The organism is Azospirillum sp. TSH64 (genome assembly GCF_003116035.1).
Classification (GTDB): Bacteria; Pseudomonadota; Alphaproteobacteria; order Azospirillales; family Azospirillaceae; genus Azospirillum.
Genome location: NZ_LGQW01000001.1, coordinates 1 through 57,671, shown reverse-complemented (window position 1 = coordinate 57,671; position 57,671 = coordinate 1). Strand labels below are relative to the sequence as shown.

The 57,671-nt window shown below is 67.8% G+C and carries 34 protein-coding genes and 2 pseudogenes (1 of these 36 running past the window's edge); 16 read left to right on the top strand and 20 right to left on the bottom strand.

Annotated elements, in window-relative coordinates; genetic code table 11:
• The 10 genes from TSH64_RS00180 to TSH64_RS35745 all read right to left on the bottom strand — a co-directional run.
• Positions 1-107, bottom strand: the 5' portion of a protein-coding gene (locus TSH64_RS00180) for a hypothetical protein (protein ID WP_109095146.1). It extends 280 nt beyond the left edge of the window; 107 of the gene's 387 nt are visible here — the first part of the coding sequence; the start codon lies at positions 105-107; the stop codon falls past the left edge of the window.
• Positions 104-2,323 carry a glycosyltransferase gene (locus TSH64_RS00175; protein WP_109095145.1) on the bottom strand — a complete coding sequence of 740 codons (2,220 nt, stop codon included), beginning with the start codon at positions 2,321-2,323 and terminating at the stop codon, positions 104-106. The genes TSH64_RS00180 and TSH64_RS00175 overlap by 4 nt, the downstream gene beginning before the upstream one ends.
• A gap of 1 nt (position 2,324) precedes the next feature.
• Positions 2,325-2,900 carry a hypothetical protein gene (locus TSH64_RS35175; protein WP_146207955.1) on the bottom strand — a complete coding sequence of 192 codons (576 nt, stop codon included), beginning with the start codon at positions 2,898-2,900 and terminating at the stop codon, positions 2,325-2,327.
• Positions 2,901-2,944: 44 nt separating this feature from the next.
• Positions 2,945-3,445 (bottom strand): cupin domain-containing protein, encoded by a 501-nt coding sequence (locus TSH64_RS00170; RefSeq protein ID WP_109095144.1) that lies wholly within the window; start codon positions 3,443-3,445, stop codon positions 2,945-2,947.
• A complete protein-coding gene (locus tag TSH64_RS00165) occupies positions 3,442-5,463 on the bottom strand; it encodes a glycosyltransferase family 4 protein (protein WP_199237385.1) in 2,022 nt (673 codons plus the stop codon). The genes TSH64_RS00170 and TSH64_RS00165 overlap by 4 nt, the downstream gene beginning before the upstream one ends.
• Before the next feature lie 139 nt (positions 5,464-5,602).
• On the bottom strand, positions 5,603-8,272 hold the full coding sequence (locus TSH64_RS00160; protein ID WP_109095142.1) for a glycosyltransferase: 2,670 nt from the start codon (positions 8,270-8,272) through the stop codon (positions 5,603-5,605).
• A gap of 451 nt (positions 8,273-8,723) precedes the next feature.
• The gene (locus TSH64_RS00155; RefSeq protein ID WP_109095141.1) at positions 8,724-11,036 is read right to left on the bottom strand and encodes a glycosyltransferase family 4 protein; all 2,313 of its coding nucleotides are present in this window, start codon (positions 11,034-11,036) and stop codon (positions 8,724-8,726) included.
• 328 nt (positions 11,037-11,364) lie between these two features.
• Positions 11,365-13,353: a tetratricopeptide repeat protein gene (locus tag TSH64_RS00150; protein ID WP_109095140.1), complete on the bottom strand. Its 1,989-nt coding sequence runs from the start codon at positions 13,351-13,353 to the stop codon at positions 11,365-11,367.
• The gene (locus TSH64_RS00145; protein WP_247872671.1) at positions 13,350-14,885 is read right to left on the bottom strand and encodes a tetratricopeptide repeat protein; all 1,536 of its coding nucleotides are present in this window, start codon (positions 14,883-14,885) and stop codon (positions 13,350-13,352) included. Before TSH64_RS00145 ends, TSH64_RS00150 begins: the two co-directional genes overlap by 4 nt.
• A gap of 57 nt (positions 14,886-14,942) precedes the next feature.
• Positions 14,943-15,182, bottom strand: a complete 240-nt coding sequence (locus TSH64_RS35745) for a hypothetical protein (RefSeq protein WP_199237384.1) — start codon at positions 15,180-15,182, stop codon at positions 14,943-14,945.
• Positions 15,183-15,324: 142 nt separating this feature from the next.
• Between TSH64_RS35745 and TSH64_RS00135 the strand changes: the two genes are divergently transcribed.
• The 4 genes and pseudogenes from TSH64_RS00135 to TSH64_RS00115 all read left to right on the top strand — a co-directional run bounded on the left by TSH64_RS00135 (position 15,325) and on the right by TSH64_RS00115 (position 19,357).
• A protein-coding gene (locus TSH64_RS00135) for an IS5 family transposase (RefSeq protein WP_109095138.1) occupies positions 15,325-16,088 on the top strand; the annotation gives its coding sequence in 2 pieces (ribosomal slippage) (positions 15,325-15,655 and positions 15,655-16,088; 765 coding nt in all).
• 921 nt (positions 16,089-17,009) lie between these two features.
• A complete protein-coding gene (locus TSH64_RS00125; RefSeq protein WP_109450337.1) occupies positions 17,010-17,366 on the top strand; it encodes a transposase in 357 nt (118 codons plus the stop codon).
• The gene (gene tnpB / locus TSH64_RS00120) at positions 17,363-17,713 is read left to right on the top strand and encodes an IS66 family insertion sequence element accessory protein TnpB (protein WP_109095135.1); all 351 of its coding nucleotides are present in this window, start codon (positions 17,363-17,365) and stop codon (positions 17,711-17,713) included. Before TSH64_RS00125 ends, tnpB begins: the two co-directional genes overlap by 4 nt.
• 70 nt (positions 17,714-17,783) lie before the next feature.
• Positions 17,784-19,357: pseudogene (locus TSH64_RS00115) on the top strand (IS66 family transposase).
• Between the two features lie 148 nt (positions 19,358-19,505).
• Here TSH64_RS00115 and mobI read toward each other — a convergent pair.
• Positions 19,506-20,051, bottom strand: a complete 546-nt coding sequence (gene mobI / locus TSH64_RS00110) for a conjugative transfer protein MobI(A/C) (RefSeq protein WP_109095134.1) — start codon at positions 20,049-20,051, stop codon at positions 19,506-19,508.
• Positions 20,052-22,440: 2,389 nt separating this feature from the next.
• Here mobI and TSH64_RS00105 point away from each other — a divergent pair.
• The 3 genes and pseudogenes from TSH64_RS00105 to TSH64_RS00095 all read left to right on the top strand — a co-directional run bounded on the left by TSH64_RS00105 (position 22,441) and on the right by TSH64_RS00095 (position 24,533).
• Complete coding sequence (locus TSH64_RS00105) at positions 22,441-22,824, top strand: hypothetical protein (protein WP_146207952.1); 384 nt, start codon at positions 22,441-22,443, stop codon at positions 22,822-22,824.
• A 240-nt stretch (positions 22,825-23,064) separates the two neighbouring features.
• Positions 23,065-23,742: pseudogene (locus tag TSH64_RS00100) on the top strand (IS630 family transposase); the annotation flags it as partial.
• 371 nt (positions 23,743-24,113) lie between these two features.
• Complete coding sequence (locus tag TSH64_RS00095) at positions 24,114-24,533, top strand: hypothetical protein (protein WP_146207951.1); 420 nt, start codon at positions 24,114-24,116, stop codon at positions 24,531-24,533.
• Between the two features lie 16 nt (positions 24,534-24,549).
• On the opposite strand, the gene TSH64_RS00090 is transcribed toward TSH64_RS00095, so the two are convergent.
• Complete coding sequence (locus TSH64_RS00090; protein ID WP_109095130.1) at positions 24,550-25,374, bottom strand: class I SAM-dependent methyltransferase; 825 nt, start codon at positions 25,372-25,374, stop codon at positions 24,550-24,552.
• A 203-nt stretch (positions 25,375-25,577) separates the two neighbouring features.
• On the opposite strand from TSH64_RS00090, the gene TSH64_RS00085 reads away from it, so the two are divergent.
• Positions 25,578-26,429 carry a hypothetical protein gene (locus TSH64_RS00085; protein ID WP_109095129.1) on the top strand — a complete coding sequence of 284 codons (852 nt, stop codon included), beginning with the start codon at positions 25,578-25,580 and terminating at the stop codon, positions 26,427-26,429.
• Here TSH64_RS00085 and TSH64_RS00080 read toward each other — a convergent pair.
• Both TSH64_RS00080 and TSH64_RS00075 read right to left on the bottom strand, forming a co-directional pair.
• A complete protein-coding gene (locus tag TSH64_RS00080; protein ID WP_109095128.1) occupies positions 26,411-28,123 on the bottom strand; it encodes a tetratricopeptide repeat protein in 1,713 nt (570 codons plus the stop codon). The two genes, TSH64_RS00085 and TSH64_RS00080, sit on opposite strands and share 19 nt — an antisense overlap.
• A gap of 8 nt (positions 28,124-28,131) precedes the next feature.
• Positions 28,132-28,719, bottom strand: a complete 588-nt coding sequence (locus TSH64_RS00075) for an SIS domain-containing protein (protein ID WP_098734555.1) — start codon at positions 28,717-28,719, stop codon at positions 28,132-28,134.
• A 217-nt stretch (positions 28,720-28,936) separates the two neighbouring features.
• Here TSH64_RS00075 and TSH64_RS00070 point away from each other — a divergent pair, with 217 nt between their 5' ends.
• The 8 genes from TSH64_RS00070 to TSH64_RS00035 all read left to right on the top strand — a co-directional run bounded on the left by TSH64_RS00070 (position 28,937) and on the right by TSH64_RS00035 (position 42,401).
• Complete coding sequence (locus tag TSH64_RS00070) at positions 28,937-29,479, top strand: hypothetical protein (protein ID WP_247872667.1); 543 nt, start codon at positions 28,937-28,939, stop codon at positions 29,477-29,479.
• Positions 29,480-29,603: 124 nt separating this feature from the next.
• Positions 29,604-31,205 (top strand): tetratricopeptide repeat protein, encoded by a 1,602-nt coding sequence (locus TSH64_RS00065; RefSeq protein WP_109095127.1) that lies wholly within the window; start codon positions 29,604-29,606, stop codon positions 31,203-31,205.
• Positions 31,206-31,338: 133 nt separating this feature from the next.
• Positions 31,339-32,667 carry a hypothetical protein gene (locus tag TSH64_RS00060; RefSeq protein ID WP_109095126.1) on the top strand — a complete coding sequence of 443 codons (1,329 nt, stop codon included), beginning with the start codon at positions 31,339-31,341 and terminating at the stop codon, positions 32,665-32,667.
• Positions 32,668-32,794: 127 nt separating this feature from the next.
• Positions 32,795-34,033 (top strand): glycosyltransferase family 2 protein, encoded by a 1,239-nt coding sequence (locus TSH64_RS00055; RefSeq protein ID WP_158285307.1) that lies wholly within the window; start codon positions 32,795-32,797, stop codon positions 34,031-34,033.
• 64 nt (positions 34,034-34,097) lie between these two features.
• Entirely contained in the window at positions 34,098-37,157 is a 3,060-nt protein-coding gene (locus TSH64_RS00050) for a glycosyltransferase (protein WP_109095124.1), read from the top strand.
• 158 nt (positions 37,158-37,315) lie between these two features.
• Positions 37,316-37,981 (top strand): hypothetical protein, encoded by a 666-nt coding sequence (locus TSH64_RS00045; RefSeq protein ID WP_146207950.1) that lies wholly within the window; start codon positions 37,316-37,318, stop codon positions 37,979-37,981.
• A gap of 426 nt (positions 37,982-38,407) precedes the next feature.
• On the top strand, positions 38,408-39,145 hold the full coding sequence (locus TSH64_RS00040; protein WP_146207949.1) for a hypothetical protein: 738 nt from the start codon (positions 38,408-38,410) through the stop codon (positions 39,143-39,145).
• 148 nt (positions 39,146-39,293) lie between these two features.
• Positions 39,294-42,401 carry a M10 family metallopeptidase C-terminal domain-containing protein gene (locus TSH64_RS00035; protein ID WP_109095175.1) on the top strand — a complete coding sequence of 1,036 codons (3,108 nt, stop codon included), beginning with the start codon at positions 39,294-39,296 and terminating at the stop codon, positions 42,399-42,401.
• A gap of 15 nt (positions 42,402-42,416) precedes the next feature.
• On the opposite strand, the gene TSH64_RS00030 is transcribed toward TSH64_RS00035, so the two are convergent.
• The 6 genes from TSH64_RS00030 to TSH64_RS00005 form a co-directional block, all read right to left on the bottom strand.
• Entirely contained in the window at positions 42,417-43,280 is an 864-nt protein-coding gene (locus TSH64_RS00030; RefSeq protein ID WP_199237383.1) for an FkbM family methyltransferase, read from the bottom strand.
• Positions 43,281-43,380: 100 nt separating this feature from the next.
• A complete protein-coding gene (locus TSH64_RS00025; RefSeq protein WP_109095120.1) occupies positions 43,381-45,642 on the bottom strand; it encodes a biotin/lipoyl-binding protein in 2,262 nt (753 codons plus the stop codon).
• A 45-nt stretch (positions 45,643-45,687) separates the two neighbouring features.
• On the bottom strand, positions 45,688-47,148 hold the full coding sequence (locus TSH64_RS00020) for an HlyD family efflux transporter periplasmic adaptor subunit (RefSeq protein WP_109095119.1): 1,461 nt from the start codon (positions 47,146-47,148) through the stop codon (positions 45,688-45,690).
• On the bottom strand, positions 47,145-48,008 hold the full coding sequence (locus tag TSH64_RS00015) for an efflux RND transporter periplasmic adaptor subunit (protein WP_247872666.1): 864 nt from the start codon (positions 48,006-48,008) through the stop codon (positions 47,145-47,147). The genes TSH64_RS00020 and TSH64_RS00015 overlap by 4 nt, the downstream gene beginning before the upstream one ends.
• On the bottom strand, positions 48,005-50,185 hold the full coding sequence (locus tag TSH64_RS00010; protein WP_247872665.1) for a TolC family protein: 2,181 nt from the start codon (positions 50,183-50,185) through the stop codon (positions 48,005-48,007). Before TSH64_RS00010 ends, TSH64_RS00015 begins: the two co-directional genes overlap by 4 nt.
• A 123-nt stretch (positions 50,186-50,308) precedes the next feature.
• Positions 50,309-57,671 (bottom strand): Ig-like domain-containing protein (locus tag TSH64_RS00005; RefSeq protein ID WP_199237381.1); only part of this gene is annotated, 7,363 nt, incomplete at its 5' end.

Here is a 57,671-nt window from a genome sequence, read left to right as displayed (position 1 = left end):
TTGGGACCTTCCACATAGGAGAGGAGCTTGCTCACCTCGATATCGGAGGGCTGAACATCCGTGAAGGTGTCAAGTGCCTGGACGACCATGTTTCGATCCAGCCTCATGATCTGACTTCCTCCAGCGCTGTGTTAGAAGACGTGTCCACCTCTTGGAAGGAGGCGTAAGCAGCCTCGATGCCTTCGACCATCTGCTCCAAGGTGTATTTCGCAAGGAAGCTCTGCCGGGCAGCATTTCCAAGTTGCCGGCGAAGGTTTCGGTCGTGGACGAGTTTGAGAACGGCCTGCGCGATTTCTTCGGGATCGTTAGGATCGACGAGAAGCCCCGTCTTCAACGGCTCAACAACCTCCGCAAGTCCACCTACGTTACCAGCAATAACGGGTTTTCCGTATCGCATTGCTTCGATGGCCACAAGGCCGAAGGATTCGAAGCGGGAGGGAGCGAGAAAAATGTCGCAGTTGGCGTAGGCTTCGGCCAGTTGGTCGTCCGGACGGTAGCCTTCGATATGGATCCGCTGTGCCAGCACCGCGGATGCGCCCTCTTGAAGACGATGGACCGCTCGCTTGCTGTTCTGGTCTTCCGTCGTGGCGCCGATAAAGCGGAATGAGACGTCGGGAACCTGCGCGCAGACACGAAGGGCCGCATCCAGCGCCGTGTCGAACCCCTTGCGGGTTTCCTGGCGCCCGACGAACAGGACTGTGATCTCGTCGCCCGCTTCCGTCTTCATAGTCTTTGGCATTTGCGGCACGGAGACACCGTGGGGGACGATGATCGTCCGCGGCGCGATGTCGACGCCGTAGGCGTCGTGGATTTCCTTCACGACCGCTTCCGTGTTGCCGAGGAAGTACGGTGCCTTTTCGAAGAGGAACTGTTCGGCCTTGATGACGCGCTGGACGTGGTTAAAGTCGTACAGGGGGCGGTGCCAGTCCGGCTTGTGAGGGTAGGCGAGCTTATAGGTGGTGTGCAGAGACGTCACCACGGGGATGGGCGAGAGTAGCAGGGGGACGAGTCCCTCGACGTCCCAAATTGGCGCGGAAACCAAATCTAGGTTCGTAAAACCGATCTCCTGCAGTTCCACGTACACGCCGGCCGACCAGTGGGCGAGGTCGCCCGGTATGTCGATCGCGGCGGTCACCTCACCGAGTTCTCCACCCTCAACAGCTCGCACCTTGTGGACCCAGACACCGTCCCGGAAATCGACCGTCGGTTCGGCTTCTGCGCGGGTAATGACATGAACCCGATGCCCGCGTGCCGCGAGGCCACTGGCGACATGCTCCGTCCACCGTGCGATGCCAGCGGTGTCGTTTGGAGGATATCCCTGAGAGACCAGCGCGATCCGCAGCTTTTGGGCGCCGCGGGCGTTGAACCCCTTGAAGGGCCTTTTGGCGACATCCGCCGCGCGTTCCAATAGGTTGGTGGGGGCGGGACGCCGGGACAGCTCACGGCCTTCCTCGATGCCGAGTTCCACCTCCTGGTTGAGGAGCGCTTCGGCAGCCGGGCTGAGATAGTTGTGCTCGCGGAGCCACCGGTTGTCCCGGCGCAAGCCGTCGCGGTACTTAACGATTTCGACCGTCACAGCGATCTCGTCTAGTGCCGTCACGCCATGTCGGTACATGAAGTAGGCCTTGCTTCGGCTGGGGATATGCAACGTGGTCGGAACCTTATTTGGGTTCCGCAGATGGCTCGGCGCGTAGCGATGATAGATAAGGGCATCGGGGGCGTACACGATCTGCCCACCTTGGTCCACGAGCCTTAAGCAGACGTCCGTCTCATCGAGGAAGTAAGCGAAGGTTTCGTCGAAGCCACCAATCTCTCGCAGCGCCGACGCGCGGAACGACGAGTTGGTCCCAAGAAGAGAGGGAAACAGAGGCGATCCGGGGAAGCAAAATATTTCGCGTGAAATCCCACTGGGTACAGTGTAGGCATTTCCCAGTCTATCGCAAAGTGTGGAAGTTGCTTGGTATCGCTTTCCTGTATGATCTCTGGTAAAGCCGCCAACCCCAACAACATCGTCTGAATTATACTTTTCCAGAAGCTTGTTTAACCAAGACGGATGGACCACTGCGTCGTCATCTATAAATGCAATAATGTCACCCATCGCGTTTGCAATACCAACATTCCGCGAAACGGAGAGATTTCTTTCTGGGCATTCGAGATATGTGATGGATGAAGCGTATTCGTTGCAGAGTGCTCGCGTCTCGTCTGTCGACGGACCGTTCACAACGACGACCTCGAATTGACCTTCGAGGTTGCGAAGGGCACGTAGGCAATCGCGGAGCTGAGATGCTCGATTATAAGTATTGATCACGATTGAGGTATTCATATTAATTGCCTTCAGTATTGGCGCGCAACAAAGCAATCACATCCATATTTTTCTCATGAAATTCGGGAGATCGAAACAGAGCAGCAAACAAGCTATCCTTAGATCTGTGCACAGATAACTGATGATTAATCGCGTCATCGCTCTCTGGGATACGATGAAATAGAAGTCCGAATACTGAAATAACGTCTTCTCTAGTCAATACGCAAGTGGGAAGGTTTTCCGTTAGCCTGATCTCAAGTAGTATATGCTGTTGTTTGCCGGAATCCACGACAATCTTCAACTTTCTCTCGTTTGCTCTCGGCTTCAAACGAACTCGAAACCCGACCTCGACTCTCGGCACACCAGCATCGTTAACATCAGGTCGAGCCAGATCTGCTTTTCCGCGACCGATTATTCCGGTGGACCCAAAGACCAGTATTTCAGGGGTACTGTCTGGGCTCGCCGCATCGAATGCCCAGCCGTATATCAGCGCAGCACCATGATCAAAATCGAGTCCGTCGAAATTGGCATAGATACTGGTCCCTTTAATAGCGGGAAGCGTAGCTAGAAGGCCCGCCGCCTCTATATATTGCTGCATATCACTTATCTCCTCATGTGAAAAATCGGGAATGAGAAATATTATTAAATCACGATCGAAGTATCCAACCTTGACCAATAACCATCGTCTAAGCGAATAATTTCATCTTCGCCGAGATAAGCCCTTGACTGAACCTCGATCAAGTGTAGTGGCACCTTTCCTGAATTTTCCAGCCGGTGCGTCGTTCCCATCGGGATGTAGACGGACTGGTTCCCGGAGACGAAGATCTCCTCCTCCCCGCGTCTGACCAGCGTCGTACCCTCGACCACGATCCAGTGCTCCGCCCGGTGTTGGTGCATCTGCAAGGACAGCCGCTCGCCCGGCTTGGCGGTGATCCGCTTGACCTGGAAACGGCTGCCACGGTACGAGCCCCAGGGGCGGTGCACGGTCTTGTGCAGGGCGTGCTCGTCGCGCCGCTCGGCCTTGAGGTGGTCGACGATGTGCTTCACGTCCTGCGCGTGGTCAGTGGCCAGGGTGGCATCGTCGGTGGCGATCACCATCACATCCTCCAGCCCGACCACATTCCCCCTGATCTGCCCGGTCATCGGACCGCACCCGCCTGTGCCGACCAGCCCAGCAGGGCGGCATATCCCGCGCCGACCGCTGCCGGCGCGTAGGTCGCCGCCGTCAGCCTCTGCCCCTGCTCGGCCAGCCGTCGGCGCAGCCAATCATCCTCGACCAGCCGCCGCATCCACCAGGCGGCGTGGGCTCCATCCGGCTCGGCCCACAGCTGGCCGCCGGCGAACGGGTATTCCTGCGGCGACACCGGGCGCAACCGGTGGTCGACCAGCGCCGCGCTGCCCGGTGTCGTGAAGTCCATGTTGCCCGAGAAGCCGGTGACGACTACCGGCTTGCCCAGCATCATCGCCTCGGCGATCCCGCGCCCGAAACCCTCGGCCCGGTGCAGCGAGACGAAGGCATCGCACGCCCGGTAGAGGTCGAGCACCGCGCCCCGGCTCAGCGTCTCGTCGATGATGGTGATGCGCCGGTCGGCCCGGGCCTCCTCCAAAAGCGCCTGCCAAACCGGGTTCTCCGGCGTCCCGCGCATCGCCTTGACCACCAGCCCGACCGGCTCATGCCCAAGCGGGAAGGCCTGCTTGAAGGCCCGCACGCAGGCCTGCGGGTTCTTCCGGGCCAAGCTGGACAGGACGTCGAAGGAAAAGACGAAGAGGAAGCGGTTCTCGGGCAGACCGAAGTCACGCCGGCTCAGCCCCGCGGTCGCGTCCACCGCAACCGCCATGGGCAGGTGCCGCACCGGCTTCGGGCTGCTCTTGGCAAAGGCCTCGTAGGTGTAGCGGCTCGACCCCCAGACCTCGTCGACGAGGTCATAGGCATGGTGCCACTCCTTGGGCCACTCCGGCAGCTCCCATGGCCAATAGCCGATGGTGCGGCGCCCGTCGAACAGCGCCGATCCTTCCACCGCGGCGAGGCGCGCGGTCTCGATGCCGGTCGTGCACAGCAAATTGACCGCATAGGGAAGCCGGTCGGTGATCAGCGCATCGACGCTGTCGTCGCCCTGGCACACCTCGCGCCCGGGCTCGACATTGTAGATGCTGAAGGGAATGCCGGCCGCCTGCATGGCGAGCGCCGCCATGCGGACATCCTCGCCGATGCCGAACTGCCCGCGGGCGTAGCCGATCAGGTTGAGGCCGAACGGCAGAGTGCGGTGGCTCGCCTGGACCGCAGGCGCCTTCATGGTCGCCGGGGGGGCCCTGTCCAGCATGTCCCTGTCCAGCATGTCCATATCGGCCAGCCGCTTGAGGATCAGGGAATGGTCAGGCCCCTCAATGCGCGCCCATCGAGCGAATTCGGGGCCGAGCGGGTCCGCGAAGCGCGCCTGGAGGGCGGCGTCGCTGGACCAGATCATCGCCAGGACCGGCGGCAGCCGTGGAGCCCCGGGGACGGGGACGAGAAGGGCGCGCGCCTGGGGGGCATCAACGATGTCGGCCAGCTGCGTCTCGGCAAGACCTTGCGTGAAGTACCACACCAGGAAGGCGAGGCGCCCGCTGTGGGCATCCAGCGGAAAGCGCGTCTGGAGGTCCGGACGCCGCAGCCACAGCTGCACCATCAGGCGGGTGATCGCCAGGGTGCCGAAGGCGGGGACGCGCCCGTCCGGCTCGTTCAGGAAACGCTTCTGCTCCTCGGTGACGAAACGGCCGAGGCGCAGTTCGGCCGAGCCCTGGATGAAATACCACCAGACGAAGCCTTGCTGGCACTCCACCGTCCGCAGGTCGAAGGCGTCCTGCAGGTCGGGCCGCATGGTCCGGACCAGCGTCATGAAGCGGGTCAGCGTCGGGCGCACCTCCGGGAGAGCCTCCGCCGCCGGCTCGGTCAGGAGATACGGGGAGACGGCAAAATCCGTCTCCGCCAGCGCGCGGTACTCGCGCGCGCCGTTCAGCAGCAGCCACCATTCGAAGCGTTCCAGGTCGTCCCCGCACAGCGCGCGCAGGTCGGGTCGGGTCAGCCAGATGGTCTGCCCGACCCCGCCCAGCCGCGGGCGCGCCGACGCGCCGGTGCGCTCGGCGGTGTTCTCCGACATTTCGACCGGGGAAATGGGGTTCACGGAACCATCCATCAGGCGGATGTCCAATGGCACGGGCCTAGAGCACGCTGCGTGAGAGGCCGGCAAGGCTTGTGCACGATCGGGAAGGCCCGATGGCTTGGAGGATTCGGCACCCTGTCCCTCGCCTCATGGCTTCGTCTCACAGCGTCATCCTCACGAAGGGCAACGCGATGCGGTTGAAGGCCGGGTTGTGGAACGGATCCTCCAGATACTCCGACCAGTCGGCCCGCAGCCGGTTCAGGTCGTTCTGATGGACGTCATGCGCGGCTTGACCGAACAGGTATCCGCGCGTCTTCGATTCATGGTGGTACAGGCAGACGGCGGGATCATAGACCACCCGCCGCCCGGCCTTGCGCGCCGCCAGACAATAGGTGATGTCGTTCCAGTTGACGGGCCAGCCGGCATCGAAGCCGCCGACCTCCTCGAACACCGCCCGGTGGGTGATCAGGCAGGCGCCGGTCACCGCGGCGGCGGAGCGCAGCACGAGGTTGCGGCCGAGATAGCCGCCTTCGTCGCCGCGCACGCCGATCGCCTCATGCACCGCCCCCTGCTCCTGGCTGGTGACCACGCCGGCATGCTGGATGCTGCCGTCGCCGTAGAGCAGGCGCGCGCCCACCACCCCCACCTCGGGCAGGCGCAGCGTCGCCACCGCGCGGGCCAGCCAGCGGGGGTCGGCGGCCATGGCGTCGTCGTTCAGGAAGACCAGCACCTCGCCGCTCGCCTGGGCGGCGGCCAGATTGTTCATCAGCGCCCAGTTGAAGGGACCGCGATAGGGCATGACGTCGACGCCGCGCTGGGCGCGCATGGCGGCGATCAGCCCGACGCTGTCGGGATCCTCGTTCTCGTGGTCGATCACCAGGATCTGCAGCGGCCCGCCATAGGCTTGGCGGGTGCGCAGCAGGGAATCCAGGCAGTTGCGCAGCAGGACCGGAGAGTTGCGGGTCGGCACGATGATGCTGACCGGCGGCAGATCGGCCGCGGGGAACTCGATGTCGCAGGCCTCGACCAGGGTCTGGCCGGCCTCGCCATCCTCGCTGACCAGCGGCGCCCGCCGCGCCCGCAGCTCCAGGCCGCGGCGTCCGGCCCAGGCCTCGACCGCCGCCGGCTCGCCGGCCAGCAGGCGGGGCAGGCCGGCGGGGTCGCGCAGGTCGACGGCCTGCTCCAGCCCGTAGAGCACCGATGCGATGTGGCGGATGCCGCCCGACGCGGCGCAATCGGCCAGCCGCAGCATCAGGTCGTGCATCCCGGACGGCGGCACCCCGTCGGCGACGGCGAAGGCCTTCAGCAGCGCGTCCGCGGCCACCATGGCGATCGGGCCGAGATAGTCGTAGGCCAGCAGCATCACCGGGTCGAAGTCCGGCTTGAACACCGGGAGGAGCTGCGCGGCCTTGCCGCCGCGGCCGGCGATGGCGACGTCATGGTCGCTGTAGGCGACGGCGGCGCGGCCGGCGGTCCCCGGCTCCAGCGCGCCGAGGAAGGCGGCCAGCGCGTCCGGCCGCAGGATGCCGGCGCGGCCGACCAGCAGATGGCCGCCGGCCGCCGCCAGGGCGGGATGGCCGGCCAGCAGGCGGGGCAGGGCCGCCGGGGCTGCGACCACCAGGCGGCCGGCATCCTCCAGCGGGCGGAGCAGCGCCCGCGCCTCGTCGCCGAGGCCGCCGCCGTCACTGTCGCCGCCGTCATCATCGTCCAGCACCGTCACCATCCAGCGGCCATGCGACTGCGCAGCCAGCGAGGCGAGCATGCGGCGCAGCGGCGCCGGCGCCAGGGCGCCCCCGTCCACAGGATGAGGCCACAGGATGAGGTTGACGGTGACGTCCGCCGCGGCGGCGGGAATGGCCTGTCCGGCCGGCGGGCGGTGGCAGGCCAGCAGTCCCTGCGCCTTCAGGCTGCCATAGGCCGACAGCGGCGGGCTGATATTGCGCAGGGCATGGGGAAGCTGCCGCTCCAGGCTGGCGAGGGTTTCCTTCACCGACTGGATGGCGGCCAGCATCTGGCCGAGCTCGTCGAGGGCGGCCGGCAAATTGCTCTTGACGTAGAGGTCGCTGCCGAAGGGGGCCTTGGACTGGGCGTCGCAGACCCGCAGCATCGCGCCGCGGGCGGCGAGGTCGGCATGGGCCGTCGGGATGTCGAAGCTGAAGCCGTGCTCGCCGCCGCTGCCGATGCGCTCGCCCAGGCCGGGGACGAAGCGGTCGCAGCACGCCGCGCCGATGAAGCGGCCGCCGAGCGTCAACTCCAGCACGATGCGCTCGGAAAAATCGCTGGCGTTGGCGCACCAGCCCGACACGGTGCCGGCTCCGCTGTGCGACAGCTCGCCGATCAGGCGGCGGGTGGGGGCGAGCTCCAGCGCCGCCAGCCGGCCCTCCAGGCCGCAGCCGGCCAGCCAGTCGCCCACCCCGGCCGGCAAGCCGGCGCGGAAGCCGTCGTCGCGCAGGATGGTCAGCAGCCAGAAGCGCCAGGAACGGCTGGTGGCAAGGCGCTCGCGCGCGGCGGCCGACAGGGGCAGGCGGTCCAGCGCCCAGTGCCTCAAGGCCTCGTCCGGCGCCGGTGCCAGGACGATGTGCGGCAGCACCGCCGTGCCGGTGAGGTTGGCGACGACGCCGTTGAGGAACTCCTTGCGCATCAGGTAGAGGCCGAGGAATTCACCGAGAGTGCAGCCGGTGGCGGCGGTGATCTCCTCGACGCTGGCCGGCTGGCGGCCGAAGAAGAGGCGATAGCCGTTGAACGCATCCTCGAGGCTGGTGCGCGCCGCGGTGCCCCGGCCTTGCGCCGGCGCCGCTGCGTTCCCAACCAGCTTCAGACCGCCATCCATCCCCATCTTCCCCATCCCGACGGTCAGGCCCGATCCCTCCGGATGACATACCGGAGGATGCAGTGACCGACCTCCATCACCTCTGATCCAGCCGTGGCAGTCAGTGCCAAGTTCCTATTCCGAGTCCCCAACCTTGGATGGGAACGCCAAATGGAATATCAGGGTAACTCCTGATCGGTCTATAGCCAAAGGACAAAAAGAAAATCAACCTTATTGTGTGGTTGTATAACTCATGTGACAATACAAGCGCACCAAATATAGATTTCTCAATCTTCGGTTAAGGATATTGTGTTTGCAGGGCGGGGGAGCATGAGAGAGCCGCTGTAGGTGGGGGAGAGGCGCGGAGCGAAGGATTAAAGAGGCTTCCGCCAAGTCTCATCTTGAATTGGCAGGGTATGGCGGGCTCCGGGGAGCCACCCTGCGGCATGCGGTCGCAGGGCTTGTCGGGCGATCATGCCTCCGCCATGGCTGAGACGCCGCTTTCCAACAAGGCATGAATCCGGGAGGCATAGAGGTCTTGCAGCACCGGGCGGGCAAAGCGGCTGCGGGCGACGGCCATGCCCGCCGTCGCCCGCCGTCTGGCCTCGCCGCGATCTTCCCACACCTGCCGCATCGCCTCGGCGGCCAGGCCGACATCGGGCTCGAACCAGCGGGCGCCGGGGGTGACGCCGAGATATTCGTCGCTCTCCAGATAGCGTTCCCGGCCACCGACCAGGAAGGCGGTCTCGTCGCTCATGTAATCGAGGTTGGCCGAATAGCGGGAGGCGATGACCGGCTTGCCCATCATCATCGCCTCCACCATGGTGTAGCCGAAGCCTTCCGCCCGGTGCAGCGAGACATAGGCGTCGCAAGCGCGCATCTCGGCCAGGGAATCGGCGTATGACAGCTCGCGGTCGCGCACGAGGATGCGGGGGTCGCTCCCGACCAGACGGTCGAGCTCCAGCTTGTGGGCGAGGTCGGCGACGCCCCGGCTGGCCTGCCGATAGCGGATGCGCAGGACGAGCCGCACCCCGGTCTCGCGGGGGAAGGCTTTCCGGAAGGCGCGGGCCACCGCCAGCGGGTTCTTGCGCGTGTACCAGCTGCGGGCATCGAAGCAGAAATAGAAGGTGAAGGGTTCGGCCTTCGGCCGCTCGCCGGCGGCGGCCTTCAGCACGCGCTCGTCGACGCAGTTGGGCACGACATGGATGGGACCGCTGAAATGCTGGGCCAGCGCGTCGGCGCAGAAGCTCGACATCGTCCACAGCTCGTCCATCAGCTCCAGCGTCAGATGGGCCGAGCGGGGCAGGGTGCTGGTCTCCCACAGGAAGAAGCCGATGTTGTAGGCCCCGGCGAAGCGTTCCAGCCCATGGTTGATCATGTCGCCCGGCGCGCCCAGCAGGCCGAAATGGATCAGGTTGACCGGGTAGAGCTCCTCGCCGGTGTGGCGGCCGGGTACGGCCATCATCGGCATCGTCACGCCGAAGCCGGTGTCCTGCAGGATATCGCGGGAGAACAGGGCGTTGCGGCTGATGCCGGTGCCGCCGTCGAAATAGCCGAACAGGTTGACGCCCTTGGCCTGGGCCGTGCGCGGCAGGTGGCGCACCACCGGCGCGCGCTGCCGCTGGCACAGCGCCGAAAGGCTCAGGCTCTGCGCCCCCGGGACGCCCAGCCGCGCGTAGAAATAGGCAAGCCCGGTCATGACCTGCCCTTCATGCCGGACCGGCGCGTCCAGCAGGGCGCGCACCTCCGGGGTCAGGAACAGATCGTCGAGATTCCAGCGCACCAGCCACAGCGAGATCGCCAGCAGCAGAAGAAACAGCGTCCGGTCGTCCTGCAGATCGAAGGCGGCGGCGAGATCGGGGTCGCGGCCATGCATGCCGGCGTAAAAGCGCGAGATCAGCCCATGGCGGTCGATCCCAGCCGGTGCATTCAGCTCCTCCACATGCCGCGGCGCCAACGCCTGCTTGGGGAGGCGGGCCTTGCCGAACATCCAGTGGGTCAGATCGCACAAGGCGTCCGTCCCGCTGTCCGCCGCCATTCCTGCCGCCGGCTGGTAGGCCGAGAACAGGCGCGAGCGGAAGTTGCCGGCGGCGTCCTCGTCGCCCGAAGCCAGATAGGCCGTCACGTCGGCCGGCAGCGGGCACCAGGCATGATCGGCCAAGCCGAAGCGCTCGGCGTGCAGCACCAGGAAACGGGTCAGGTCGGCGGCGCTGCGCAGATGGAAATTGGGCGCTTCCTGCAAGCGGTGGAGCTGGTGCGCCAGAAAACCGCCGACGGTCAGCTCGGCCCCCTCGAAGCCCTCGGCGGGGCGGATCAGCCGCGCATCCTCCGCCCGGTCGCGTCCGCGCTTGGTCTGGCTGGCCGCCTTGGACAGCGCGTTCACGCACAAGGCCTGGCGCTCCGGCGTCATGCCGGACAGCGCCTTGTCGATAACCGCCCGGCGGAGATTGGTGACGAGGGGAGCGCCCGGGATCGACGCCGCCGTCCCGTGGATTTTGACGTCCACGCAGCAGTCCTCGGTCGACAGCAGGCCCTCGGGCAGGGGAATGTTGAAAGCGAGAAAGCCGTTGCGGCCGGACAGGTTGGTCAGCGCCTTGTGATGCTCGTTGCAGGCATGGGTGCCGAGAAAACGGCCGTCGACGTACAGGTCGACCAGACATTCCTTGGCAGGGTTGCTTTGGTTGTGCAGCCAGCCGTAGATCTTGCGGCTGGTCACGAACTCCAGCCGGCCCTGGTAGGTGGCACTCTCCTGGGCGACGGCCCTGAACGGACTGAGCGCGTTCATCGCGCCTCTCCCGGCACGGCGGCCCGCCCGCGGCAAGGGCGATGGCGCGTTGAAGCGCACCGGAGCAGGCTCAACCCGTAGACCGTCGGGGATGTGGAAACGGTCAAAAGAAATTTAGAGACCAAAGTATTTCTCGGCATTGCGTCAGCCATACCAACAAAGGAATATCCTTAAGCGGTATGCTAGCAAAGTTGCTTACGACCTGGTTAGGGATTTTGCATCAAGTTGCAACTTTGAAACACGGTCGTTGCGCGACGATGCATGCTTAGATAGGCCTGCGGCGGAAAGCGGACCGGGACTAAGGACGTGTCCTCGTCCCGGTCCGGGCTCAGCCGGCCGGCAGGATGAACCCCTGGGGCGGCCGGCCGGCTTGGTGCAGCGACCACATGACCTGATAGGCGTGTTCCAGGTTGCGGGCGAAGCGGCGGCTGTCGAACAGCGGCGCCGTCATCCGACCCTCTTCCAGCCGCTTGCGGAAGCCGGCGCGCCGGTCGGGATCGCCGGCGAGCGCCACCGCCAGATCCTCGTAGTCGGCCAGCGACCGCGTCACCGTCTCCGGCAGGCCGGCGGCGTTCAGCAGGCTCGCCGCCACCCGGGAGGCGAAGGTCTCGCCCAGGCAGGTCACCACCGGGCAGCCCGCCCACAGCGCGTCGCTGGTGGTGGTGTGGCCGGTATAGGGCAGGGTGTCGAGCGCCAGGTCGGCGACGCGGTAGCGGGCGATGTGCGCGGCCAGCGGGCGGGGCGGGGCGAAGACCAGCCGGGCCGGGTCGACGCCCTGGGCCTCGGCCGCGGCCTTCAGGTTGCCGGCAGCCAGCGGGTTGGCCTCGAACAGCCACAGCACCGATCCCGGTACCCGCTTCAGGATGCGCATCCATAGGGCGAACATGGCGGGGCTGATCTTGTAGGCGGTGTTGAAGGCGGCGAAGACGACGCCGTCCTCCGGCAGGCCGCAGTCGGCCCGCGACGGCACCGCGTCGGGCAGCGGGCGGTGGCGGTCGTTGATCTGGTAGGCGTCGGGCAGGATCGCCAGCCGCTCGGCATAGAAGGGCTGGTGCTCCGGCGGGGTGACGAAGCGGTCGCCGATCACGTAATCCATGTGCGGGCAGCCGATGGTGCCGGGATAGCCCAGGTAACTGACCTCGACCGGCGCCAGCCGGCGCGACAGCAGGTCGAGCCGGGTCTGCTTCGTATAGCCCTTCAGGTCGACCATGATGTCGACGCCGTCGTCGGCCATGCGGCGGGCGACGGCGTCCAGCGGCACGCTGCGGATGTCGCGGAAGCGGTCGAAGGCCTTCACCAGCCGCTGGCGCATGGCGCTGCCGTCGTCGGGGCCGTAGGAATAGGCCAGCACCTCGAAGCGGTCGCGGGCGTGCAGTTCGAACAGCTCGGCCGCCAGATAGGCGGTGGCATGCTCGTGGAAATCGGCCGAGACATAGGCGATGCGCAGCCGGCCGTCGGGCCTGGGGGTGGCCCGCGCCGGCATCGGCGGGGTGGAGGCGCGCTTGACCAGGCGGTCGTAGAACAGCCGGGCCGAGCGGTCCTGCTGGGCCGGCGTGGTCTCGATCGACAGGGTGGCCAGCGGGATGACGACGCCGCCGTCGCGGTCGATGGTCTCCCTCACCCGGGCGCACAGCCGGTCGTAATCGCCCCAGGCGCACAGCGTCTGCTTGAGGTAGAGGTGGTAGCACAGGGCTTCGGTCTTGGCCGGCGTCAGCGTCACCGCGCGGGCATAGGCGGTCTCCGCCTCGCCCAGGCGGCTCAGTTCGCGCAGGGCGTGGGCATAGCCGAGCATCGCCTCGCCATTGCCGGGCTCGATGACCAGCGCCCGCGTCAGGGCGCGGATCGCCTCGGCCATCCGCTGCCCCTCGCGGAGCGCCACGCCGAGATTGGCGGCGGCGAGCACGTCGATCGGCCGCAGCCGGAGCGCGCGGGCGAAATCGGTCGCCGCCCCGTTGCGGTCGCCAAGCGCCAGCCGGGTCGATCCGCGGTTGACGTAGCCCTCCGGCGTGCCGGGGGTCAGCTGGACACAGCGGTCGTGGGCGGCCAGGGACTCGCCCATGCGGCCCAGCGACTGCAGCACGGTGCCGAGATTGCTGTGGCTGTCGGACAGATCGGGACGAATCGCGATCGACTGGCGCAGGATGGTCTCCGCCTCCTGCGGGCGGTTCTGCATCATCACCACCGTGCCCAGCAGCTGGGTAACCTCGCCCTGGTCGGGAACGGCGTTCAGGATCGCCCGGCACACCTGCTCCGCCTCGGCCGCACGGCCGGCCCGGAAATGGTCCAGCGCTAGCCGGAGCGCTTCGTTCAGGGTCATCGCCCCGCCTCCCCGGCGAGAACGCCTGTCCGGTTTCCGGCCTCGGCCGCCAAGGCCGCCGTCACCCTGGCCATCACCTCGGCCCAGTCGTTGGATCTCGCCTGTCGGAACAGGCGCATGGTCGGATACCAGGGGCTGTCGAGGCGGTCGCGCATCCAGCGCCAGTCGGCGAACCATTTCAGCACCACCCAGGTCGGCCGCCCCATGGCGCCGGCCAGATGGCAGACCGAGGTGTCGCAGGTGACGATCAGGTCCATGTTGGCCATCGCCGCGGCGGTGTCGAGGAAGGCGTCCGGTCCGGCGTCGAAATCCGCTCCCAGCTCGGTCACCGCCACCCGGTCGCGCAGCCGCTCCAGATGGTCGAGGCCCGACACCTTCTGCAGGCTGTAGAGCCGGACACCGGAGAGTTTCCCCATCGCCTCGAAGCACTCCAGCGGGATCGACTTGCCGGTCTCGTTGCCGTGCCAGTTGATGCCGATGCGCAAGGCCGGGCGATTGCCGCCCTCCAGCCGGTCCAGCCGCTCCGCCCAGCCGGCCTGCAGCTGCGGCTCGGCCCGCAGATAGGGCACGCCGCCGGGGACGCTGTCCGGCGTGGTGCCGAGCCGGTTCATCAGGCTCATCAGCGAGATGTGGTAATCGTAGGCCGGCAGCGGTTCGCCGAAGGCGAACAGCCCGTCCAGGTCGGGGGCGGTCGACAGCACGCGCTTCAGCGCCGGCTGGCATTCGTAGAGCACCCGTGCGCTCATCCGCTTCAGCACGCCGGCATAGCGGATGTACTGGAAGGAATCGCCCAGCCCCTGCTCGAAATGGACCAGCAGGGTCTTGCCCGCCAGCGGCTGGCCCTGCCACAGGACGCCCGGCATGTTGCGCTTGCGCCAGACCCCCTGCTCCAGCCGGCCCTCATAGGCGACGGTGCCGTTGGCGTAGTCGCCGGCCATCAGCAGGCAGGTGCCGAGATTCTTGCGGTATTCCGGCCTGCCGACGTCGATGGCGAGCGCCCGGCGGTAGGTCAGAGCCGCGTCCGCCAGATGGCCGAGGCTGAGGCTGACGGCGCCCAGGTTGTTGTGATTGACGGCCACGTCCGGCTCGACGGCCAGCGCCAGCCGGTAGACGGCGCGCGCCCGCGCGCCGTCGCCGCTGAACATGAACAGGTTGCCTAGCGTCAGCAGCGCCCCCGGATAGTCGGGCTTCAGCCTCGCCAGTTCGCGGAAGGCGATCAGCGCATGCTCGATGTGGCGCTGGTCCAGCAGAATGCCGCCCAGCGCGTTCAGCGCGTCCAGATGGTCGGGCTTCAGCCGCAGTGCCTGGCGCAGCGGTTCCATCGCCTCGGCCGGCCGGCCGGAGGCGCGCAGGCACAGGCCCAGCGCACCATGCAGGGTGGCGCCACGCGGTGCCGCAATGTCCGGGTTTTCGTCGATCAGGCGGCGGTAGACGGTGGCCGCCTCGTCGAAACGGCCGGCCTGGAACAGCGCCGCACCGGTGTTGTAGGCCTGGACGAAGGCCGGCGAGAACTCGGAAATGGCAACCCCCAACGCTTGGTCCACAACGCTTGACCGCGCGAATGACCGGTGGCGCGGAACCGGGGCTTCTTAACCCAAGACCCCGGCCGTCAGCAATAAAGGGCTGCCGCTTTCACTTCTTTGATTTACCCCTGTGACCTTAGGGACCTTACTCCTGTGGCCTCCGGGATTTTTCCCCTGCGGCCTTCGGCCGGTCGCCGCCCAGGAGATCTCGTTGACCCAGGCGAGCTGCACGTCTTCCAGGCCGGCGCCCGTCATCAGCGCTTCCACCTCCTCGCGGCGCCAGTCGTTGGCGATCTTCGGCAGCATCCGGGCGAAGACGATGGAGCGCAGGTGCGCGAAGTCTAAACAGCGGATCAGGCTTGTGGCGCCAAACTAGGCGGTAAACTCATAAATCGTCTTGGCCTAGAGAGTGGTGTCGTGATTCAAGGGTTTCCCGAAGGAGCCCTTGATGACGCGCCGCCGCGACGAACTCACGGACCAGGAATGGTCGATCCTATCGCCGCTACTGCCGAACAAGCCGCGCGGTGTGCGGCGTGTGGATGATCGCCGGGTTCTGAATGGTATTCTGTGGCGGTTCCGCACCGGATCGCCCTGGGCGGAGATACCGGAACGGTATGGTCCTTCGACGACCTGTTACAACCGGTTCGTGCGATGGCGGAAGGCCGGGGTCTGGGATCGGCTTCTGGAAGCGGTATCGGCAGCCTACGACGGCGACATCGTGATGATCGACAGCAGCTGTGTTCGCGTGCACCAGCACGCTGCCACGGGAAAAAGGGGGCTGGAGACGATGGCGGCATGGGACGTTCCCGTGGGGGCCTCACCAGCAAAATCCACGCGCTCGTCGATGCGGAAGGCCGCCCCGTCCGTCTGCGCCTGACTGCCGGGCAGGTTGCCGACTGCACCGAAGCCGACGCCCTGACGGAGGATCTTGGCGAGGGGGCCATCCTGTTGGCCGACAAAGGCTATGACAGCAATGCCATCCGCGCCAAAGCCGCCGGGCGGAAGGCTTGGGCCAACATTCCGCCCAAAACCAACCGCAAGGGCAGCTTCGTCTTCTCGTCCTGGGTCTATCGTCAGCGGAACCTTGTCGAAAGGTTCTTCAACAAGATCAAGCAGTTCAGAGGTATCGCCACCCGATACGACAAACGACCCGAAAATTTCCTGGTGGCCGTGAAGCTCGTCGCCGTCAGGCTATGGTGCCAGGGATTATGAGTCTACGGCCTAGGGGTCACCCCCGGCCCCGTGGACGGGATCGGGGGAGTTCGGGGCTAGCCAGCCCCTGCGTGCCACCGGACCGGGTGGGAAAGGGGAACACAGGGTCTCGCTCACCGTCTTGCGTGTTCCGTGGAACGGTGGCGAGACCCCGCCGCCCTCGACGATCACGGCTCTCGTCGGTCAGCAGTGGTGGCGGTGCGTTGGGGCCGCTGTCGGCTGCGTGTGACACAGCGCCGTGCTGGCGCGCCTCGTGGGTGGTTGGGGGGCGGTGTTGCGCAGCCGGCTGCGGGCGGCGCGGGGGGGCCTCAGCCACCACGCCGAGGCGCCGCAGCTCAAGCGCGAACCGCTCGCGCCAATGCTGGAGGTCGGCGGGACCTGGCGCCAACCGCCGGCCGTCGGCACCGACCGCGCGAACCGCGATGTGGACGTGGGGGTGTCCGGTGTCGTCGTGGCGGACCATGACCCAGTCGTGGGTGCCGGCGAAGGTGTCGTGCGCCCACCGCCACGCTGCGGTCTCCACCCGGTCGGTGGGGTGCCGGGCGGCATGGACAGCGTGAGGGCGACGCTCTGCGCGGCATTCGCCGCATCCCGGCCCCCACGGCGTTGGCCAGCAGCCAGTCGTCGTGTAGGGCGAGCAGCCGCGCGCGTTTGGTGATGCACTCGCCGTCGTGGGTTTCAGCGGGCAGGCTGCCGTTGCGGGTGATGTAGTCGAATTGGGCGAGCAGATGGCCGGCAACGCCCCAGGCGCGGCCGGTCAGCTTCACCATCGCTTCCGGCGTCTTGGCCGTATGCGGTGTTCTGTCCCCACCTTCCGGCGGGATCAAGGCGGAGCGAGTCTCCCGGATCGCATGATCGGGAGAACGGTTTGTGTCTACGCTCGACCTTACGCTTGACCCGGAGCCCGTGCAGGTGCGCCGCATGGAAGTAATCACGGGCGATGTAGGCCGCCGGACCTGGTCGCCGGAGGAGAAGGCGCGGATCCTGGCCGAGGCGGCGGTGCCCGAAGCGGTGGTTTCCGAAGTGGCCCGGCGTCATGGACTGCGGCCTCAGCAGGTGTTCGGCTGGCGTCGGGAAGCGCGCACCGCCAGCCGCTCCCAGGAGGGCATGGTGTTCGCCCCAGTGGTGCTGGACACCACACCGTCCTCCGCCACGCCGATGCCGAAGGAGCCCCCGGCCATCGAGGTGCAGATCGGCGATGCGATGGTGCGCGTGCCGGCCGGCATGGACGGCGCCACCGTCAGGGCGGTGCTGCGCGCGGTGAGGGCGTCGCGGTGATCGGCATCGAGGGCGCGGTGCGGGTCCTGGTCGCCGCCAAGCCGGTCGACTTCCGCAAGGGCATGGATGGGCTGGCCGCCCTGGTGCAGCAGATGGGGGCGGATCCCTTCAGCGGGGTCGTCTACGTCTTCCGCTCCAAGCGAGCCGATCGGGTCAAGCTCCTGCATTGGGACGGCACCGGCCTGGTTCTCGTCGCGAAGAGATTGGAGGCCGGCCAGTTCCGCTGGCCAGCGATCCGCGACGGCGTGATCCGGCTGACCCCGGCTCAGCTCTCGGCACTCGTGGAGGGTCTGGATTGGACCCGGGTACGGGGCGTGCGGGTGCCTCGGCCGACGTCCGCCGGTTGAGCTGCGACACAGCGACTCGGCCACCGCTTCGCAGGCGAGGACTGCACAAGCCGCCGTTATACTGGTGGACGTGACGACCGCGCCTGAAACCCTTCCCAGCGATCCTGACGAACTGCGTGCCCTGCTGCTGGCCGAACGGCTCCGGCATGCCGCGGAGCTGACGGCGGCCCGCTTCTCGGCCGAGGAGGAGATCGCCCGTCTGCGCCAGATCATCCGGGAGCTGCAGCGTCATCGCTTCGGCCGCCGGGCCGAGCGCCTTGATCCGGACCAGCTGGCCTTGGCCTTGGAGGACCTGGAGCAGACGCTGGCTGCCAAGGAGGCCGAGCCCGCCGGCTCCGCGGCGACCAAGCCGGCCCCTTCGCCGCCACGGCGTCGGGTGAACCGCGGCAACCTGCCGGCCGATCTGCCACGCGAGGAGATTCTCATCGATGTCGCCGACAAGACCTGCCCGTGTTGCGGCGGCACGCTGCACCCCATCGGCGAGGATGTCTCGCAGCGTCTCGACCTCGTCCCGGCCCGCTTCCGGGTGCTGGTGACCCGCCGACCGAAATACGCCTGCCGCCAGTGCGAGGAGGGCGTCGTGCAAGCCCCGGCGCCGGCGCGCATCGTGGACGCCGGCATCCCACCGAGGCGCTGATCGCCCACGTGCTGGTGTCCAAGTTTGCCGATCACCTGCCGCTCTACCGCCAAGCCCAGATCTACGCGCGCCAGGGTGTCGATCTCGACCGCTCCACCCTGGCCGACTGGGTCGGTCGGGCGGCGTGGTACCTGCGGCCCCTGCATGAGCGGTTGCTGGCCAACTTGAAGGCGTCGGGCAAGCTGTTTGCTGACGAGACAACGGCGCCGGTGCTCGACCCCGGACGGGGCAGCACGAAGACCGGCCAGCTCTGGGCCTACGCGCGCGACGATCGCCCCTGGAACGGACCGGAGCCGCCGGCGGTGGCCTACGTCTATGCTCCTGATCGCAAGGCGGAACGGCCAGTGGCACACCTGCGGGGATTCACCGGCGTGCTCCAGGTCGACGGCTATGCCGGCTATCGCAAACTGGCCGAGGGCGGAGCCGTGCGCCTCGCCTTCTGCTGGGCGCACGTCCGCCGGGCCTTCTATGATCTCCAGACCGGCGGTTCGGCGCCGATCGCCAGCGAAGCCTTGCGGCGCATCGCCCAGCTGTACGCGGTGGAGGCGGAGATCCGCGGCCGTGACCCCGAGGCGAGCCGCCGGGAGCGCCAGGCCCGCTCAACGCCGCTGATTGCGGAACTGAAGGCGTGGCTGGAAAAGCAGCTGGCGACGGTGTCGCGCAAATCGACATTGGCCGAGGCGATCCGCTACGCGCTCAGCCGCTGGGAGGGGCTGACGCTGTTCCTCGACGACGGCCGGGGGGAGATCGACAGCAACAGCGTGGAACGCAGCATCCACCCGCTGGCCCTCACGCGCAAGAATGCTCTGTTCGCCGGCAGCGACGGCGGCGGTGAACACTGGGCCACCGTCGCGTCGCTGGTGGAAACCTGCAAGCTCAGCGGCGTCAATCCGCAGACCTGGTTCGCCGATGTCCTGACTAAACTCGCCGACGGGCATCCAATCACTAGGCTCGATGAACTGCTGCCCTGGAGCTATGCCCGGCAGGCCGAAACCGCCGTGGCCTGAAAACACCGCTTACTCTTGGCCGCGGCGTCTCCGGACCGGACCTTGGCGCCGGAGGGGCCCTTCGGCGTGGCGCGATCCTGCCCGAGCCGGATGTTGCGGCCATGTTAGGTTGGCGGAAGGCTTCCTGGAAATGCAACCCCTGTCCCAACTAGCTTTCGTTGTCCAACACAGCGTTCAACCGCCCAGGGGATTGCCAGCCTTCGAGCACGCTCTGGTACACACCCGTGGTGCTCGCCGCAAGGTCCCGAGGCGGCTCCTTCGTAAACACGACCCCTTCCGCGCTGCCGGTCCCTTTCACCATCTGCACGATCGTGCCCAACAGCGCTGTGCGTCTCCGAATCTTCTCGAAGACATTTTCCGCCCGGATGATCTCGTCAATCTCCCACCCTCTCGCCTTCGGAAACTGCGACGGCGAGTAGCGATACTTCTGCCGCCGCCCAAATTCTTTCAGGCGCATCTTCCGCTTGGTTAGTGGCCCGTAAAACGTTAGGACCGCCCAGTAGCACCCTACCCCAGACGCCAACTCTCTGATGTAGGGCAGATAGCTCCCCCACTCGCTACTATCCCGCCGGTCTCGGGCCTCGAAATGCACGAGGCGGACCTGCGCCTCCACTGCCCTGGCTTCCGCCAACAGGCGCTGCTGCTCCTGCTCGACGTTTGCCAATATCGCCCAATAGACGTCCTCGGTTGGCATCGGTCGCACCCCTTCCTGCTGCTTCTGTATCCCCTCCCATATACCATACTCCTAATTGTATGGAACAAGGGGAGCTTGTTCCATATATGAATTGGTGGAAGGGCTCATTCCATACACGACTTGGCCGGGGCTCATTCCATATACGGCGCTGGCTCTACGGCTACATCCCCTTTTGGAACGCACACTCGTACACTGACGAGAGCTTTTTTGCTGTTCGCATGGGTGCCGCCATTGCATCATGCTCAATCCAGGATGCGTGCCGCTAAAGCACCCACGTTGCCACTGACGGCGCCCGCACGTCTTCGCCTTTTGTCGGAATACGCGGTCGCTTGATGGCATGACAGACGACAGCAACGGCGCGAACACCGCATTCTGCCAACGCCATTGTTCATTGCAAACCTTAGGTCCAATCACTCCACGATGCGGCAATTATACCGTCGCCACTGATGACGGGCGCGTGACGCCGGCGGGGTTCCGTTTGCTCGTTATAGCGCGTCTCCCCGCGCCATATGCACATCCCGTTGGCGCTCCACTTTGCAACCGACGTGTCTGCAGGCCGTCGCCTACTCGGCCGAAAGGACGGCGCAACGGCGTCCATTGGTGTCGCGAACGCCGTTATAATGGAGCCTTCCACCGTGATACTGACCGGTGGCGACATGCGCCCTGTACTGTCCGGTGTAACGCTGTTATTGCGCTTTCCACTGTCGTGTACGCCGGTTGCTTGATATGTGCCTTTGTCTGACGGCCTTCTCGCGCGACGGCGTTGCAGTCACGACGGATGAGGGCGCTTCTACCGTTCGTACAGACGACACAACCGGGTCAGCAGACCGGTGGCACTGGATCGCTAGGCCCGGCGCTACTCTTTGAGTCATGCGGCCCAGTGTGGCCGCTTGTGCACCATCGGTTGGCGCAAACGATGGAGCGCACGCAGACGGGATGCGGGCTTGTGGTCACGCTTTGCTGATAGCCGCCCCGCCCGCAACGGTGGCCTTGATATGCTCACTCGCATTTCTCTATGGCGACTGGCAAGCACGATGCACTGGGCCTTTATGCGGCCGCAATGTGCACTCACGGGCAACCTTCTCAGGGGAGACTTTGCTCGGGTCGGTACCCTAGTCTCCCGATCATGTTAATCATGAACTCGGTGTCTGACACATGCCCGCTCGCATACACTATGTGACCATCGCTGTCGTTGATAAGGCAGCAGAACGGCTAAGCCAGTTGCCACCAAAAGAGCCCGAGAACATACCGATAAGCGGGGCGATTCAGCGTCTTCGTCCAAAGATCGATGCGGCGCTGAACAACGGCTACTCACTCGATGACGCCGTCGAGATACTGCGCGATCTAGACGAAGTGTTCACGCGTGTTTCTGTGAAAACCATTCGGCGCTACTTCGATGCCGACGACGTTAATGTCAGCGGTTCACGGCCTAAGACTGCCCGCCGACGAACACGCAATGCAGGTGCACGGCCTCAACCACACGAGACTGGCTCAGGTCCTGCACAGAGTGCAGAACTGCCGTCGATGTCCGGTGGCACCGGCGTCGATAATGCCTCAGCGCCGTCGCCTTCGGCAGCCGGCGAGGTATTGCCCTCAGAACAAAATGCAGGCGCGATGGTGGACATGTCTGCCGCTCAGGCGTCTCCCACAGTCCCTTCGCTTCCCACCACATCGCCGGCATCACCGGTGCCTGCAGACCTTCAAACCACCGCGCCGGCGTCACCGGTATGTGTTGCCAGACGCTCTCACAATGGAGCTGGCACAGCGTCAGACAACGTCGCATTTCAGGAGACTATGTGATGTCCAAGAAACTCATTCTCGTGATCAGCGACAAGGGCGGCACCGGCAAGTCTACCTGGGCGCGCGCCTACGCTGATTGGCTGCGACGAAAGCACGACACCGCATTCATCGCGTACGCTGATGGGACCGTCGGCCAGCGACGCTGCTGCATGGAGGCAGCAAAAGCTGATGCTGGCGGGTTGGTGTTCCTGATCACACAACGCGGACAGCGTCCGAGGTGGAGCATGCGGTTCAGGACAAGGACGGCAACCGCGATCTCGGACTGTTGCGGTCATCGATTTGGAAGCGTAGGTCATCCCCGATCACGTATCACCGCGCCAAGCTCAGCGGTTCCTGTTAGCCCCATGGACCTATTCACCAGCATTGCTATCCGCGTTGCCACCTCATGACTGCTTCAGAATATCGGGCCCACCGGGCTGAGGCTTTCGCCCTCTGGCAATAGGAGACGTGCGCCCGCCAAATTGCGTAGCAGGTGTCTTTGGGGCACTGCTAACCCCTCTCCTTGCCTCCGGTCGGGTTAACGTGACAACGCCCTCTCACCAACTGGAAAACGGCAACAGCCGTTCCATTTTCCAGGAGATCAGGTACCGTGATGGATACCATGGCCTATGCACGGGCTCTTCGGACGGCAGGCATACAGAATGTGGATGCCTCCGCAGAGGCGCTCAAGGTGGTTCTCGACGAGCTATGCAAGGAGAGGCAGCGGATGCAATCCGATATGGCCGAGATCAGGAAAGGCATCGATGCCATTCTTCATCGGATGGACATCGCCGACCTCAAACTCGACGGTTGCTTCACGGGGGTCGACCGCCGTTGCAAAGAAGCCGAGGCACACCTCCGTACTGAAATCAAAAACACGGCGCTGGATTTGGCGACCATGAATAGGCAGAACAACCGCACGATCGCCATCATCTCGGCTATCGTTGGTTTGATCATCCTGGCGGTGAAATTTGGCAACGGTCTGCTGCCCTAAGGGCACATCGCCGTGTATTAGTTTCTGCTGTTTGCAACCCGAACAGCAACATGACGGATGCGGCCTGTGCCGTATTTTTACACTCCAACGGCGCACCTGTGCCCCTCTGAGGCCGTGGTGCGCCTCCTTCTATCAATCGGCTTCCAAAAACCAGCCAGTATCGGCGTCCAATATCCAGCCACGTCTAAGTGGTGCATCCACCAAGTTGTTTAGACATTTAGGAGCGCCGGAAAAACCTTTCATCCGCACAGCGTCGGGCGAACGTTGCGACGGCTGGGCTTGTCGCGCCAGAAGGCCCGTTCACCTGAAGCCGAGAGCAAAGCGCAGGAGAGCTTCAAAAAAAGGGGGCTTCGCAGCGCCCTGAAGGAGGCCGCCGAAGCGCACCCGGGCAAGGGCCTGCGCGTGTTTTTCCAGGATGAGGCGCGCTTTGGGCAGAAGGGGTGGCTGTGCCATCGCTGGTGGCTGAAGGGCCAGCGTCCCCCTGGCCTGTGCGACCAGAGGTTCGACTGGACTTATCTCTATGCCGCCGTTGAACCCACAACGGGGGACGGCTTGGCCCTCGTCCTGCCGACGGTGTCAACCATCGCCATGAGCCGCTTCCTCGCCGACTTCGCCACCACCCTGGCCCCGGACGACCACGCCGTCATGGTCCTCGATGGCGCCGGTTGGCACGCCAGCAAGAGCTTGGTCGTGCCCAACAACCTCACCCTCGTGCCGTTGCCGCCCTATTCGCCCGAATGCAACCTAGTCGAGCGAGTCTGGCTCTTCTTGCGCGAGAATCTGATGTCGTTGCGGGTCTTTCCCGATCAGGGCGCCATCATCGACGCTTGCTGCGACGCCTGGAACGCCCTCATCGCCGAAACCGGCCGCATCAAATCCCTCTGCTTCCCGCTTTGGCTCCAGAAAGTCATTTCATAAGAGACTCAGTATTATGGGGAAGCGGCGTGCATCGCGGGTTTTGCACGGTGCAAACGCAGGCGGGTCTTTGGGGACATCGGGAGCATGGAGGAAGGGCAAGGAGGGCAGAAGATGGTCGGAGGCTATGTCGACGCCGCTCTGGCCGAGCGGTTCCAGGCCTGGGCGCTACAGACCGATGGGGGCGGGGGGCGCCTCGGCCGCGCTGCGGCAGCTCATCCTCCAGGTGATGGACGGTCAGACGCCGGCCGCGCCGAGGTCACCAAGTCGGTGTCCGGTTCAAGGACGCCTAGCGTGCGGCCCTGGCCGAGGCAGCCCGGGCGCACGGCACCAGCCCGGCGACTTGGCTGCACTCGCTGGCCCTGGTGCACCTGATGGGCCAGCCACAATGGAGCCCGGTGGAGGTGGAGGCGCTGCGCGCGGCGTTCCGTGAGCTGCGGGCTATCGCAACCAGCCTCGACCGCAGCACCCACGCGCTGACCCAGGCCGTCGACGCCGGCCTGTGTCCGTCAGAGCACCGCGACACCGCGTGCGAAGCCGGCGATCTGGTCCGGGTCGAGATGCGTCGCGTCGTTGCGGTGATGACCGGCAGCTTCGACTATTGGGGCCTGCCGGACGCCGAGCGCCCGGATGTGGCGCCAGGGGCGGCCGAGCGTGCCGCAGCCGCGATCCGTGTGGCCGAAAAACGTTGGAAGAATCGGCCGCGCGCGGCCGTGAGGACGGAGGATACAAGCAGGCAAAGGGGCTGGCGTGACGCTTGGTGGACGCGAATTGAAGCGGTGCCGGTTGGATGAAACCCAATCAAAGCGATCAGTCGTGGGTCTTCGTTCCGATCGCCGCCCAAGAGATCTCGTTGACCCAGGTGAGCTGCACGTCCTCCAGCCCGGCACCCGTCATCAGCGCCTCCACCTCCGCGTGCGTCCAGTAGTTGGCGATCTTCGGCAGCATCTGGTCGAAGACGATCGAGCGCAGATGCGCGAAGTCGAAGCGGCGGATCAGGCGGAAATATTCCAGCCGGTCCAGTCCCAGCCGCAAGGCCAGCCACAAGAGCGCGGTCGGCGGCAGGGACAGCGCATGTACCAGCCCGATCGGCAGGCGGCTGAACAGCGCCTTGCGCAGCGGATCGGCGAAGCGGACGATCCAGCCGTTGTTCTCGCGGCCATAGACCCAGATCATCACCCGCCCGCCGGGCTTCACCGCGCGCACCATGTTGGCGAGCGCCGTTTCCGGATGAGCCAGATGGTGGATGACGCCGATGGAGAAGGCGAGGTCGAAGCGCTCCACCTCGTTCAACTCATAGGCGCTCTGGCGGCGCACTTCCATGGCCGAATGCGGCGCCAGCGTCGCGCGGGCGGACGCCAAGCTACGCTCGTCGATGTCGATAGCCAGCCCGCCGACCGCGCCATAGCTCATCGGCCAATGGCTGTTGCGTCCCATGCCGCAGCCGACGTCGACGAAGGTCAGGCCGCGCCAGTCTTCCGGCTTGAGGAAAGGCGTCCAGCGGCGGAACTGCTCTTCGTAGATACCCTTCAGCTCGGCATAGCGGCCCCACTCATAGCCGAAGCGGTCGGCCGACCCGCTGTGCACCGCGGATGCGGTGTCGGGGACGGGGGAAGAAGACGGCGCTTCGCTCATCGCGGCGGTCCGATGTGGTGGAAGGGGAAGACGGCGCTATCGGTAAAAGCCGGAGGGCGGGCTTGTCAAGCAAGGGGCAGGCAGGGCGGCCCAGGCAGGGGGCAGGGGGCAGGGGGCAAGGCAGGGTGCGGACAGACCGGTTCCTCCCGCCGCCGCGGACGGTTACCATGCCAGCCCTTGCCGTGAGACGAAGCCGCCCTTCCATGCCCAACCTCCTATTCGACAAGCCCGGCATTCCCATCCTGTTCGTCCATATCGGCCACAAGGCCGTTGTCGACATCGCGCTGAGGCAGGCGGCGCTTGCCTCGCCCGACAGCCCGGTAATCCTGCTGATCGACGAGATCCGCGACCTGCCCTTTGCGGTCCATCAGGCCGACATCCGCCTCTACATCAGCTCGTACCCCCGCTTCGACGCGGTGTACGAGCATCTTTCGGTGAATGGCGAAGGCTACGAGGCGATGTGCTACGGGCGCTGGTTCTTCGCGCAAGAGTTCGCCGTTCGCCATGGGCTGGGACGCTTCTGCGTGTTCGACAGCGACGTCATGCTCTATCGCCCGGCGGAGCGGTTCGCCGCCGCCTTCGCCGGGCGGATCGCCGGGAACTGGAGTTGGGCCAATTGCTTCGAGGGGCCGGAGGCGCTGGGCTTCTTCTGCGACCGCTTCGTGGAGATCTTCGCCGACAAGCCGAGGCTGCACGCCCTGGGCGACCGTTTCCGCATCGGCGGCCGGCCGCATGTCAGCGACATGCATCTGCTGATGGAGATCGCCGCCGCCGATCCCCGCTTCCTTGAGCAGGGAAGTCTGATCGCCCAGGGTTTCGACCACAACATCCGCGATGCGGACGGCTGCTTCGCCATGTGCGATGGGCTGAAGAGCGTCCGTTTCGGGACGGACGGCATTCCGGTCTGCACCCGCACCGACGGCGGCGCCCCGGTTCCCTTCACCTTCCTGCATTTCCAGCGGCTGGCGAAGGACCGGATGGGCGGCTTCGCCTGGCCGGCCGCGGGCCAACCGCCTGTAAATCGGCCGCCTGTGGATCAGCCGCCTGTGGACTGACTGTCTGACCGGCGCCGATCGCACCAGCGCTGCCACATCAGCCGGTAGGCGGTTTCCAGATTGCGCATGAAGCGCCCCTCGTCGCACAGCGCCGATGCCCGCAGCCGCTCGCGCATGCCCTTGCGCAGCCGCATCAGCCGGGTCAGGTCGCCGGCCAGACTGGCGGCGATGGCAGCGTATTGCTCGGGGGTGCCGGCGACCAGTTCGGGCAGGCCGGCGGCGGCCATTAGGCTGGCGCCGACGCGGGCGGCATGCCGGCTGCCCGCCAGCGTCACCAGCGGCGCCCCCATCCACAGCGTGTCGCAGGTGGTGATGGTGCCGTTATAGGGGTGCGGGTCCAGCGCGATGTCGATGCGGTTGTAGGCGGCCAGATGGCCGGCGGCATCCTTGATGAAGCCGACGAGGTCGAGCCGGGCCGGGTCGATGCCGGCGGCGGCGAAGCGCGCGCGCATCGCCGCCGCGGTGCCGGGGTCGGACAGCGGCCGGTCCTTCAGCAGCAGGCGGGAGTCCGGCACCCGCCGCAGAACCTCGGCCCACAGCGCGACGGTGCCGTCGGTGATCTTCGACAGCTTGTTGAAGGACCCGAACGTGACGGTTCCGCTGGCGCCTGCCGGCAGCGGAACCACCGGCGGGGCGGAGGCCGGCGGGCGGAAGCACAGGAAGGGGGCGGGCAGCCGGACCAGCATTTCCGCCGCATGGGTGTCGGTCGGGCCGACCGGGTCGCTGATCGGATCGACGATGCGGTAGTCGACCGAATCCATGCCGGTGCCGTTGGGATAGCCCAGCCAGGTCACCTGCACCGGCGCCGGGCGCCGGGCCAGCATCGGCAGACGGTTCAGTCCCGAATGGCCGGCGAGGTCGACCAGGATGTCGATGCCGTCGGCACGGATCTGCGCCGCCAGCGCCTCGTCGTCGAGATGGCCCACGGTGCGCCAGCCGTCGGCCTGCGCCTTGAAGCGGGCGGTGTGGGCGTCGGCATGGGTGTCCGGCAGGATCGAATAGCAGACGATCTCGAAGCGGCTGCGGTCGGCCGCCTCGAACAGGGGCGTCAGGAAATAGGCTCCCAGATGCTCGCGGAACTCGACCGACAGGTAGCCGATGCGCAGCCGCTTCTCCGGATCGGGCCGGTTGGCGTGCGGTGCCGCCGTCGGCAGCCTGCCGTCCTGCCGGCCGAACCGCTCGTCGAAGCGCCGGTGTTCGGCCAACAGGCGCTCGCCGGACAGATCCAGGTAGTTCAGGCACAGCAGCCGCTGGCTGGCGATCAGCGGGTCGGCGGGAGACAGCCGTTCGGCCTGGTCGAAGCACAGGGCCGCCGCATCGGCATTGCCGCGCATCTGGTGGGTGACGCCCAGATTGAACCAGACGCCGGTGTCCTGCCGCGGATTGGCGGCAATCGCCCGGGTCCAGCGCCGGACCGCCTCGTCCAGTCGGTTGGCGCCGTAGGCGCTGCTGCCCAGCCCGACCCAGGGTTTGTCGTAATCCGGCCTCAGGACCAGGGATTTGCGCAGCGCCGCCGCCGCCCCGTCGGGCTGGTTCAGGTCGGACAGGATGACGCCCAGGTTGTTCCAGACGTCGGCGGCCGTGCCGTCCTGCGCCAGCAGGGCGCGGCAAAGCGCTGCCGCTTCCTCCAGGCGCCCGGCGTTGAAAGCCTCCAGCGCCTGCCGCTTAAGCGTTTCCTGAACGGGGGCGGTCATGAACGCGCTCAGGCGAGCCGGGCTTCGACCTGTTCGCACAGGTAATGGTACAGGCAGATGTGGACCTGTTGGATCAGCGGGGTGGAGCGCGACGGCACGTCCAGCAGGATGTCGCTCAAGGCAGCCATCTTGCCGCCGCCCTCGCCGGTCATGGCGATGGTGGTCATGCCCAGCCGCTTCGCCACCTCGAAGGCGGCGATCACGTTGCGCGAGTTGCCGCTGGTGGAGATGCCCAGCAGGACGCCGCCCGGCTCGCCATAGGCTTCGGTCTGGCGGGCGAAGACGCTGTCGTAGGAATAGTCGTTGCTCCAGGCGGTCAGGACCGCCGCGTTGGAGCTGAGGCAGATCGCCTTCAGCCCGCGGCGCTCCTTCAGGAAACGGCCGACCAGTTCGCCGGTGATGTGCTGGGCATCCGACGCCGAGCCGCCGTTGCCGCAGACCAGCAGCGCCCGGTTGGCGCCCAGCGCGGTGGCGACCGCATCGACCGCCGCCTCGACCCGCGCCGGATCCAGACTGTCCATGGTGCGCCGCAGGACGTCGATGGCGGCGGTGAGGCAGCCGTGCAGCGAGGGGGCGGAGGTGGCCTGGGAATCCATGGGCGGAATACCTTTGCGTGACCGATGATGCGCGTCGACGGTGACGGGACGGGGCGGACCCTGCGCGCGTGCCCCATGTGCAGCGGCCAGTGCATCCTATGGATCGCGGGGGCCTGTCAACTGCAAGCCGCGCAATGACGGCTTTCCCAGACCGCCGGGAAAGCCTATTTTCGGTCCTGTGCCCCGGCGGCGGGGCTTGGGATGCCAAGGGTGGCCTATGACGACGCGGACGGTCCGGCTGGGCCCCCTCAGCGTGAAGATGTACTGTGCGATCGGCATGATCGCCGTGTCCTGGGCGCAGTTGGAAGACATGGTTTCGCTGTGCATCTCGCGCCTTCTCGGCACCGATCACACTGATTTCCTGCCGATTGCCTCCAACATGCAGATCAAGGCGCGCTTCGATGCGCTGAAGTCCATCGCCGGTCTGCGCCTGCCCGCGGACGAGGCCAAGGCCCTGATCGCCCGCTGCGACGAGGCGCTGGAGCTGGGGCGGGAGCGCAACAAGATCCTGCACGGCTCCTGGATCCAGGGCGAGACCGACGATGTCGCCATCCGCCTGAACTATCGCGCCCATGGCCGCATCTCCACCGACGCTCCCGTCATCTCCGCCCGCGAGATCGCGGAGATCAGCGACCGAATCACCATGCTGACCGAAGGCTTCGCACAGACCCTGCAACGCCTCGGCCTGTTCGATCCCAAGAACCCGATGCGCAGCCCGGCGCGCGATTCAGGCAGGACGCCGGAGCCGCCCCTAGATTGAAGGCCGGCCTCGGCGGCCTCCCGCCAACTCCCCTGCCAACTTTTCTGCCAGTTTCCCCGCCAACTCCCCGACCGATGCCGGTGACGGCACCGGCGCCTCGATTCCCGGTTTTTCCCGACAGGCCATGCCTTCCATCCACGATATCCTGACCAAGGCCGTCGCCCTTCACAACGGCGGCCAGCCGGAGCGCGCGGCGGCGCTCTACCGAGACGTCCTGGCGGTGGAGCCGGCCGAGCCGCACTCCCTGCATCTGCTGGGGCTGCAAATGCGCCGTGCCGGCCGCGAGGCGGAGGGGATTGCACTGATGGCGCGGTCGCTCTTGCTGGCTCCCACCCTTGCCCCCGCCCTCTTCAACCAGGCGCGCGCCTTGCAGGATTCGGGGCGGCTCGACGAGGCCATCGGGCATTTCCGCCGCAAGCTGGAGGTGGAGCCGGACTGCGGCGTGACGCTGATCACCCTGGGAAGCGAAGCGCTCGCCCGTGGCCGGCTGGACGAGGCCGAACGGATTTTGCGCCGCGCCGCCGCCCTGGAGGCGGGCGGCGCATTCGCATCCCGGCTGCGCCGGGCACTGGAGCGAGGCGCCACCGCCCGCGGGATCGCCCGCGATGCCGCCGACCCGTCGCTGCCGCCGGGGCTGGTGGTCCGCGGCGCCTTCCGCGACAACAGCGGCTATGCCCACAAGGTCCGCCAGTTCGTCCGCCATCTGGTCGATGCCGGAGTGCGGATCCGGCTGGTCGACCTGAACCATGACGATGTCGACAATCTGCCCGACGATCAGATCGATCCGCTCCTTCACACGCTCGATCGGCCGGTGCGGGCCAAGGCGGTGCTGAGCTTCACCACGCCGCTGGTGGTCGAGGCGGTGCCAAACCTGAAGACGATCAACTACACCGTGTTCGAGGCGCTCGACATTCCGCCCCTGTGGGCGACGCACAGCCGGCGCCACGACCATGTCGTCGTCGCCACCGACTCCTCCCGCCAGGCATGGCTCAATGCCGGCCATCCGGCCGGCCGCGTCCATGTCTGCCCGGAAGGGGTGGAACCGCTGGAGCCCGGCCGGGTGGCGCCCGCCGCCTTCCTTGGCCTGAACGGGCGCCGGATGACCGACTATCCGGTGCGCATCCTCAACATTTCCGACCTCAACAGCCGCAAGAACCTGGAGGGGCTGCTGCGGGTGTGGCTGCGCACGACGCGGGCGGAGGATGGCGCCGCCCTGCTGCTGAAGGCCGGCAAGGGGGGAGGGGCGTCCGGCAGCATCCGCGATCTTCTGGTCCGGCTGACGGCGGAGATCGGCCGGACATTGGAGCAGGCAGCCCCTCTGTTCCTGATCGAGGGCATGCTGTCGGATGCGGACATGATGTCGCTCCACGCCACCGCCACCCATTACTGGAGCATGTCGCATGGCGAGGGCTGGGACCTGCCGATGGCGCAGGCCGGCGCCATGGGGCTGACCCTGCTGGCCCCGGACCACAGCGCCTATCGCGCCTATCTGGACGGCCGGGTGGCCCACATGATTCCCAGCCGCGTCACCCCCGCCCTGGACGGCTATCGCGGCCGGGACTGGTGGACCCCCGACGAGGAGGCAGCCGCCCGGCTGCTGCGCGCGGTCATCGACGATCCCGACGGCACCCGAATGTCCGCCCGCGAGCGTCTGCTGGAGAATTTCAGCTGGCGGTCCGCCGCCCACCGGCTGATCGGCCTTCTGCGCGGGCTGGACGCCCTGTGACCGGCGGCCCCGACCTTCTCGGCATTGGCCCGGCCCCGGAGCGAGGGGCTCTTGCATCGTCGGGGGGAGCAGGGCAAAGAGCCATCTTCGGCCCTCAGCTTCGGCACGCACCTTAACGCAGGCGGGTTTGCGCATGGATCAGCAGAAATTCCGGCAGGTGATCGGCGGCATCGCCGCGGCCTGCGCAATCGACCATGCCGCCCTCGACCGCGAGCTTTGCGCCATCGAGGCGGCCGGCGACCGTCAGCGCCTCTACGACATCATGGCGCTGCTGATTTCCCGGATCGGCGACGGGGTGGAGAGGGGCCGGCTTGCCGACGCGCTGATCGGCTGCCGGCCCGATGACGAGGCCCTGTATCTCGCCCTGGCGCACCGGCTGGCCTATGCCGGCATGGGGGTCCTCGAACGCGATCCGGCCATCCCCCGGCAGGGCATCGACCTGCTCGGCCGGGCGCTGGAACGGGCGGCGCCATCCCCCCTGCGGCCGCAGGTCCATGCCAACCTGTCCTTCCTGTTCAACGAGGCCGGCCGCCCCGACCTGGCGGAGGTCCATGGCCGCGCCGCGGCCGGCTGCCAGAACGCCATCTTCCATCTCTGGCTCGGCGAAGCCCTGTTCCGGCAGGGAAAATACGCAAGCGACGGGCTCTGCGTCATCGACCTGTCGTCCCTGTCCTTCCGCCGGGCGGCCCAGGCCCTGGCCCAGGCGGATGCGGCGCCGCCCTTCGCCCCGGCCGGACGGCATGTGGTGCTGGTGTCGGTGGACGGCGCCTATTTCAAGCGCTACGCCGCAGCGCAGATCCTGAACCTCCACGCGCTCGGGTCGGCGGTGGCCGTCCACTACCACATCGTCAACGGCGATGCGGAGGTCGCCCAGCTGATCGAGCGGCTGCGGGGCATCGTCGGCGCCATGCCGGTCACCTTCTCGCACGAGCGCTGGGCGCTGCGGGGGGAGGCCATCGACAAGCCCTATTACGCGTCCTCCCGCTTCCTCATCGCGGCGGAGGCGATGCTGCTGCACAAGGCCGACGTGATCGTCTGCGATGCCGACGTGCTGTTCCGCGAGAAGCCGGAGGACATCGTCAGGCTCGCCGGCACCGCCGACGTCGCCCACACCGACTATCGCGGCGAGCCGCTGTGCAGCCGCTACAACGCCTCCTTCGTCTATTTCCGCCACAGCCGCAGCGGCTATCTGACGCTGCTGATGATCGCGGATTTCCTGCGGACCAACTTCGCCCGCTGCTACATCTGGATGATCGACCAGGTCGCCCTGTTCGCCTGCGTCGAACGCGCCGCGCAGCTGCTGGGGAGCGAGATGGCGCACGCCGCCTGGCCGGACAGCGTCCTGCCGCCGCGTGCCCCCGATGCGCTGCCGCTCGTCCTGACCGGCGCGCTCGCCGGAAAGCACGGCAACAGCCCCTACAGCGCGAAGCGGGACGAAATCCTGCGGGCATACGGCCTGTGAGGAGCGCGGGACGCCGGTCCGCCGGTTTGTCTTCGGCCGTGCATCGCGATTGCGGCTGCGGTAAGTAAGCGGCCGTCCTGCCCGCGCCCGAACGGCCCGGCAGATGGATTGCCCCGACGGAGCTTTCATGCCGACCCTCGAAGAAGCCTTCCGCATCGCCGTCGAGCACCACCATGCCGGACGGCTGGCCGAGGCCGAGGCCGTCTACGAGAGCATCCTCGTGGCGGTGCCCGACCAGCCGGAGGCGATGTCGAACCTGGGCTACGCCCAGCAGATGCAGGGCAGGCTGGGGGCGGCGGCGGCCACCTACCGCAAGGTCCTGGCCAAATGGCCCGACCGGCCGCAGGCCCATATCCGGCTGGGCGAGATGATGCAGTGGACCGGCCGCTGGGGGACCGCGGCCGACTGTTACGAGACCGCGGCGTCGCTGCTGCCGAACGATGAGGGGCTGGCGGCCCAGCTCGACCATGCCCTGTCGCTCGCCTCCCGCCACCAGGCGCTGCGCGAGCCGCTGCGCCGTGGCGGACGGCTGGACCTGCGCGACGTCACCTTCCTGGTGCCCTGCCGTATCGAATCCCCGGACCGCAGGCGCAACCTGCGCATCCTGGTCACCTATCTGCGGCGGTATCTGGACACCAACATCCTGATCTGCGAGGACAATCCGGAGCGCCAGGACGTCCCCGGCATCATGGCCGAACTGGGGCTGGGGTCCGCCGACTACGGCTATGTCCACCTGACCGGCAACGACAGCCCCTACACGCACAAGGCCAAGCAGATCAACCTCATGGCGGCGGCGGCGGCCACGCCGATCCTGGTCGTGCAGGACACCGACGTTCTGGTGGAGCCGACCCAGTATGTGCTGGCCCGGCAGGCCGTCCATGACGGCGCGGCGCTCGCCTGCCCGTTCAACGGCCTGTTCTTCGACGTCGCCCCCGACTTCGTGCCCGGCGTGGAGCGGACGCTGGCGGTGACCCAGATCGACCTGTTCGATCCGCGCAACGAGATGCTCTACAAGAACTCCTACGGCGGCTCGGTCTTCTTCGCCCGCCGGGTGTTCGACCGGCTCGGCGGCTTCAACGAGAGATTCGTCTCCTGGGGCTGGGAGGATTTCGAGATCTACCGCCGCCTGGAACTGCTGGGCGAGCGGGTGGAGCGGACGCTGGGGCCGCTGCTCCATCTCAGCCATGCGCGGTCGGCCAATTCGGTCACGGAAAACCCCTGGTACGCCCACAACACCGCCGAGTATGAGCGGGTGGTGTCGATGACCCCCGACCGGATCCGGGCGGAGATCGCCGGCGGCGGCTTCCGCCGTCCGCTGGTCGGCGCGGACACCGTCCCCGGCTGGGGGGAGCCGCCGGCCTCCTGAGTCCGGCCCATGGCGCGGCGGGCATAGGGTCCGCCGTTTCCCAACCCGCGTCCGAGACCTCCTCATGCCGCCGCACACGCAAGCCGCCTCCCTCCTCCCGCAGCCGGCAGCCGACGCTCCCCGCACGCTGTTCTGCTGCCTTGCCACGCCCGACTATTACCGCCGGCCGCTGTTCTCGGAGCGCGAGGTGTTCTGCGGGCCCGACTGCCCGACGGTGGAAACCGGCGACGGCTTCGCGTCGCTGAACACCCCGCCCGGCGAATATGATCTGTTGGCCATCGTCGCCCGACTGCCGGCGCACCAGCGTCCGGAGCTGATCGTGGTGAAGGCCGACGCCACCCGGCGCAACCTTCCCCGCGGGCTGGACCGGCTGCCGGGCACTAAGGTTCTGCTGGTCGGCGACACCCACCATTTCGCCGGCCCGCTGCGCACGCTGCTGGCCTATGGCGCGATGGAGAGCTTCGACGCCGTTGTTCTCGACCACACCCGCCAGCATGCCCATGCCTTCCTGGAGGCGGGGTTCGACCGCGTCTATTGGATCCCGGCGGTGGATTATGCGCTGCGCCGGCGCGACATTCCCGCAGTCCCCGACCGCCCCCTCACCTTCGTCGGCCAGGTCGGCGCCTTCCATCCCTGGCGGCGTCATGTGCTGGACCGGCTGACGGAAGCCGGGCTGCCGCTGACCGCGATGCGGGCGCCGCCGGAAATGGCGGCCGACATCTATGCCGGCTCGCAGATCACGCTGAACGTCTCGCTGAACGGCGACCTCAACCTGCGCGTCTTCGAGGCGCTGGGCGCCGGCGGCTTCCTGCTGACCGATGCGCTGTCGCCCGACGCCGGTCTGGAGCGCTGCTTCACCCTCGGCCGCCATCTCGCGACCTACCGTTCGCCCGGCGAGCTGGTGGAGATGGCCCGCCATTACCTCGACCACCCGGATCAGGCGATGGCGATCCGCCGGGCCGGACAGGCGCATCTGCTGGAATTCCACAGCCCGCGGGTCAAATGCGCCCAGTTCTACGCCGCGGTGTTGGACGACCGCGTCGATCCGGCGCTGGAGGTGCGCGGGGAACGGCGCGGACTGTCGGCCCTGCCGGCCCGGAGCGCCGGCTTCCGCTGCCGCCTCGCCGCCTACGAGGCATTGCAGCGGCTGCAGCTGACCGCGTCGCGGCTGACCGTCCATGCCGCCGCGGAGGACGGCTTCGCCGCCGACCTGCGCCTCATGGCCCGCGATCTGCCGCGGGTGGCCTTCGCCGCATTGGGCGACGCACTGGACGCCGAGGCCGCCCCGGTTGCCCTGCCGCTGCCGCCATCCCCCGACCGGGTGCGGGACGATGCGGTGACGCTGCTGCCCTGGCCGGGTGCCGGTTCCGATAGGGCCGAAGCCGACCGCCGGATGGCCCGGCTGTCCGGCGCCTTCGTCCTCTGCCCCGCCGCGTCGGCGCGCGACCATGCCGCGGCCTCCGCCCATCTGGCCGGCTGGGGCTTCGTGCCCACCGAACCCGGCGGCATCCTGTTCCAGTGCGCCGACGCCCTGCGCTATGCCGGACGCTCGCTGTCCAATCCGGATCTGGCGGCGGGACTGGCGCCGGATCTGCGGCGTGCGCGCCTGACGGCGCTGGAGCCGATGCTGAGGACCGCCGACCAGATGGTCGGCGCCGCCCGTCTGGCCGCCCGCTTCGGCGAGAACAGCCTGGCGGAACGGTTTCTGCTGGGTGCCGTCGGGCTGGACCGCCAGCAGCCGGATGCGCTCGCCGGGCTGGCCCGCCTGTGTGCGGTGGCGGGACGCGCGCTGGAGGCATTCGTCTATCTTTGCGAGGCCCGGCGTGCCGCCCGTCTCGCCGGAACCGCAGACCCGGCTCCGGATTTGGACGCCGCCGCCTTCGCCGCCGCCACCGGCGGCCATCCGGGGCTGGAGCGCTACCTCGGCCTGTTCCGGCAGGCGGCCGCCCCGTCGACCGGCCGGCCGCGCCGCATCCTGGTGGTCACCAACCTGTTCCCACCGCAGGAGTTCGGCGGCTATGGCCGCAAGCTGTGGGAGTTCTCGGCCGAACTGATCCGCCGCGGCCATGCGGTGACGGTGCTGACCGCCGACGTGCCCGAACTCGCCCGGCCCGGCATGGCCGGCACCGAGGATATCGAGGCGCATGTCGACCGCTCGCTTACCCTCTATGGCACCTGGAAGGACGGCCGCGCCTTCATCCACGACGATCCGGCCCATCGCGCCGCGCTGGTCCGCGCCAACATCCGCCGCGTGCTGGAGACCGCCCGCGACTTCCGCGCCGACGCCTGTCTGGCCGGCAACCTCGATCTGGTCGGAACTGAGTTTCTCGACCCGCTGACCCGGCAGATGGGCGTCCCGGTTCTGCACTGCCTGGGCAACCAGAATCCCGGCTACGCGCCGGAGACGGCACCCCGCTCCCCCCTCTACCGCGCCGGACCGGCCAGCGGCTGGGTGGCGGACCGGCTTGTCGCCGGCGGCTACGGCCTGCCCGCCACGGTGATCCATCCCGGCGCCCGCGTCGATTATTTCCACCGCGCGGCGATGCCCTCGACCGACCGGCTGCGCATCGCCTTCGCCAGCCTGTTCGTCAACTACAAGGGGCCGCAGACGCTGATCAACGCGCTTGCGATCCTGCACCGCGAGGGCATCGACTTCGACTGCACCTTCGCCGGGGAGGCGCCGGACGCCGATCTGGCGGCCCGCTGCCGCGACTTCATCGAGCGCCACGGCATGGCCGGCAAGGTGCGCTTCACCGGCTTCCTCGACCGCCGCGGCCTGTCCGACCTGTTCGCCCGCTGCAACGTGCTGGTCTTCCCCAGCGTCTTCCAGGAGCCCTTCGGCATCTCGCAGGTGGAGGCGATGGCCGCCGGCCTGACCGTGGTCGGCAGCGGCACCGGCGGCAGCGGCGAGGTGCTGCGCGACGGCGTGGACGGCCTGCTGTTCAAGGCGGAGGACCATGAGGCGCTTGCCGGCCGCCTGCGCAGCCTGGTCAAGGACCGCGATGCCTGGCTGCGCATGGCCTTGTCCGGCCGCGACCGCGCCCGCGACTTCACCGTCGCCCGGTCCGTCGACCGCATCGAAGCGGTGTTCGAGGAGCTGGCCAGAGTGAAAGATGGCCTCTAAAGTTGCCAATAATGAAGATTTTTGGTATTGTCGTCAAAGTTGTTGCCGAAAATACCTATTAGTTTTTGGATAAATTGAAGATGACAAATGTCCTCGTCACTTGTTGCAACTCCGAATATTACTCATCCTGCCTTCTTTTGATTAGTACTGTCCATAATTTGAGCGATTCGACTATTGATAAGATCCTTGTCTATAATCTCGGTCTTTTGGGCGAAGAGGTCGCTTTCCTAAAAAAGTGTCATAAGGTCCAAGTCGTGGAATTCCCGGCCTGGGTGTCCGACATATACCCCGAGTTCCTCACCCCCAAGCAGTATGCCTGGAAGACCTTTGTCATCAAGGATGCGGCATCCTACGGAGACAACATCTTCTATCTCGATTCCGGCGCGATGTTGGTAAGGGACATCAAGGACATCTACGAGAAGATCGAAAAGAATCACATTTTCGTCGTCGGCGGTTGGGGGCAAAACAAGACCTGGACCCATGATCTCTGCTTCAAGATCATGGGGGCCTCCGAGAAGGAAAAGAATGCCAATCAGATATCCGCAGGAATCCAGGGTTACAAACCCAACGGCCGGTTCCAGCGTTACGTGGATGAAGGGTTTCTTTACGCCTGCATCAAGAGCGCGATTTTCGGCGATCACAAGAACCATCGCCATGACCAGAGCATCTATTCCGTCCTGGTCAGCCGCTACGGCATAGAACCCGAGGACATAGGCATCTACGGCGAGTTGCAAGGCATTCTAAGGCCCGATCAGGCCATCTATGTCCACAGACGCGCTTTCCCGGTTTCCAAAATCCAGCTCAAGGCGAAGGGTCGGGAATGACCTGACGGGTCACTCCCGGAGCCCGGCGGTGAGAAAAAAGGTCCGGAGCAACCGCCCCTTTCGATAGGGGAATGAAAGGCTGTAGAGTGGCCGTGCCGCAGTCCGCGGTGCGGTTTTCCTCCCGGTCATGACAATCACCCTCTCCGACCTGCCCGACGCCCCAGGCGGCACGATGCCTGCCTGTTCCTGCCTGTTGTGCAGCGCTGCCGGTTGGAGAACTCCCGCCATCGTGATGCTTGGCTGCGCATGGCCCTGTCCGGCCGCGCCCGCGACTTCACCGTCGCCCGCTCGGTCGACCGGATCGAGGCGGTGTTCGAGGAGTTGATCGGAAGGAAAGTCAACCCGCCGGGTTGCTGATGCCGCGAGATTTCTGATAATGTCGGTCAAATTTTCCGGAAGAATTCCTGTGTCGGGGCAGTGCTGAAGATGTCGAATGTCCTTGTTACCTGCTGCAACTCCGCCTACTACGAATCCTGCCTTCTTCTGATCAGCACTGTTCATTCGACGAGCGATTCCACCATCGACAGAATCCTCGTCTACAATCTCGGTCTTTCAGGAGAACAGGTCGATTTGCTGAACAGGTGCCACAAGGTGCAGGTCGTGGAATTCCCGGCCTGGTTGTCCGACATATACCCCGAGTTCCTCACTCCCAAGCAGTATGCCTGGAAGACCTTCGTCATCAAGGATGCGGCATCCTACGGAGACAACATCTTCTATCTCGATTCCGGCGCGATGCTGGTGCGGGACATCAAGGACATCTACGAGAAGATCGAGCAGAACCATATCTTCGTCGTCGGCGATTCCCACAAGAACAGGACCTGGACGCACGATCTCTGCTTCAGGATCATGGGAGCGTCCGAAGAGGAAAAGAACGCCAACCAGATATGCGCGGGAATCCAGGGCTACAAGCCCAATGGGCGGTTCCAGCGCTATGTGGACGAGGGGTTCCTCTACGCCTGCATCAAGAGCGCGATTTTCGGCGACCATAAAAATCATCGCCATGACCAGAGCATCTATTCCGTCCTAGTCAAGCGCTATGGCATCGAACATGAGGACATCGACATCTACGGCGAGTGGAAAGGCATCCTGAGGCCCAATCAGGCCATCTATGTCCACAGGCGTTATTTCCCGGTCTCCAAGATCCATCTCAAGATGAAGGGGTGATGGGGTTGACCGGCCGGGATCCGGCCGATCGCCCCCCAAGGCACGTCGGTGAGAAAAAAGGTCCGGGTTTGCCTCCCCTTTCGATTGGGGAATGAAAGGTTGTAGAGTGGCGGAGCCGCAGATCCGCGGCCCGGATCCGCTCCCGTCCATGACGATCACCATTTCCGACCTGTCCGACGCCCCGGCCGGCACCGTGCCTGCCTGTTCCTGCCTGCTGTGCAATGCCGCCGGCTGGAGTGCCGCGCCGATTGCCGCAACCCCGGACCCGCAAGGTTCGGTTCCGCAGGGCGCCGCCTCCGCCACCGTCTCGGCCCTGCTGGCGACGGGGACGCCACGCTGGGGCAGCGGTGCTGCCGGCAGCGGGGCAACCGTCACCTACAGCTTCATGGAGCAGCTGCCGTCCTACGCCACCGTCTCGGACGGGACCGGTTTCGCGCCGCTGTCCGCCACGCAGCGCGACGCGGTGCGCCAGGCATTGGCCGCCTGGAGCGCGGTCGCCAACATCTTCTTCGTCGAGACCTCCGACAGCGCCAACAGCGGGCAGGGCGGGTCGATCCGCCTCGGCACCAACCGGCAAAGCTCCAGCGCCGCCTACGCCTATTATCCGAGCGGCTCGCTCTATGACGGCGGCGGCGACATCTACCTGTCCAACAGCAGTGCCGCCAACACCAGCCCGACGCTTGGAACCTACGGCTACCTGACCATCCTGCACGAGATCGGGCATGCCATCGGGCTGAAGCATCCCGGCAACTACAACGCCACCGGCGGCGGGGGCGAACCGCCCTACCTGTCCTCGGCCGAGGACAATTACCGCTACACGATCATGTCCTACAACAGGCACCCCAGCCTGGGTCTGAACGGGCTGGCGACGGGGCCGGCGCTGTACGACATCGCGGCGGCGCAGTACCTGTACGGTGCCAACACCAACACCCGCATCGGCGACGACCGCTATGCCTTCGCCAGCAACACGGTCGCGGTCAGCCAGTCCATCTGGGATGCCGGCGGCACCGACACCATCGATGCCGGCGGGCAGGCATCGGCTGTCAGCATCGACCTGACGCCCGGAGCCTTCAGCTCCATCGGCCCCAACGGGTCGGGCGGGCTGGCGGTGGGCAATGTGTCGATCGCCGCCGGCGTCACCATCGAGAACGCCATCGGCGGCAGCGGCAACGACATCCTGATCGGCAACGGCGCCAACAACCTGCTGATCGGCGGGGCGGGTGACGACACGCTGACCGGCGGGGCCGGCGACGACACGCTGCAGGGTGGCGGCGGAACCGACACCGCGGTCTACAACGGCAGCCGGTCCTCCTACACCGTCACCGTCACCTCCGACGGCGCCACCATTTCCGGCGGCGGCGAGGGCACCGACACGCTGACCGACGTCGAATTCGCCCTGTTCGCCGACACCCGCATCAGCCTGCTGCCTCCGGCGGTCGCCGCCAGGGCCGGCCGGGTTTCCATCGGTTCCTCCATCGCCATTGCCAGCCTGATCACGGCGACCGATCCGGCCGGCGGCCTCGTCACCCAGTATGAGCTGGTCGACAACACCAGCGGCGCCGGCTCCATCATGGTCGGCGGGACGGCCCAAGCTGCCGGCGCGGCGGTGCCGCTGACCGCGGCGGCCTTCGCCGGCGTCACCTTCGCCGCCTCCACCCTGCCCGGCATCGACGAGCTGTCGGTGCGCGCCTACAACGGCGTGGCGTGGAGCCGTTGGATCGGCTTCACCATCGCCTCGCGACCGGCCAACCGGCCGCCGGCCGTCCAGGGCGACAAGACCCTGACCGCCCTGGAGGCCGGGCCGGCCATCGCTCTCGGCATCGACCGGCCAAGCGACCCGGACGAAGGCGACAGCATGACGGTGACGCTGGTCCGCCTGCCGTCCGCCGGCACGCTCCGGCTCGCCAACGGCACCGCCGTCACGGCCGGGGTGACGCTGGGGGTGGCCGATCTGGCCGGCCTGACCTATCAGGCATCATCCGGCACCCCGGCGTCGCCGGGGTCCTTCGCCTACACCGTCACCGACAGCCAGGGGGCGGTCAGCGGCCAGACCGTGACCTTGCGGGTGACCACGCTGGCCGAGACGATGGCCGGCTTCGACCCGCTGGCCTATCTCGCCTCCAATCCCGACCTTGCCGCCGTCTTCGGCACCGACGCCGCGGCGGCGCGTGCGCATTACCTGTCCGTCGGCCGGGCGGAGGGGCGGGCGGCCCGGTCCTTCGACCCGCTCTCCTACCTCGCCGCCAATCCCGATCTGGTGGCGGCCTTCGGCTACGACCTTGCGGCGGCGAGCCGCCATTATCTGACCCTGGGCCGCCGGGAAGGGCGGTCGGCCGGCAGCTTCGACCCGCTGGCCTATCTCGCCGCCAACCCCGACCTCGCCGCCGTCTTCGGCACCGACACCACGGCCGCCACCCGCCATTATCTGTCCAGCGGCCAGCGGGAGGGGCGCAGCACCCGGTTCGACGGCTACGGCTATCTGGTGTCGAACCCGGATCTGGCGTCGGCCTTCGGGCTGGACCCGTCGGCGGCGGCCCGCCATTACGTGACCGCCGGCCGGGCCGAGGGGCGCGGCATCACCTTCGACAGCCTGGCCTATCTGGCCGCCAACCCCGACCTTGCCGCCGCCTTCGGCACCGACACCGCGCGGGCGGCCGGCCATTACCTGTCCAGCGGCCGGCGGGAGGGGCGCAGCACCAGCTTCGACGCGCTCTCCTATCTGGCGGCCAACCGCGACCTCGCCGCCGTCATCGGCAACGATCCCGTGCGGGCGGAGGAGCATTACATCCGCTATGGCCGGCTGGAGAACCGCAGCACCAGCTTCAACACCCACGACTATCTGCTGGCCAACCCGGATCTGCTGAGCGTCTTCCTGGGCAGCGAGCAGCAGGTGAAGCTCTATGTCGTCCTCTACGGCAACACGCCGCGGCGCGACGCCGCCGGCTTCGATGCGCTGAGCTATCTGGCCGCCAACCCGGATCTGGCGGCAACCTTCGGCACCGACACCGCCGCCGCCACCGCCCATTACCAGTCGACCGGACAGGCGGCCGGGCGGCCGACCCAATTCAACGCGCTTGCCTATCTGATGGCCAACCCCGACCTCCAGCGCGCTTTCGGCAGCGACCAGCAGCAGGCTCTGGTCCACTTCATCCAGTATGGCCGCAACGAGCCGCGCCCCAACCCGATCGGCTATGTCCGCCCGTCCACGGCGGGGTTTGCCGTGGACGGCGATGGGATGCTGGCGGCAGGAGGCTGATAGGGGGAGCAGGCTTCAGCGTTTGGCGATGCTGACGGCGGCAGGCTCGTTCGCCACGCTGTCCCAGACCCCGGCAACCGTTTCGATGCGGGAGAACAGGACGTTGCAGGTGTAGGTCTGCCTGACCTCGCTTCCGGGCGGCACGAGGCGGGGCAGGGCTCCGCCATGGTCGAGCAGGAACATGTGATAGCCGTGCTCCACCATGAACCGGCGCAGCTCGTGCTGGTTCGTGCGGTTCCTTGCCAGACCGGGAAGGTTGAGTTCGGCGGCGATGAAGTCGATCCTCTTCCCGTGAAGAAGCCCTTCGGCGCCCTTCAGGACATTCAACTCATGTCCCTCGGTGTCGATCTTCAGCAGGCGGATGCGCTCAAGGCCGTGCCGCTCCGCCAGACTGTCGAGCGTCTCGGCGCGGGCGACGAACTGCGTGATGGACTCGTTGCTTTCCAGCGCTTCTCCCGGCGTCTTCTCGGGCACGACGCCGCCATTGCTGTCGTTGGTCCCGTTCGATCCGAAGACGATCTCTCCGTTGCGATCGCTGATCGCAACGTTTTCGATGAAAAGATGCGAGACATCGTTCAGCGCGGCGCTGTCGCGGATCAGGGCCGCCAGTCCGGGATTGGCCTCGGCGGTGACCACGCGTCCCTGTGCGCCCACCGCGGTCGCGGCAAGCATGGTGAAATAGCCGGCATTGCCGCCGACATCGACGGCGGTATCGCCGGAGCGAAGAACCTTCAGGAACAGCAGCGACGTTTCGTGTTCGTACATCTGGCCGCCAAGGAAATGGGCGATGACGTCACGCTGGGCCATATCCTGCGGATCGAGCTGCAAAAAGAACGTCGTTCCATTCGAAGCAACGATGTTGAATTTTTGAAGAGCCATGGTCCGCCGATCCGTCGCTGAAAGCCGGAAGCACTTTATGAGCATGGGCTTTCCAGATCAACGCTTCCACCAGCGGCGGGATTTCAGGCGGGCCCAAGCTTCAGAACCCCGTCTCGCGGATCAGCACCGATGCGGCCATGCGCCAGAAGCGTTCGGCGATGCTGCGGGCCTCGCCCGCCACGCGGACGATGCCGCGGGTGACGCGCTCCGGCCCGTCCTGTGCGCCGGCTGTGGCACCCTGCCCGACCTTCACCGGTTCGACGTCCAGGGTGATGCGGTAGACCGCCTCCACCGGGGCGAGCGCGCTGCGGGTGGAGCCGCCATGGGGCTGCTGGCCCGGCTGGGAGCCCGCCTGCCCCTCCACCGCCACCGGCCCGCCATTGACCGAGGCCAGCGCCGGCACGTCCAGAACCGACACGGCGACCGGGTCGACCGCGCGCACCGTCGCCGCGCGCCGGGGGGCCAGTGGATCGTCGGGGTGGAACTGCGCTCCGGCCCCCGGGCTCAGCCGGTCGAAATCGCTTTCGCCGACATAGCCGACCAGCTCGCCGCTGCCCGGCGCCACCACCATCGCCAGCGGCAGTTTCGGACCGATCCAGCGGCCGGGGATCAGCGCATCCTCCATGTCGCGCACGGTGCCTGACAGGGGAGCGCGCACCACCAGCCGGTCGCGGCTGTCGAGAATGCCCTGCCGCTCGGCCAGGGCGGCGGCCAGATCCTCCTCCATCGCCCGCACGCGGTCGAGCTGCTCGCGGCTGGCGGTCAGGCGGGCGATCTGCTCCTGCATCCAGTCGATGCGCAGTTCGGCCTGCCGCAGCTTGCCCTCCAGGTCGGGGGCGGTCAGGCGGAACAGCGGTTCGCCCTCCACCACGCTCTGGCCGCGGGCGACCAGCGTCTCCTCCAGCCGGGCGGGGAAGGGGGCGTAGACGGTGGCGAACCCCGACGCCCGCCAGACCACCGGCACCGACACGGTGGCGGTCACCGGCAGCAGGGTCAGCCCGACCGCCGCCGCCAGCCCGGCCAGCGTCAGCCCGGTGCGCAGGTTCATATGGAAACGGTCGCGCAGAGACCACCAGGCCTTGGCCTCGGTTAGGAAGGGACGCGCGACGAACCAGCCGATCTCGATGACGAACAACAGGATCCCCAGAACCTTGATGGCGACGTGGTAGACCAGCAGCGCGATGCCGAGGAACAGCACCAGCCGGTAGACCCAGGTGGCGTAGGAATAGGCCAGCAGGATGCGCCGCCGCCCCGCAGGCATCTCCTCCGGCGGAGCCATGCCGAGGCCGAACAGCCACTCCCGCAGCTTCCAGCGCGCCATGGCGAAGGCGCGATCCTGCAGGTTGGGCACGTCCAGCGCGTCGGACAGCAGGTAATAGCCGTCGAAGCGCATGAAGGGGCTGAGGTTGATCGCCAGCGTGGTGACCCAGCTGACCGTCGCCAGGAAATAGGCGGCGCTGCGCAGTGGTCCGTCGGGCAGGAAGCTCCAGGCCAGCGTGGCGAAGACGGCGATCGTCAGCTCGGTGGCCATGCCGGCGGCCCCCACCGCCAGCCGCTGCCGGCGCGACACCAGCCTCCAGGCGTCGGTGGTGTCGGTGTAGAGCACCGGCCACATCACCAGGAAGGCCACCCCCATGGTCGGCACCCGGCAGCCGAAGCGCTTGGCGGTGTAGGCATGGCCAAGCTCGTGGCAGATCTTGGTGCCCAGCAGGGTGACGCCATAGAGCGCCAGCCCTTCGGGCGAGAAGAAATGCTGGAAGGTGTGCAGGAAGGCATCCCACTGCCGCGCCACCAGCAGCCCGGCCAGGAGCGCGGTCAGCAGCACCGCGACCATCCAGGCCCGGCTGTAGAGCGGCGCCACCAGCCCCACCGTCGCCGACAGGAAGCGGTCCGGCCGCACCAGCGGGATGCGGAAGAACAGGTAGTTGTGGACCAGCCACCAGAACCAGCCGGTGTGCCGCGCCGCCGCCTGCCGCGCCAGAAAGGCGGTGTCGGTCGTGACGGTCAGGTTGTTGGCCGCCAGGAACTGGTAGAAGCCGATGACGTCCTCGACCGTCGGCTCGAACAGGCTCTGCTCCGCCACCGCCGTGGCGATGGCGCGCGGGTTGGCATGGTGCCAGTGGGCGATCAGCGCGAAGCCTTCCGGCCCGATGCGGAAATAGCGGTTGCGCACCGGGTCGTGGATGGTCCAGCCCGGCGCCCCGTCCTGTCCCGCCGGCGCCGGCAGCAGGGCCAGGTCGTCGCGCAACCCCGGCAGCCGCAGGGACGCCAGCGGGTCGGCCGGGGCGAAGCTGGCTGCATGGCCTCCGGTGGAGGGGCCTTCGGTGGAGGAGCCGGCGGAAGGAGTGAGGGCGATGGACACGGGAGTCCTCGGGTTTGCCGTCGGGTTTGCCTTGGGAGGGCTGCCTCAGATGCCCAGCGACTGGCGCAGCAGGGCCAGCGGGCGGCGGAACAGGTAAAGCGCCAGCGGCACGCGGTCGCCCAGGATCTTGGCGGTGCCGCGCAGGCCGATGCGGGGCGGGGCCTCTCCCGCGTCCAGCGCCGCCTTGACCCGGTAGGACAGCACGCCGGCGGCCGACAGGCCGGCTTCGTAGCTGGCATGGGTCAGCCGCGCCCGCAGCGGGTGGAGCGGATCGACGTTCAGGAACAGCTCCACCGGGGAACCCGGCTCCAGCACCAGGGCGTCGCCGACCGGCACCATGATGTCGATCTCCGGCGCCTGCGGGTCGGCCAGGGTCAGCACGCGCTCGCCCACCGACACCGGCTTGCCCAGCCAGTCGTTGATGTCGGTGAAGACGGCGATGCCGGCGCGCTCGGCCTTCACCGTCACCCGCTCCAGCAGGTCGCGGGCGAGCGCCATCTCGGCCCGGCGCAACTCCACCTGGGCGCGGAGCTGGGCGATGCGCGCCTTGGTCTGCGGGTCGGCGAAGGCGGCCTGCGAGGCGGTCAGCAGTTCGGCCTCCGCCTGGGTCAGCCCCTTGCGCGCCACCTCGAAGCGGCTGCGCAGGACGGTGGACTCGAAACTGAACAGGGGCTGGCCGGCCGCCACCGGCTGGTTCGGCTGCACATGGAACCGCTCGATCACACCGTCCAGCGGGGCGGCGACGATCACCGGATTGCTGGTCTGGATCTCGGCCGGGGCCAGGGTCGACATCGGCACCGGGATGGCGAGCGCGCCGGCGACGGCCAGCAGCGCCAGCAGCGGCAGCAGGGTCCGGCGCAGCCCGTGCCGCTTCGTCCGCTTGCCCGACAGCGCCCACCAGGCATGGCCGTAGCCTTCGGCCAGATGGCTCAGCAGCAGGATTTCGCCGTCGGTCCAGGGCTCGTCACGGCCGAGCCACAGGCCGGCCAGCGGCGGTGCTGCCTTTTCCGCCGCGGCGGCGGGCGCCGCTCCCCCGGGGGCTTCCCGGGGCGCCTCCTGCGGGGATTGCGGCTTGCGCAGCGGGCACCACAGCACCTGCGCCGGCCCCCATTCCCCCCAGACGCTGCGCACGGAGGCGGGCAGGGTGGCGGGATCGACGACGTGGACGCTGTTGGCGTCGTGCCCGGTGGCGACGGCGCGCACCGCCTCCTCCAGCCATTGGGCGAAGGGGGCGTTCGGCTCCAGCACCGCGATGTTGGACACCGCCCCCAGCGTCGCCCGTCCGCGCTCGCCCACCGTCAGGAAGGCCGCCTGGCGATAGGCGATCAGCCGGCGGGTCTGGTTGACGATGTGATAGCGCAGCTCCGGCGCCGTCGCCTGCCGCCAGGCCTGCCGCTGCAACTCCAGCAGCATCAGCAGGCCGTTGACGGGCTGCGCGCCTCCCTGCGGCGTCCCTTGCGGCGGAGCCGCCTGCTGGGGCGGGGTCTGGGCCATGGCTGTGCTCATGGCTTCGCAGTTCCGGGTCTGGGGGCGCCGCCCTGATTTCCAGCCCCTTGGTTCCCGGTCGGCAGAGAAGACAGCGCGGGCTCGGGGAAGATGGCGGTGCCGCTCATGCCGGCGATCATGCCAGACGGAACGCCCTCGCCGGTCAGCTTGGCGGTGACCTTCACCGACTGGCTGGCCGGATCGACCTTGGCACCGGGCAGCACGACCTCGCCGGGCAGGGTGGCGCCGGTTTCGTCGACGCGCAGGTCGAAGCGCTGCCCCGGCCTCAGCCACACCAGCCAGGAGGAAGGAACGATCAGCTCCACCTTCAGGTCGCGGTCGGACAGGATCTCCAGCAGCGGCGCGCCGGCGGCGACCGACTCATGCTCCTGGATGCGGCGTTCGACCACCCGGCCGTCGAAGGGCGCCTTGACGTCGCAGCGCCGGGCCTGCACCTCGGCCTTGCGGACGTCGGCGCGGGCGACCTGGGCCTTGGCCTCGGCCAGCTGCACCTCCGCCTCGCCGATGGAGCGCAGGCTGTTCAGGCGCCGGTTGACCCGCGCCGTCACCTCGGCCGCGTTCAGCTGGGCGCGGGCGCCGTCCAGTTCCGCCTGATAGCTGGAGCAGTCGAAGCCGACCAGCAGCTCGCCGGCCTTGAAGCTCTGGCCGGCATCGACGCTCATGCGGGCGATGCGGCCGGGGATCTCGGAGGAGAGGACGGCGTGCCGCCGGGCCTCGATCAGGGCGCGGACCTGCCCCTGGGACGCGTCCTGAGCCACCGCCGGGGTGGAGGCGAGGCCCCCACCCACCAGCGCGATCAGGAGAGCGGCGCCGGCAGCAATGCCGGGCCAGCCACGGGGACGACCACCGGGACGGATCACAGCGACGCGAGCCGATCGGCGGTCTGGCTGTCGGACTGCTGCTCTTGGGCCGAAAGGGTACGAACAGTGCATTCCCGCTGACTATCCTTCACACGATGGCAGAACCGTTCGGCCGCGGCGCGGTCGGTGAAACCGCCTGCGCGCAGTTGGACGATGGTCTTGCCGTCTTGGCTGCGCCGGCTGGCGACATACAGGGCGCCAACCCCGCTGCCCTCCGTTTCCAGGCGTTTGGCGATGATACCCCATTCCTTCTCGGCAAGCCTGTGGCTTGCGTAAGCCCCGAGTTCAGCCTGGATGACGGGAGAGAAGGAGGCCGTCGCAACCGGGGAAGCGACCTGGGTGGCGGCTGGTGCCACCGGGGCAGGAGCGGAAACGGCAGCCTGAACCGGAGCGGGAACCGGCACCGGGGCAGGAGCGGGAGAGGACGCGGGCGCCTGCGCTGCGGAGGAGGCCGGCACGACGGGCATGGCGGCCGGAGCCGGTCCGGCTGCAACGGGAGCAGGGGCCGGAGTGGGGGTGGGGACGGTCGCGACCGGAACCGGCTTGTTGACCGGCTTTTGTTTCACCGCGTCCTGCTTGACCGGCTCCGGCTTCGGGGCTTCCTGGGCGGCGGTCTTGGGCGCAGCCATCAGGTCCTTGACGCGCATCACGCTGTTGGCCCGGTCCTGCCAGGAGGAGAGGCCCCGGCTCACCGCCTGGGTCAGGGTGGGCAGGTCGTTGGCGGCCATCGTCTCGGGCAGCGGGTCGACGCCGGCCGACACCATCACGCGGGCATAGGCGTTGTGCAGGTCGGCCAGCACCAGGTCGCGGCGCAGGTCGGACAGCAGCGCCGTCACCTCCGACTGGATCACGCCAAGCTCGCCGACCTGCCCGGCCTCGCCGACGTTGGTGTATTGCGAGCGGATGCGGGTGTCGAGGTCGGCCTGCTCGGCGGTCAGGGCGAACTCCTGCTTCAGCTCGCGGTACTGAAGCACCGCCACATGCACCTGGCTCAGCACCGCCATGCTCAGCGCCTGACGGCGGAAGGCGATCAGCTCCTCCTGCGCCTCAGCGTAGGATTTGGTGGCGGGGGCCGACACCAGATTGATCAGGTTCCAGCTGATCCGCGCGCCGTAATCGGCCCAGCGCTGGTTCAGCAGGAAGCTGTTGCTGTCGTAGCGCAGGGCGGCGTTGACGTCGATGCCCGGCAGCAGCTTCAGCAGCGACCGCCAGGTCTCGTCGGCGGAGATGCGCTGGTTGTAGCTCTCCTCCAGCAGCTCCGGCCGGTTCAGCAGGGCGTAGGTCTCCAGCGCCTCGGCGCCGACATCCAGCTTGGGCGGCGACTGCATGACGCTGGCCGCCGGCATCTCGATCTCGAACGGCTCGCCCGGCGGCAGGCCCATCAGCGCGCCCAGCTGCGACTTCGACGCCACCAGCTCGCGGCGCAGCGACTGCAGCTGGCGCAGCGTCTCGACCAGGGTGCGGGTGTAGTTGAGCGCCTGCAGCGGCGCCTGGACGCGCAACGCCTCCAGCGTGCGGGCATCGCGGCGGGCGCCCTCGACACGCTTCTCCAGCGGGGCCAGCCGCTTCAGCAGCCGCTCGGCGGCGACGGCGCGCCAATAGGCGGTGCGCACGTCCTGCATGATGCCCTGGACGACGCGGCGGCGGCGCTCGTCGGCGATCAGCACCAGATTGGCGTTCTGCCGCGCCCGCAGATAGCTGACGCCGAAGTCCAGCACGTTCCAGGTGAAGGCGAGGTCGCCGGTGCGGCGGTGCCTGTCGGTGGCGGTGGTGCTCTCGCCCGTCCGCCGGCCGGTGGCGAGGTTCAGGCTCTCCGACCCGGCGTCGTTGTTGCGCCCGACATAGCCGGCCGCCGCCACCACGCGCGGCAGCATGTCATAGCGCGACAGGTCCAGCTGGTCGGTGGCGACCGCCACCTCCATCAGCTTCACCCGTTCGTCGAGGTTGTACTTGATGGCCCGCGCCATCGCCTCGTCCATCGAGACCGCCTTGGTCAGCGGCTCCTGCGGCGTCAGGACGACACCCAGATCCTTGCGGACGCGCGCCAGATTCTCCTCGGCCGTCAGCGGCTCGGGTTTGACCGCGCAGCCCGCGGCCAGCAGGGATGCCGTCAGAACGGCGACGGGAACCACCGAAGAAAGCAAGCGGCGGCGGAGGTGAGCGGTCGAAGTCTTCATGGCGGGAGCAATTCCGTTCGGCGGAAAAGGATTGGATGAGGGAAAAGCGACGCGGGAATGAGAAGGACGGCGGGAAAGACCCCGGGTGAGAAGGATGGGTGGGGATGGGGAGCCGGGCCGCCGTCAGGCGGCCCGGCTGTCGGGCAGGATGTGGCTGGCGAGTGCGGCCAGCAGGTCGGCGGCGCCGGTCGGGCCGCCATGGGCGCGGGCGACCTGACGGGCGAAGCCGGGGGAGGCCGGCATGATCTCGGCGCGGGTGTCCGCTCCGCGCTCCGCCGGCCGGCCGCTGCCGTCCGCCGGGGTGCCGCCGCCATCCTGGGGAGCGCCCTGGTTTTGCGGCTGGCCCTGCTGCTCGCCCTGGCCCTGACCCTGCTGGCCCTGGCCTTGCTGACCCTGTTGGCCCTGGTTCCCCGGCTGTCCGGCCGTCGGGCCGCGGCCCTGCCCGGTGCCGAGGCCGGTCCCCCGGTCCTGGCCTTGGCCCTGAATCTGGCCCTGACCCTGACCCTGACCGTTGTTCTGGCCGGTGCCCTGGATGCCGGTCTGGCCGGGAGTGCCCTGGCCGTTGGTGCCGGTGCGCGTCGTGCCGCCCGTGCCGGTCGTGGTGCCGCCGCTGGCGGTTCCCGTGTTGCTTCCGGTCCCCGTGCCGGTCCCTCCGAGCGTGCCGCCGGTGCCGCCGGTGCCGCCGAGGCCCGTGCCGCCCAGGCTGCCGCCGCCCAGACCGCTACCAAGGCCGCCGCCACCGAGGCCACCCAAACCGCCGCCCAGCCCGCCACCGAGACTGCTTCCCCCCAGTCCGCTGCTGGAACTGCCGGAACCGGAGGAACTGCCGCCGATGCTGGTGAGCGTCACCGACCGGCCGGCATCCGTGCTGGCGGAGCTGCCGCCGACGCTGCCCAGCGTCACCGACCGGCCGGCATCCGTGCTGGCGGAGCTGCCGCCGACACTGCCCAGCGTCACCGAGCGACCGGCATCCGTGCTGGCCGAACTGCCGGGGATGCCGGCGCTGCCGCCGCTGCCGCCGCCCGGCAGGCTCGGGCCCGACCCGCCACCCAACACGCTGCCGCCCAGCACACTGCCCGAGGACGAGCCGTTGGAGGACGGGCCGTTCGACGAGGAACCGAGCGCCGAGCTGCCGGACTGTGACGGACCGTTGCCGCTGCCGGTGACCGGCGTGGTGATCGCCGGGCTGTTGGTCGTGTTGACGGTGGGGGTGGTCGTCGTGGTGGTGGTGACGCGGGCCACCGCGACCGTCACCGTGGTCGCGGTGGAGCTGTTGCCGACGAGGTCGCGGGCCTGGATGCTGATCGACCGGCTGGTCGCCGTGCCGGTGAAGCTCGGGTCGCTGGCGCTCGACCGCAGCCCGATCGCCCGCACCGCCGCCTGATAGTCGGCGGCCGACGCCACGCCGGTCAGCACGATGCCGGCGCCGTCGCGGGTCGCGGTGATGCCGGCCGGCAGGGCGCCGATCACCAGCTCGTCGCCGCTGCGGGCGTCGGTCAGGGTGACCGTCACCCGGTTCAGCGAGCTGGCGTCCGACAGCGACACCGCGGTTCCCAGCGTCGCCGTGCCGCCGGCGGTCAGCGTCGGGGCAGAGCCGCCGGACACCGTCGGGGCCTGGGTGTCGACCGTCAGGCTCAGCGTGCCCGAACGGCCGATGTTGCCGGCGCGGTCGGTGGCGGTGGTGACCACGTTGTGGCTGCCGTCGGCCAGCGGGGCGGTGACGGCGAAGCTCCAGCGCCCGTCGCTGCCGGTCGTGGCCGTGCCGACGGTGACGCCGTCGACGATGACCGTGACCGCGCTGTTCGGATCGGCGCTGCCGGTCAGGATCGGACGGCCGGTCGAGATGACGTTGGCCGAATTGTCGATACCGGAGATCGCCGGGGTCGACAGCACCGGCGCCGTGGCATCGATGGTCAGCGTCAGCGCCGCCGAGGTGCCGCTGCTGTTGCCGGCCCGGTCGGTCGCCCGGCTGGTGACGGCATGGGTGCCGTCGGCCAGCGGGGTGGCCGGCGTGAAGCTCCAGCTGCCGTCGGAGCCGGCGATGGTGGTGCCGACCGCCACGCCGTCGACCAGGACGGTGACGGTGGACCCGGCTTCCGCCGTGCCGCCCAGGGTCGGGCGGTTGAGGCTGGTCACCCCGTCGGTGGCGGAGCTGCCGGTGTCCTGCCCGGGCGCCAGCACCGGGGCCGGGGGGGTGTCCGGCGCCACGGTGTCGACCAGGACGTTCTGCAGGCCCGGCAGGCCGGTCAGCGCCGTGGGCAGCGGGAGGCCGGCCTTGTCGGCGATGCCGCCGCCGTTGAGGTTCAGCCCGGTGACGGCGATGCCGTCGGCGTCGCTGTCGCCCGCCTGCACCACATAGTCGAAGCGCAGGGTCGTCCCGCTGCTGCCCGTGGGGGTGTAGACCGCCTGGCGGGTCTGGCCGCCGATGTCCAGCGTGATCGTCGGGGTGCCGTTGACGATCACCACCTCGCTGGCCTGGATGTAGAAGCTCAGCGTCTTGCCGAGGCCGTACACGCCGTCGTTTGGCACGATGACGCTGCGGATCGCCGGCGCCGTGGTGTCGATGGCGATGTCCTTGTTCAGCCCCAGCGACCGCGCGTCACCCGGCATCGTCAGGGTCAGGATGCCGGCGTTGCCGGCAATGTCCGTGATCGATCCCGCCAGGGCCGAGGTGCCGATGGCATCCAGGTCGGCGGCGGTGTCGCCGGCCTGCACCGTGTAGGTGAAGGTCAGCGTGCTGGTCCCGGCCCCGCTGCTGTAGACGGCGGTGCGGCCGGTGTTCAGCGCCAGCGTCGGCGTGCCGCTGACGGCCACCGCCTCGCTGAAGCTCACCTGGATCGAGATGGTCTGGCCGGTGGTGTAGGTGCCGTTGTCGGTGCTGGAGGTGACGTTGGTGACGGTGGGAGGGACGCTGTCGATGCGGGCGCCGCCGGTATCGGCGACGTTGCCCGGCGTCCGCACCGCGGCGTTGCCGGCCAGGTCGGTGATCGTGCCGCCGGTCAGGGCGGAGACCAGGCGGACGCCGTCGCTGTCGCTCAAGCCCGCCTGCACCGTGTAGCGGAAGGTCAGGCTGGTGCCGCCCGACCCCGACACGTAGGCCGCCTGCACCACCGTGCCGTCGTCCAGCGTGATCGGCAGGATCGGGCTGCCCGTCACCGTCACCGCCTCGTTGAAGGCGACGGTGAACTCCATCACATCGCCGGCCTTGTAGATGCCGCCGGTCGGCACCGACACCGAGGACACCGTCGGCGCCGTGGTGTCGATGACGATGTTCTTGGTGCCGCCCAGCGACGATCCGCCGCCGACCGCCGGCAGGGTCGTCGCCGCGTCATTGCCGGCGGTGTCGGTGATCGTGCCGCCGTTCAGCGCCAGCGCGCCGGTGGAGGCGTAGTCGAGGTCGGCGGCGGTGTCGCCGGCCTGCACCGTGTAGGTGAAGGTCAGCGTGCCGGTCCCCGAGCTGCCGCTGTAGGTGGCGGTCCGCCCGTTGCTCAGCGTGATGGTCGGGGTGCCGTTGACGATCACCGTCTCGGACAGGCTGACCTGGATCGAGATGGTGTCGCCGGCCTTGTAGCTGCCGTCGGCGGTGGAGGAGGTGACGCCCGTCACCGTCGGCGCCGTGCTGTCCACCGTCACCGACAGCCCGCTCGAGGCGGGGGAGACGTTGCCGGCTGCGTCCGTCGCCTTGACGGTGAGGGTGTGCGGCCCGGTCGACAGGGCGGTGGCGACGGTGACCGAATAATTGCCGGAGCCGTCCGCCGTACCGGTGCCCAGCACCGTGGTGCCGTCGGTGTCGTACAGCGTCACCGTGCTGTTGGGCTCCGCCGTGCCGGTGATCGTCGGGGTGGTGGTCCTGGTGATGCCGTCGCTGGCGGAGATGCCGGTATCGCTCGCCGCCGGCAGGACCGGCGTGCCCGGTGTCGCCGGCGCGCTGGTGTCGACGGTGACCGACAGCCCGCCCGAGACGCTGGAGACGTTGCCGGCCGCGTCCGTCGCCTTGACGGTGAGGGTGTGGGTTCCCGGCGTCAGCGCCGTGGTGGCGGTGACCGAATAGTTGCCGGAGCCGTCCGTCGTGCCGGTGCCCAGCACCGTGGTGCCGTCGGTGTCGTACAGCGTCACCGTGCTGTTGGGCTCCGCCGTGCCGGTGAAGGTCGGCGTGGTGTTGCTGGTGACGTTGTCGGTGCTCGAGCTGCCGCTGTCGGTGCCCGCCGTCATGTCCGGGGCGGTCGGCGCGCCCGGCGCCGTGGTGTCGACGATGATCGCCTTGTTGGCGCCCAGCGAGTTCGCCGCCCCTGGCGCCGCCAGGGTGAGGATGGCCGCCAGGCTGGTGGAGCTGTCGGCGATCGTGCCGCCGTTCAGCGCCAGCGCAGCGGTGGAGGCGTAGTCGAGGTCGGCCGACGTATCGCCGGCCTGCACTGTGTAGGTGAAGGTCAGGGTCGTGCCGCCCGACCCGCTGGAATAGGTGGCCGTCCGCCCGGTGCCGAGCGCCAGGGTCGGCGTGCCGGTCACCGTCACCGCCCGGTTGAAGGTGATGGTGATCGAGATGGTGTCGCCGGCCTTGTAGCTGCCGTCGGCGGTGCTGGCGCTGACCGACGAGACGGTCGGGTTGACGATGCCGTTCAGCACCAGGTCGTTGCCGGTGCCGCCGGCATAGTCGACCGTATAGAGGTCGCCGTTGCTGGTCATGGTGGCGCCCTGCGCCAACCCCGACAGCGTGTTGGACAGCGTGCCGGCGCCGGTCTGGTCGATCACCCTGTAGCTGGCGTTGGTCGCGGCGAAGCCGTTGACGCGGGTGACGGTGATGGCGCTGGAGCCGCTGGACAGCGTGACGCCGCCGCTGACGATCACCTGGTCGTAGTCGGTGCCGGCGGTGGTGGTGCCGGCGATCTCGACCGCCAGGGTGCCGCTCAGCGACAGGTTGCCGTTGACGGTCAGGCTGCCGACGCCGTTGTTGGTCCCGGCGATACCGGGCGCCAGGGTGGCGCCGGACGCGACCGTCAGCGTGTTGGACGAGCTGGCGGCGAAGATCGAGCCGGTGCCTCCCAGCGTCGCCCCCGACGCCACCGAGACGGCGCTGGTGCCGCCGAGCGCCCCGGTCACCAGCAGGGTGCCCACCGACACGGTGGTCGGTCCGGCGTAGCTGCTGGTGCCCGACAGGGTCAGCGTGCCGCTGCCCGTCTTGGTCAGTCCGTCGTTGCCGCCGATGGCGCCAGACAGCGTCACGGCGACGCCGGTGTCGATGGTGGCGCCGTTGACCCCGGTGTCGAAGGCGTTGTCGATGGTGCCGGCCCCGGTCACCGTCAGCGTGCCGCCGTTCAGCGTCACCGTGCCGGTGCCCAGGTTGTCGTCGCCGGCCACGCTCAGCGTGCCGCCGCTCCGCACCCTCATCTCTCCGCTGAAGCCGCCGCTGTTGGAGCCCGACAGCGTCATCGTGCCGCTGCCGTCGAGACTGAAGGCACCGCTGCCGGTCAGGGTGCCGGAGAAGGTGGTCGAGCTGTTGTTCACCCCGGTGGTCAGGGTGTTGGCGCCGATCGCCACCGTGCCGGATCCGCTCAGCGAACCGATGGTCTCGTCGCTCGACAGGGTCAGGGTGGTGCCGGTGGCGACGGACACCGCGCTGCTGTCGCCGATCGCCGACCCGCCCGACACCGTCAGCCCGCCGCCCGACAGGGTGGTCGCGCCGCTGTAGCTGTTGGCCCCGGACAGGGTCAGCGTGCCGCTGCCCGCCTTGGTGAAGCCGCCCAGTCCGCCGATCACGCCCGCCATGGTGGCGTTGCTGCCATAGGTGGCAGTTAGGACCATGCCGTTGTCGATGGTGACGTCGGTGGCGGCGCTGCTGTTGCCGGTCAGCGCGCCGACCGTCTCGCTGGCGCTGACCCGGAACACGCCGGAGCCGCTGAGGGTGACGGAGCTGGAATCGCCGATCGCCGACCCGCCCGAGGCGATCAGCGTGCCGGCCGAGATCGCCCAGTTGCCGGTATGGGTGTTGGTGCCGCCGAGCGTCAGGGCGCCGGCCCCCTGTTTCTCGACGGCGTTCGTGCCGGAGATCACCCCCGACAGCGTCACCGCGCTCGCGTTGGAGATGATCGCCGCATCGTTGTTGATGACGATGGCGTTGGTGACCGTGGTGCTGGCGCCGGTGATCTTCAGCGTCGTGTTCAAGGTGACGGCGCCGCTGCCCAGATTGTCCGAACCGGTCACCGAAAGGCCGTTCGCCCCGCTGACCGTGGTGCCGCCCGAATAGCTGTTGCTCCCGCTCAGCGTCAGCAGCTGGCCGCCGGTCTTGGCCAGCGACCCGCTGCCGGTGATGGCGCCCGACAGGATGGCGGCCGAGCTGGCGACATTGACCGTGCCGTTCGACGACCCCAGCGCGATGTCGTTGTCCACCGTGCCGCCGCCGAGGTTGCTGAGCAGCAGCGTGCCGCCGTTCAGCGTGACCGTGCCGGTTCCCAGATTGCTGTCGGAGCCGATCCCCAGGGTGCCCGCCGTGACGCTGATGGTGTTCAGCCCGGTGCCCGAGGTGCCGCCGGACGTCGTGTTGTTGGTGCCGCCCAGCACCAGCCTGCCGTCCCCGCTCTTGCTCAGGGCCGAGGTGACGGTGCCGTCGTCGGCCAGGGTGGAGTTGATCGTCAGCATGTCGCCCGTGGCGACGCTGATGCCCAGACCGCTGCCCAGCGTAAAGCCGTTGCCGGTGATGGTCAGCGAGCGGCTGTTGCCGCTGCTATCCATCGCCAGGGTGACGCCGTCGCGCACCGTGTAGGTGCCGCCCAGCGTGATGGTGCCGGACAGGCTGGAGGCAAACCGGATGGTGATCGGTCCGGACTGGTTGTTGGCGATGGCCAGGGCCTCGTACAGGTCGAGACCGCCGCCATCCGCCACGTCCGACGAATAGGTGCCGGTGGGGGCGCTGGAATCTATGGCGTTGACCGTCACCACCAGATCCCCGGCGACGGTGACGGTGACGGTCTGGTCGGTGGTGCCGCCATGGCCGTCATCCGCACGGACCACGACCGTGTAGCTGCCGGCCGTCAGGTTGGCGGCGTTGACCGCGGTCAGCGCGCCGGTGGACCCGTCGATGGCGAATTTCGCGAAATCACCGCCGCTGGAGACGCTGTTGACGCTGACCAGGCTGTAGCTGCGGGTGTCGTTCTCCGCATCGCTTGCCGCCGCGGTGATCACCGCGGCATTGGTTCCGTCATAGATGCTCAGGCTGGCGCTGGTGGACGAGGTGAAGACCGGTGCGCTGTTGGTGATGGCGGTGTAGGCCGAGGTCGCCGTCTGGGTGCCGCCCTGTCCATCGTTGGCGGTCACCACCACGCGCAGGTACTTGTGGCCGTCCGAACTGCTCAGCGTGTAGTTGGCGCTGGTCGCACCGCTGATCGCGGTCAGGTTGGTGCCGCTGTTGTCGTCGGCCCTGTACCATTGGTAGCTGTAGGTCCGGCCATCGCCGTCGGCATCGCTCCAGGTGCCGTTGGTGGTGCTCAATGCG

Excerpts from the sequence above, each read along its gene's own strand:
- TSH64_RS00175 (WP_109095145.1), bottom strand. The coding sequence starts at position 2,323 with ATGAATACCTCAATCGTGATCAATACTTATAATCGAGCATCTCAGCTC.
- TSH64_RS35175 (WP_146207955.1), bottom strand. The coding sequence starts at position 2,900 with ATGCAGCAATATATAGAGGCGGCGGGCCTTCTAGCTACGCTTCCCGCT.
- TSH64_RS00170 (WP_109095144.1), bottom strand. The coding sequence starts at position 3,445 with ATGACCGGGCAGATCAGGGGGAATGTGGTCGGGCTGGAGGATGTGATG.
- TSH64_RS00160 (WP_109095142.1), bottom strand. The coding sequence starts at position 8,272 with ATGGATGGCGGTCTGAAGCTGGTTGGGAACGCAGCGGCGCCGGCGCAA.
- TSH64_RS00155 (WP_109095141.1), bottom strand. The coding sequence starts at position 11,036 with ATGAACGCGCTCAGTCCGTTCAGGGCCGTCGCCCAGGAGAGTGCCACC.
- TSH64_RS00150 (WP_109095140.1), bottom strand. The coding sequence starts at position 13,353 with ATGACCCTGAACGAAGCGCTCCGGCTAGCGCTGGACCATTTCCGGGCC.
- TSH64_RS35745 (WP_199237384.1), bottom strand. The coding sequence starts at position 15,182 with ATGCTGCCGAAGATCGCCAACGACTGGCGCCGCGAGGAGGTGGAAGCG.
- TSH64_RS00125 (WP_109450337.1), top strand. The coding sequence starts at position 17,010 with ATGGAAGTAATCACGGGCGATGTAGGCCGCCGGACCTGGTCGCCGGAG.
- mobI (WP_109095134.1), bottom strand. The coding sequence starts at position 20,051 with ATGCCAACCGAGGACGTCTATTGGGCGATATTGGCAAACGTCGAGCAG.
- TSH64_RS00095 (WP_146207951.1), top strand. The coding sequence starts at position 24,114 with ATGGGCCAGCCACAATGGAGCCCGGTGGAGGTGGAGGCGCTGCGCGCG.
- TSH64_RS00090 (WP_109095130.1), bottom strand. The coding sequence starts at position 25,374 with ATGAGCGAAGCGCCGTCTTCTTCCCCCGTCCCCGACACCGCATCCGCG.
- TSH64_RS00085 (WP_109095129.1), top strand. The coding sequence starts at position 25,578 with ATGCCCAACCTCCTATTCGACAAGCCCGGCATTCCCATCCTGTTCGTC.
- TSH64_RS00080 (WP_109095128.1), bottom strand. The coding sequence starts at position 28,123 with ATGACCGCCCCCGTTCAGGAAACGCTTAAGCGGCAGGCGCTGGAGGCT.
- TSH64_RS00075 (WP_098734555.1), bottom strand. The coding sequence starts at position 28,719 with ATGGATTCCCAGGCCACCTCCGCCCCCTCGCTGCACGGCTGCCTCACC.
- TSH64_RS00070 (WP_247872667.1), top strand. The coding sequence starts at position 28,937 with ATGACGACGCGGACGGTCCGGCTGGGCCCCCTCAGCGTGAAGATGTAC.
- TSH64_RS00065 (WP_109095127.1), top strand. The coding sequence starts at position 29,604 with ATGCCTTCCATCCACGATATCCTGACCAAGGCCGTCGCCCTTCACAAC.
- TSH64_RS00060 (WP_109095126.1), top strand. The coding sequence starts at position 31,339 with ATGGATCAGCAGAAATTCCGGCAGGTGATCGGCGGCATCGCCGCGGCC.
- TSH64_RS00055 (WP_158285307.1), top strand. The coding sequence starts at position 32,795 with ATGCCGACCCTCGAAGAAGCCTTCCGCATCGCCGTCGAGCACCACCAT.
- TSH64_RS00050 (WP_109095124.1), top strand. The coding sequence starts at position 34,098 with ATGCCGCCGCACACGCAAGCCGCCTCCCTCCTCCCGCAGCCGGCAGCC.
- TSH64_RS00040 (WP_146207949.1), top strand. The coding sequence starts at position 38,408 with ATGTCGAATGTCCTTGTTACCTGCTGCAACTCCGCCTACTACGAATCC.
- TSH64_RS00035 (WP_109095175.1), top strand. The coding sequence starts at position 39,294 with ATGACGATCACCATTTCCGACCTGTCCGACGCCCCGGCCGGCACCGTG.
- TSH64_RS00030 (WP_199237383.1), bottom strand. The coding sequence starts at position 43,280 with ATGGCTCTTCAAAAATTCAACATCGTTGCTTCGAATGGAACGACGTTC.
- TSH64_RS00020 (WP_109095119.1), bottom strand. The coding sequence starts at position 47,148 with ATGAGCACAGCCATGGCCCAGACCCCGCCCCAGCAGGCGGCTCCGCCG.
- TSH64_RS00010 (WP_247872665.1), bottom strand. The coding sequence starts at position 50,185 with ATGAAGACTTCGACCGCTCACCTCCGCCGCCGCTTGCTTTCTTCGGTG.